This is a genomic window from Citrobacter sp. A316 (assembly GCF_002042945.1).
In the GTDB taxonomy this organism is placed as follows: Bacteria; Pseudomonadota; Gammaproteobacteria; order Enterobacterales; family Enterobacteriaceae; genus Citrobacter; species Citrobacter portucalensis.
In genome coordinates this window covers 57672-114793 of the sequence record NZ_MVFZ01000006.1, presented here as the reverse complement: position 1 = coordinate 114793, position 57122 = coordinate 57672, and the positions used below count along the sequence as shown (strand labels likewise).

General features: G+C 52.1%; 58 protein-coding genes and 2 pseudogenes (2 of these 60 cut by a window edge). 34 read left to right on the top strand and 26 right to left on the bottom strand.

Going from position 1 to position 57122, the window contains the following annotated elements; all coding sequences use genetic code 11:
- On the top strand, positions 1–853 hold the 3' portion of the coding sequence (locus tag BZK41_RS09400; protein WP_079937983.1) for a sensor domain-containing diguanylate cyclase. 569 nt of this gene lie to the left of the window's left edge; only the last 853 of its 1422 coding nucleotides appear in the window; the start codon falls outside the window, past its left edge; it ends in the stop codon at positions 851–853.
- A 64-nt stretch (positions 854–917) separates the two neighbouring features.
- Here BZK41_RS09400 and mdtG read toward each other — a convergent pair whose 3' ends face one another.
- Together mdtG and BZK41_RS09390 are read right to left on the bottom strand one after the other, a co-directional pair.
- Entirely contained in the window at positions 918–2138 is a 1221-nt protein-coding gene (mdtG, locus tag BZK41_RS09395; protein WP_079937982.1) for a multidrug efflux MFS transporter MdtG, read from the bottom strand.
- Between the two features lie 155 nt (positions 2139–2293).
- The gene (locus BZK41_RS09390) at positions 2294–3214 is read right to left on the bottom strand and encodes a Kdo(2)-lipid IV(A) acyltransferase (RefSeq protein WP_079937981.1); all 921 of its coding nucleotides are present in this window, start codon (positions 3212–3214) and stop codon (positions 2294–2296) included.
- Between the two features lie 220 nt (positions 3215–3434).
- On the opposite strand from BZK41_RS09390, the gene BZK41_RS09385 reads away from it, so the two are divergent.
- Entirely contained in the window at positions 3435–4487 is a 1053-nt protein-coding gene (locus BZK41_RS09385; RefSeq protein WP_079937980.1) for a rhodanese-related sulfurtransferase, read from the top strand.
- A gap of 45 nt (positions 4488–4532) precedes the next feature.
- Here BZK41_RS09385 and BZK41_RS09380 read toward each other — a convergent pair.
- From BZK41_RS09380 to mdtH, 9 genes and pseudogenes are all read right to left on the bottom strand, one after another.
- Positions 4533–5107: pseudogene (locus BZK41_RS09380) on the bottom strand (YceI family protein).
- A gap of 1 nt (position 5108) precedes the next feature.
- Positions 5109–5675, bottom strand: a complete 567-nt coding sequence (locus BZK41_RS09375; protein WP_079937979.1) for a cytochrome b — start codon at positions 5673–5675, stop codon at positions 5109–5111.
- Between the two features lie 262 nt (positions 5676–5937).
- The gene (locus BZK41_RS09370) at positions 5938–6051 is read right to left on the bottom strand and encodes a YceO family protein (RefSeq protein WP_003036148.1); all 114 of its coding nucleotides are present in this window, start codon (positions 6049–6051) and stop codon (positions 5938–5940) included.
- Between the two features lie 55 nt (positions 6052–6106).
- Positions 6107–7222 (bottom strand): N-methyl-L-tryptophan oxidase, encoded by a 1116-nt coding sequence (solA, locus tag BZK41_RS09365; protein ID WP_079937978.1) that lies wholly within the window; start codon positions 7220–7222, stop codon positions 6107–6109.
- Between the two features lie 114 nt (positions 7223–7336).
- A complete protein-coding gene (bssS, locus tag BZK41_RS09360) occupies positions 7337–7591 on the bottom strand; it encodes a biofilm formation regulator BssS (RefSeq protein ID WP_003036154.1) in 255 nt (84 codons plus the stop codon).
- A 340-nt stretch (positions 7592–7931) separates the two neighbouring features.
- Positions 7932–8177: a DNA damage-inducible protein I gene (gene dinI / locus BZK41_RS09355; RefSeq protein WP_003036157.1), complete on the bottom strand. Its 246-nt coding sequence runs from the start codon at positions 8175–8177 to the stop codon at positions 7932–7934.
- A gap of 65 nt (positions 8178–8242) precedes the next feature.
- Positions 8243–9289, bottom strand: coding sequence for a dihydroorotase (gene pyrC / locus BZK41_RS09350; RefSeq protein WP_079937977.1), 1047 nt, complete (start codon positions 9287–9289; stop codon positions 8243–8245).
- 103 nt (positions 9290–9392) lie between these two features.
- A complete protein-coding gene (locus BZK41_RS09345) occupies positions 9393–9953 on the bottom strand; it encodes a lipoprotein (RefSeq protein ID WP_079937976.1) in 561 nt (186 codons plus the stop codon).
- 114 nt (positions 9954–10067) lie between these two features.
- On the bottom strand, positions 10068–11276 hold the full coding sequence (gene mdtH, locus BZK41_RS09340; RefSeq protein WP_003832142.1) for a multidrug efflux MFS transporter MdtH: 1209 nt from the start codon (positions 11274–11276) through the stop codon (positions 10068–10070).
- Positions 11277–11535: 259 nt separating this feature from the next.
- Here mdtH and rimJ point away from each other — a divergent pair, with 259 nt between their 5' ends.
- From rimJ to murJ, 4 genes are all read left to right on the top strand, one after another.
- Positions 11536–12120, top strand: coding sequence for a ribosomal protein S5-alanine N-acetyltransferase (gene rimJ, locus BZK41_RS09335; protein WP_003832145.1), 585 nt, complete (start codon positions 11536–11538; stop codon positions 12118–12120).
- A 34-nt stretch (positions 12121–12154) separates the two neighbouring features.
- Positions 12155–12802: a YceH family protein gene (locus BZK41_RS09330; RefSeq protein WP_079937975.1), complete on the top strand. Its 648-nt coding sequence runs from the start codon at positions 12155–12157 to the stop codon at positions 12800–12802.
- Position 12803: 1 nt separating this feature from the next.
- A complete protein-coding gene (locus tag BZK41_RS09325) occupies positions 12804–13727 on the top strand; it encodes a Gfo/Idh/MocA family oxidoreductase (RefSeq protein ID WP_079937974.1) in 924 nt (307 codons plus the stop codon).
- Between the two features lie 222 nt (positions 13728–13949).
- A complete protein-coding gene (murJ, locus tag BZK41_RS09320) occupies positions 13950–15485 on the top strand; it encodes a murein biosynthesis integral membrane protein MurJ (RefSeq protein WP_079937973.1) in 1536 nt (511 codons plus the stop codon).
- An 88-nt stretch (positions 15486–15573) separates the two neighbouring features.
- Here the strand turns inward: murJ and flgN are convergent, their stop codons facing one another.
- From flgN to flgA, 3 genes are all read right to left on the bottom strand, one after another.
- Positions 15574–15996 carry a flagella biosynthesis chaperone FlgN gene (gene flgN, locus BZK41_RS09315; RefSeq protein ID WP_016149928.1) on the bottom strand — a complete coding sequence of 141 codons (423 nt, stop codon included), beginning with the start codon at positions 15994–15996 and terminating at the stop codon, positions 15574–15576.
- 3 nt (positions 15997–15999) lie between these two features.
- Entirely contained in the window at positions 16000–16293 is a 294-nt protein-coding gene (gene flgM / locus BZK41_RS09310) for a flagellar biosynthesis anti-sigma factor FlgM (protein ID WP_003832153.1), read from the bottom strand.
- 93 nt (positions 16294–16386) lie between these two features.
- A complete protein-coding gene (gene flgA, locus BZK41_RS09305; RefSeq protein ID WP_079938075.1) occupies positions 16387–17046 on the bottom strand; it encodes a flagellar basal body P-ring formation chaperone FlgA in 660 nt (219 codons plus the stop codon).
- 157 nt (positions 17047–17203) lie between these two features.
- Here flgA and flgB point away from each other — a divergent pair, with 157 nt between their 5' ends.
- The 11 genes from flgB (at position 17204) to flgL (ending at position 27097) form a co-directional block, all read left to right on the top strand.
- Positions 17204–17620, top strand: coding sequence for a flagellar basal body rod protein FlgB (gene flgB / locus BZK41_RS09300; protein WP_003036189.1), 417 nt, complete (start codon positions 17204–17206; stop codon positions 17618–17620).
- Positions 17621–17623: 3 nt separating this feature from the next.
- A complete protein-coding gene (gene flgC / locus BZK41_RS09295) occupies positions 17624–18028 on the top strand; it encodes a flagellar basal body rod protein FlgC (RefSeq protein ID WP_003036191.1) in 405 nt (134 codons plus the stop codon).
- A gap of 11 nt (positions 18029–18039) precedes the next feature.
- Positions 18040–18738 (top strand): flagellar hook assembly protein FlgD, encoded by a 699-nt coding sequence (gene flgD, locus BZK41_RS09290; RefSeq protein ID WP_079937972.1) that lies wholly within the window; start codon positions 18040–18042, stop codon positions 18736–18738.
- Positions 18739–18764: 26 nt separating this feature from the next.
- Positions 18765–20018 (top strand): flagellar hook protein FlgE, encoded by a 1254-nt coding sequence (gene flgE, locus BZK41_RS09285; protein WP_079937971.1) that lies wholly within the window; start codon positions 18765–18767, stop codon positions 20016–20018.
- Positions 20019–20038: 20 nt separating this feature from the next.
- Positions 20039–20794 carry a flagellar basal body rod protein FlgF gene (locus BZK41_RS09280; RefSeq protein ID WP_079937970.1) on the top strand — a complete coding sequence of 252 codons (756 nt, stop codon included), beginning with the start codon at positions 20039–20041 and terminating at the stop codon, positions 20792–20794.
- Between the two features lie 13 nt (positions 20795–20807).
- Positions 20808–21590, top strand: coding sequence for a flagellar basal-body rod protein FlgG (gene flgG, locus BZK41_RS09275; protein WP_003036202.1), 783 nt, complete (start codon positions 20808–20810; stop codon positions 21588–21590).
- A gap of 57 nt (positions 21591–21647) precedes the next feature.
- A complete protein-coding gene (locus BZK41_RS09270) occupies positions 21648–22346 on the top strand; it encodes a flagellar basal body L-ring protein FlgH (protein ID WP_046274759.1) in 699 nt (232 codons plus the stop codon).
- 33 nt (positions 22347–22379) lie between these two features.
- Positions 22380–23456, top strand: coding sequence for a flagellar basal body P-ring protein FlgI (locus BZK41_RS09265; protein WP_019076467.1), 1077 nt, complete (start codon positions 22380–22382; stop codon positions 23454–23456).
- Positions 23456–24406: a flagellar assembly peptidoglycan hydrolase FlgJ gene (gene flgJ / locus BZK41_RS09260; protein ID WP_016152632.1), complete on the top strand. Its 951-nt coding sequence runs from the start codon at positions 23456–23458 to the stop codon at positions 24404–24406. The genes BZK41_RS09265 and flgJ overlap by 1 nt, the downstream gene beginning before the upstream one ends.
- Positions 24407–24470: 64 nt before the next feature.
- Positions 24471–26129: a flagellar hook-associated protein FlgK gene (flgK, locus tag BZK41_RS09255; protein ID WP_079937969.1), complete on the top strand. Its 1659-nt coding sequence runs from the start codon at positions 24471–24473 to the stop codon at positions 26127–26129.
- A gap of 14 nt (positions 26130–26143) precedes the next feature.
- Entirely contained in the window at positions 26144–27097 is a 954-nt protein-coding gene (gene flgL / locus BZK41_RS09250) for a flagellar hook-associated protein FlgL (protein ID WP_079937968.1), read from the top strand.
- 78 nt (positions 27098–27175) lie between these two features.
- Here the strand turns inward: flgL and BZK41_RS09245 are convergent, their stop codons facing one another.
- The gene (locus tag BZK41_RS09245) at positions 27176–28375 is read right to left on the bottom strand and encodes an MFS transporter (RefSeq protein ID WP_079937967.1); all 1200 of its coding nucleotides are present in this window, start codon (positions 28373–28375) and stop codon (positions 27176–27178) included.
- Between the two features lie 111 nt (positions 28376–28486).
- Here BZK41_RS09245 and BZK41_RS09240 point away from each other — a divergent pair.
- A pseudogene (locus BZK41_RS09240) lies at positions 28487–29422 on the top strand (LysR family transcriptional regulator).
- A 41-nt stretch (positions 29423–29463) separates the two neighbouring features.
- Here BZK41_RS09240 and rne read toward each other — a convergent pair.
- On the bottom strand, positions 29464–32727 hold the full coding sequence (rne, locus tag BZK41_RS09235; protein WP_079937966.1) for a ribonuclease E: 3264 nt from the start codon (positions 32725–32727) through the stop codon (positions 29464–29466).
- Between the two features lie 574 nt (positions 32728–33301).
- Here rne and rluC point away from each other — a divergent pair.
- Complete coding sequence (rluC, locus tag BZK41_RS09225) at positions 33302–34255, top strand: 23S rRNA pseudouridine(955/2504/2580) synthase RluC (protein WP_172313134.1); 954 nt, start codon at positions 33302–33304, stop codon at positions 34253–34255.
- An 82-nt stretch (positions 34256–34337) separates the two neighbouring features.
- Here rluC and BZK41_RS09220 read toward each other — a convergent pair whose 3' ends face one another.
- A complete protein-coding gene (locus BZK41_RS09220; protein WP_003832177.1) occupies positions 34338–34922 on the bottom strand; it encodes a nucleoside triphosphate pyrophosphatase in 585 nt (194 codons plus the stop codon).
- A 197-nt stretch (positions 34923–35119) separates the two neighbouring features.
- Here BZK41_RS09220 and yceD point away from each other — a divergent pair, with 197 nt between their 5' ends.
- The 14 genes from yceD (at position 35120) to ptsG (ending at position 47736) form a co-directional block, all read left to right on the top strand.
- The gene (yceD, locus tag BZK41_RS09215) at positions 35120–35641 is read left to right on the top strand and encodes a 23S rRNA accumulation protein YceD (protein ID WP_003036239.1); all 522 of its coding nucleotides are present in this window, start codon (positions 35120–35122) and stop codon (positions 35639–35641) included.
- A gap of 16 nt (positions 35642–35657) precedes the next feature.
- Entirely contained in the window at positions 35658–35831 is a 174-nt protein-coding gene (rpmF, locus tag BZK41_RS09210) for a 50S ribosomal protein L32 (protein WP_003036242.1), read from the top strand.
- 123 nt (positions 35832–35954) lie between these two features.
- Complete coding sequence (plsX, locus tag BZK41_RS09205) at positions 35955–37034, top strand: phosphate acyltransferase PlsX (RefSeq protein ID WP_079937964.1); 1080 nt, start codon at positions 35955–35957, stop codon at positions 37032–37034.
- Between the two features lie 77 nt (positions 37035–37111).
- Positions 37112–38065, top strand: a complete 954-nt coding sequence (gene fabH / locus BZK41_RS09200; protein WP_079937963.1) for a beta-ketoacyl-ACP synthase III — start codon at positions 37112–37114, stop codon at positions 38063–38065.
- A gap of 15 nt (positions 38066–38080) precedes the next feature.
- The gene (gene fabD, locus BZK41_RS09195) at positions 38081–39010 is read left to right on the top strand and encodes an ACP S-malonyltransferase (RefSeq protein ID WP_079937962.1); all 930 of its coding nucleotides are present in this window, start codon (positions 38081–38083) and stop codon (positions 39008–39010) included.
- A 12-nt stretch (positions 39011–39022) separates the two neighbouring features.
- Positions 39023–39757, top strand: coding sequence for a 3-oxoacyl-ACP reductase FabG (fabG, locus tag BZK41_RS09190; protein ID WP_079937961.1), 735 nt, complete (start codon positions 39023–39025; stop codon positions 39755–39757).
- A 155-nt stretch (positions 39758–39912) separates the two neighbouring features.
- On the top strand, positions 39913–40149 hold the full coding sequence (gene acpP / locus BZK41_RS09185; protein WP_000103754.1) for an acyl carrier protein: 237 nt from the start codon (positions 39913–39915) through the stop codon (positions 40147–40149).
- Positions 40150–40234: 85 nt separating this feature from the next.
- The gene (gene fabF / locus BZK41_RS09180) at positions 40235–41476 is read left to right on the top strand and encodes a beta-ketoacyl-ACP synthase II (protein ID WP_003036260.1); all 1242 of its coding nucleotides are present in this window, start codon (positions 40235–40237) and stop codon (positions 41474–41476) included.
- 135 nt (positions 41477–41611) lie between these two features.
- Positions 41612–42421 (top strand): aminodeoxychorismate lyase, encoded by an 810-nt coding sequence (gene pabC, locus BZK41_RS09175; RefSeq protein ID WP_079937960.1) that lies wholly within the window; start codon positions 41612–41614, stop codon positions 42419–42421.
- A gap of 2 nt (positions 42422–42423) precedes the next feature.
- Complete coding sequence (gene yceG / locus BZK41_RS09170; protein ID WP_079937959.1) at positions 42424–43446, top strand: cell division protein YceG; 1023 nt, start codon at positions 42424–42426, stop codon at positions 43444–43446.
- Positions 43436–44077, top strand: a complete 642-nt coding sequence (gene tmk, locus BZK41_RS09165; RefSeq protein WP_079937958.1) for a dTMP kinase — start codon at positions 43436–43438, stop codon at positions 44075–44077. The genes yceG and tmk overlap by 11 nt, the downstream gene beginning before the upstream one ends.
- Complete coding sequence (holB, locus tag BZK41_RS09160; RefSeq protein ID WP_079937957.1) at positions 44074–45078, top strand: DNA polymerase III subunit delta'; 1005 nt, start codon at positions 44074–44076, stop codon at positions 45076–45078. The genes tmk and holB overlap by 4 nt, the downstream gene beginning before the upstream one ends.
- A gap of 10 nt (positions 45079–45088) precedes the next feature.
- Positions 45089–45886 carry a metal-dependent hydrolase gene (locus BZK41_RS09155; protein WP_020996495.1) on the top strand — a complete coding sequence of 266 codons (798 nt, stop codon included), beginning with the start codon at positions 45089–45091 and terminating at the stop codon, positions 45884–45886.
- Positions 45887–46302: 416 nt separating this feature from the next.
- The gene (gene ptsG, locus BZK41_RS09150; protein ID WP_003836725.1) at positions 46303–47736 is read left to right on the top strand and encodes a PTS glucose transporter subunit IIBC; all 1434 of its coding nucleotides are present in this window, start codon (positions 46303–46305) and stop codon (positions 47734–47736) included.
- A gap of 55 nt (positions 47737–47791) precedes the next feature.
- Here the strand turns inward: ptsG and BZK41_RS09145 are convergent, their stop codons facing one another.
- The 4 genes from BZK41_RS09145 to BZK41_RS27535 all read right to left on the bottom strand — a co-directional run bounded on the left by BZK41_RS09145 (position 47792) and on the right by BZK41_RS27535 (position 52783).
- Positions 47792–49570: an aminopeptidase P family protein gene (locus tag BZK41_RS09145; RefSeq protein ID WP_079937956.1), complete on the bottom strand. Its 1779-nt coding sequence runs from the start codon at positions 49568–49570 to the stop codon at positions 47792–47794.
- Between the two features lie 15 nt (positions 49571–49585).
- Positions 49586–51040, bottom strand: a complete 1455-nt coding sequence (locus tag BZK41_RS09140; protein ID WP_079937955.1) for an AMP nucleosidase — start codon at positions 51038–51040, stop codon at positions 49586–49588.
- Between the two features lie 118 nt (positions 51041–51158).
- Positions 51159–52475, bottom strand: coding sequence for a shikimate transporter (gene shiA / locus BZK41_RS09135; RefSeq protein ID WP_079937954.1), 1317 nt, complete (start codon positions 52473–52475; stop codon positions 51159–51161).
- Positions 52476–52555: 80 nt separating this feature from the next.
- On the bottom strand, positions 52556–52783 hold the full coding sequence (locus BZK41_RS27535) for a hypothetical protein (RefSeq protein ID WP_253193756.1): 228 nt from the start codon (positions 52781–52783) through the stop codon (positions 52556–52558).
- Positions 52784–52880: 97 nt separating this feature from the next.
- Here BZK41_RS27535 and BZK41_RS09125 point away from each other — a divergent pair, with 97 nt between their 5' ends.
- Positions 52881–53102, top strand: a complete 222-nt coding sequence (locus BZK41_RS09125) for a hypothetical protein (protein ID WP_045378298.1) — start codon at positions 52881–52883, stop codon at positions 53100–53102.
- A gap of 194 nt (positions 53103–53296) precedes the next feature.
- On the opposite strand, the gene BZK41_RS27530 is transcribed toward BZK41_RS09125, so the two are convergent.
- From BZK41_RS27530 to fecD, 5 genes are all read right to left on the bottom strand, one after another.
- Positions 53297–53746 carry an MFS transporter gene (locus BZK41_RS27530; RefSeq protein WP_253193755.1) on the bottom strand — a complete coding sequence of 150 codons (450 nt, stop codon included), beginning with the start codon at positions 53744–53746 and terminating at the stop codon, positions 53297–53299.
- Positions 53747–53762: 16 nt separating this feature from the next.
- Positions 53763–54455 carry an MFS transporter gene (locus tag BZK41_RS27525; protein ID WP_253193754.1) on the bottom strand — a complete coding sequence of 231 codons (693 nt, stop codon included), beginning with the start codon at positions 54453–54455 and terminating at the stop codon, positions 53763–53765.
- A gap of 77 nt (positions 54456–54532) precedes the next feature.
- Complete coding sequence (locus tag BZK41_RS09115; protein ID WP_079937953.1) at positions 54533–55135, bottom strand: TetR/AcrR family transcriptional regulator; 603 nt, start codon at positions 55133–55135, stop codon at positions 54533–54535.
- A gap of 355 nt (positions 55136–55490) precedes the next feature.
- Positions 55491–56258, bottom strand: a complete 768-nt coding sequence (gene fecE / locus BZK41_RS09110) for a Fe(3+) dicitrate ABC transporter ATP-binding protein FecE (RefSeq protein WP_079937952.1) — start codon at positions 56256–56258, stop codon at positions 55491–55493.
- Positions 56259–57122, bottom strand: partial view of a Fe(3+) dicitrate ABC transporter permease subunit FecD gene (fecD, locus tag BZK41_RS09105; RefSeq protein ID WP_079937951.1) — the 3' portion only. The gene runs 93 nt beyond the window's last position; only the last 864 of its 957 coding nucleotides appear in the window; the start codon falls outside the window, past its right edge; its stop codon occupies positions 56259–56261.

Genomic DNA, 57122 nt, shown 5'->3' with positions numbered 1-57122 from the left:
TGTTATTGCGGTGTTGGCGCACACTCTGGCCAGTTACAACCCTAATTTTACACTCGAGATCACAAGCCTGAAGCCTGATAATGTCACGGTGCACTGGCATATTGGGTACATTTATTCGCTTATTGCATCCTGGGGACTGGTCCTGTTGTATTTAATCATTAAAACCAGAACGCACAACATCTTGTGGAAAAGTATAGGGCTACTGTGTTGCTCAGCAATATTGACCAATGTACTACTTCTGAGCCTGGATGAATATAGCATGTATATTTGGTATGTTAGCCGAGGGATTGAGGTGATAAGTGCCCTGTGTATAATTTCAATACTGATGTACAACACCTTCATCATCTTAAAAAAAGAAACAGATTCAGCTATTAAAGACGCAATGACTAAAATATATAATCGTAAGCTATTCTATAAGTCATTAAAATCATCATTAGCAAAAGGCGCAGTGTGTGTAATGGTTCTGGATATTGATAAATTCAAACGGATTAACGATACCTACGGTCATCAGGAAGGTGACAGAGTAATAATCAGCATTGTCGATATTGTCAATAAATCAATCAGAGATACGGATATTTTTGCCAGAGTAGGTGGCGAAGAATTTGCGATCCTTCTTAAGTGTAACGATAAAGATGAGGCAATTGTTGTTGCAGAGCGAATTAGGCGAAATGTAGAGAATGGTACGACAGTACCAAATTCATATGAGTTAAAAGAAAAAATGACGATAAGTATTGGTGTATATTGCAGCAAAATTGATGATGAATCAGCGGATAAAGTTGTTTCATATGCCGATGCCGCTTTGTATGAAGCTAAAAATTCCGGCAGAAATAAAGTGTGTTACTATTATTGTTAAGACTTAAATATATGCAGTGTAAGATAATTTTATTATTCCGAACCTGCGAATATGAATACACAAATCATCCCACGACCTCTGTACTCCGACGACGGCGCAGGCTATTCCACGAGTACAGGGCGTTGAACAGCACGACTCCCGCGGTCACACAGAATACAGCACGAAAACCGTAGTTGGCGGATATCGCTGCCCCCATTAGAGGTCCTGTTACGTTACCGATGTCGCGAAATGACTGGTTATAACTGAAAATACGTCCAGCTATTTGATTGGTCGAGTTATAGACCAGCAGCGTTTGTACCGCCGGGAGCAGAGCGCCGTCGGCCGCGCCCAATAAAAAGCGCAGAACACCAAGTTGCCAGGGCGTCTGGACAAATGACATTGGAATTAGCAGTAACACGGAAACGATCAGCGCGACGATCAGGATCTTCTCCGGACCAATCCGATCGCCTAATTTGCCAAGTTTCGGGGCGCTGATTAATGCTGCAACGCCGGGGACAGAGGCTATCATCCCACTGATAAACGCAATATTGCTGACGTTGCCAGCCAACTCTCGAACGTACAGTGTCAGTATTGGCGCGATAGAACCGGTGGCTACCTGAATGATCAACGTGGTGACAAACAGGCTCAGCACCAGCTTGGGATTCTTTAAAGAGGCCACGACTTCACGAATGTGCAGCATCTCTTTCTTGCTCACTGGCTGGAAACGCTCGCGGATAAAAAATAGCGTCAGGATGAAGCAGACCAGCAGCACGCTGGCGGTGATGAAAAATACGGGGCGCAGTCCGTACTGATCCGCGAGAAGGCCGCCCGCTAGCGGCCCGAGCAGTGCGCCACTAACGCCACCGGTGGAAAGCGTTCCCAGTGCCCAGCCGCTTTTATTGCGTGGAACCTGGGTGGCGATAAGTGCATTCGCATTGGGGATGAATCCACCAAGCAGCCCTAACAAGGCGCGCAGGATCAAGAACTGCCAGATATTTTGCGCCAGTCCCATCAGCAGCATCACAATCGCCATGCCCAACGCGGAACGCAGCAGCATGATTTTTCGCCCCTTGCGATCGGCAAGGCCGCCCCAGAAAGGAGAGGCGATGGCGGAAAAAAGAAAGGTGATGCTGAAGACCAGACCTGACCACATGTTCAGGGCGCTATGGCCCGTGACGCCAAGGCTCTCGACGTAAAGAGGCAAAAAGGGCATGACCAGGCTAAATGCTGCTCCGGTTAAAAAACAACCTAACCAGGCAACGGTGAGGTTGCGTTTCCAGTTTATGGGGGCATCTGAGGGTGACATAGCGATCCGCAGTGTGACGCGCTGTTTGCGCTATCGATTTATTATAAGTAAGCAGGCTAATTATGCGCCTGGTTGATAGTTGCTGCAATGCGGATAGCAGTTAAACCTAAAACGGGTAGGGAGCGTGTTGCAGCCCACGGGGCTGCAACACTGCGTCAGTACAGAGAAGGGGAACCTTCAGGACGCGTCTTGAAGCGACGATGCAGCCACATATACTGCTCTGGCGCCATCATGATGCATTGCTCAACAATTTTGTTCATCCATGCGGCAGTGGTTTCTGCGTTGTCCAACGGTGGTGAACATTCTGGAGGCAACATAATCAATTGATACCCTTTACCATCAGGTTTGCGGCGAGGAACAAACGGTACCAGACAGGCATTGGACATGCGAGAAAGCATCCAGGTCCCTGAGGTTGTTGCAGCTTGTTCAACGGCAAAAAGTGGTACAAACACGCTGGCGCGAGGGCCGTAATCGTGATCCGGCGCGTACCAGACCACTTCGCCCTTTTTCAAGGCTTTAATCATCCCTTTCAGGTCTTTACGATCGAGCATTGATTTATTCGAGCGCATGCGGCCCCAGGTTTGTAGCCAGTCCAGCAGTGGGTTGTCGTTAGGGCGATACACACCAATACCCGGCTCCTGCAAACCAAACTGACGCGCACCCAATTCCAGAGTCAGAAAGTGCAGACCCACTAACAGGATCCCGCGTTTTTGCGCCTGAACGTCACGGATATGTTCCATTCCGATCACTTCTGTCCAGCGAGAAATACGCTTATCGGACCAAAACCAGGCCATCCCGGTTTCCATTACGCCCATGCCTACGGATTCGAAGTTCTTGACGACCATCTGCTGGCGTTCCTGCTCACTCATCTGCGGGAAGCACAGTTCAAGATTTCGGGAAACAATTTTTGCCCGACGTTTCATCAAACGTAGCGCCAGTCGACCTAATGCACAGCCCAACTTAAAGAGAATGGGGTAGGGTAACTGCACGATTAACCAAAGGATGCCAATACCCAGCCAGGTTAACCAATAACGTGGATGCAGTAACGCAGCCGAAAATTTGGGTAAATTCGTCATGTCTATCCTGTCTTCAAACGACCAATTCCCTGTATTGTCGCATCTTTTCGCGCGTATCAAAAATTTGTGACGGGAGAACGGTGATTAATTCCGCAATTGTTGTTGCGATTTTATAGTGAAGTATGAAATGTAGCGTAAAATGTGTGGATGTAAATTGGCGATGTTTGCTTTATTATGCCGCCGATTTTCATTTATTCCCTATTTGCAGGATACGTACACCATGCCAGTGTTACACAACCGCATTTCGAACGACGCCCTCAAAGCCAAAATGCTGGCCGAGACCGAGCCGCGCACGACGATCTCATTCTATAAATATTTCACCATTGCCAATCCTCAGCACACGCGTGATGCGCTGTACCAGATGTTCACCGCATTGAACGTCTTCGGGCGAGTTTATCTTGCCCATGAAGGAATTAACGCGCAAATCAGCGTACCGCAAAGCAACGTCGAGGCATTTCGCCAGCAGCTCTATGCGTTTGATCCTGCATTGAAGGATTTACGTCTGAATATTGCGTTGGATGATGACGGTAAATCGTTCTGGGTACTGCGAATGAAAGTCCGCGAACGTATCGTGGCAGATGGTATTGACGATCCAGACTTTGACGCCAGCAACGTGGGGGATTATCTCAAGGCTGCAGAAGTTAACGCCATGCTGGACGATCCTGAAGCGGTATTCATTGATATGCGCAACCACTATGAATATGAGGTGGGTCATTTCGAGAATGCGCTGGAGATCCCGGCAGACACGTTCCGTGACCAATTGCCGAAAGCTGTTGAAATGATGCAGGCGCATAAAGATAAAAAAATCGTGATGTACTGCACGGGTGGGATCCGCTGTGAGAAAGCCAGCGCCTGGATGAAACACAATGGATTTAGCAAAGTCTGGCACATTGAGGGCGGTATTATTGAGTATGCCCGCAAGGCGCGTGAACAGGGGCTTCCGGTACGTTTTGTCGGTAAAAACTTTGTCTTTGATGAGCGTATGGGCGAAAGGATCTCTGAAGATGTTATCGCGCATTGCCATCAGTGCGGCACGGCGTGCGATAGCCATACTAATTGCAAAAATGATGGCTGCCATCTGTTGTTTATTCAGTGCCCGGCTTGTGCGCAGAAATATAAAGGCTGCTGTAGCGAGCTGTGTAGCGAAGAGAGTGAGTTGCCGGAAGAGGAACAACGGCGTCGTCGTGCGGGGCGTGAAAATGGCAACAAAATCTTTAATAAATCACGCGGTCACCTGAATACCAAACTGGGTATTCCAGACCCTGCGCAATAACATGATGCCGGATGAGGGGCAGAACCTCATCCGGCAATTCTTGCGTTACTTCTGCTGAACACCTTCCACTGAGATGATCAAATCGACTTCCTGTGACGCAGGGCCGAGATCGGTGGTGATGTTGAAATCCTTCAGCTTAATCTTACCTTGCGCTTCAAAACCAGCGCGCGTACCGCCCCAAGGATCGCCACCCTGACCGATGAGCTTCGCGTCCAGCGTAACTGGTTTGGTAACGCCGTTCAGGGTCAAATTACCGGTGATATCCAGGTCATTCCCTTCTTTCTTCACGCTGGTGGAGCTGAAGGTCGCATGCGGGAATTTTGCCACGTTAAGGAAATCTGCGCTGCGCAGATGCTTGTCACGTTCAGCGTGATTAGTGTCAACGCTGTTGGTGTTGATGGTTACGTTAACCTTATCGGCTGCGGGATTTTTCTCATCGAAGGTAAACGTACCGTCGAAATCTTTGAAAGTGCCGTATAGCCAGCTGTAACCCAGATGCTGAATACGGAAATTAACAAAGCATGCTGTCCTTCCTTGTCAATTTTGTAATCTGCCGCCACGGCCGACCCGGTGGTGAATAACAGAGAGGCGAGTGTAAGTCCCAGCAGGTTTTTTTTCATTTTAAGCTCCATAGTCAGATGACGATTTTCCCAACATGCGATTGAGGGTATCGTCGTTATCAATAAAGTGATGTTTCAGGGCCATCAGTCCGTGCAGTAGGGATAAAATCACCACGGTCCACGCAAGCCACAGGTGCAGGTTACCGGCGAGATCGGCCTGAGCACCTGCATTGGCAACGGTGGCTGGAATGTCGAACCAACCAAAGACGCTTATCGCTTTGCCATCCGCGGTGGAAATCAGATATCCGCTGATGACAATCGAAAAGAGCAGCAAATAAAGTGCGAGGTGACCCATTGCCGCTGCGATGCGGGTCAAACGGGAGTAGCTTGCCAACGCAGCAGGCGGAGGGGAGAACAACCGCCAGACAACGCGGATAACCAGTCCCATCATGAGTAGGATACCGATGCTTTTATGCAGTTCAGGGGCCTGGTGATACCAGCTGTCATAATAGCTAAGCGTGACCATCCATAACCCCAACGCAAACATGCCATATACAGCAATCGCAACCAGCCAATGTAATGTGGCTGACACTACGCCATAGCGCTGTGGACTATTATTGAATTGCATAAATACACCGTTTGATATTTCAGAAATGAATGAAAATGGCGTGTAAAAGACATTAATGCAACTAATAAATAACAATGGTGATGATATTTATTTTTTGTTCAATAAAGTTGACTGATTATTGAATTAATCATCAAGGGATTAGTGTGAGGGTGGCTGGTAAGGTTTGGTTTATGGGTGTTTGTGATTTTTATTATTGTTCAGTTTATTGCAATGAAAATTAAGCTAATCTCAGTTTTTGTCAATTATTGTCAGCGCGCAGGAATCAGAAAAACATAATATATATTACATCCATAATGGCCAGCAGCGACCATAAAATAATGTAGAGCATAAGATGCTCGCGAATATTATTAACCAGATAGTGAAAGATACGGCGCATTGACGTTATTCCTGTCATTAAAAATGGCCTCACCAACGAGGCCATTCATTTATTATCACTTAAAACGGCTTAGCCTGAAGGGGGTCAGGTCAAAGTCAGACGGTTTGTCCTGAGCGAAGTCTGCCGCAATCTCTCCCAGTACAGAGGCAAATTTAAAGCCATGTCCGCTCAGTCCGGTAATGATCAGCGTGTTGTCATGTTCCGGCAGAGTATCAATTATAAAGTCTTCATCTGGTGAATTATCGTAAGTGCAGGATGCGCCGTGCAGGCAACAGCCAACGCCAGGCAGAATTGTGCGCAGGAATGGGAAGGCTTCAGAACCGTCGCTGGCTACAGCGGCAAATGGCTTACGCTCTTCTGCAGAATGAATTACCTGTCCGCCATTGTGCTTACCAATTTTCAGCTCGTCGTTTTCCGCCGGGAAGCCGTAATATTGATCGCCATTTGGCAGCTCGCCGGTGAAGGCCGGGAAGTTATTTTTAACGCTGTAGCGCCCATCGGCCTGATACCAGGCGAACACTTTGCGCACCGGTTGTATCGGTAGTTCAGGGACTAAAGCCTGTACCCAGGTGCCGGCGCTGATCACTGCTTTTTTCGCGTGGTAGTTACCGTCAGCCGTTTCTACCGTGACGCCATCATCACCGTGATGAATTGCGCTGACCGGGCATTTAAACAGTTGCGCACAGCCTGCTTCTTCTGCCAGACGGATCCAGGTTTTAATTGCTAACTCACTGCGTAAAAAACCGGACTCCGCTTCAAACAGACCGATATAGTTGTCAGGTACGCGAATTTCCGGCCAGCGAGCCATAATGGCCGCTGCATCCAGTTGTTCAACCTTGAGTTGCCACTGTTTTGCGCTTTGTGCTGCAGTCGCTAAGAAGGTCGACTCTGCCGGACCGAGGTTGATAACACCGGAGCGAACAAAAATCGGTTCTTCATTATGGGTGGACAGTTCATCCCACAATGTTTGCGCACGTAGCACCAGCGGAACGTATTTTTCACCTTCGCCATAAGCATGACGAATTAATCGTGTATCGCCGTGGTGGCTGCCCTGTTGATGTGGTGGCATATGCGCATCGATCATCAGAACCTTCAGACCGGCACGAGTGGCATAGTATCCGGCTGCGGCGCCTACCGAACCGCTGCCAATAATGATTAAGTCGTATTTCATCCGCTTCTCTCTGCAATCGCGATAGTTGCAGGGTAAATAACTGAACCGGAATATTCAACCTGCAAATAAGAAAGGCACCGTTAAGGTGCCTTTTGATGGTTGGATGTATCAGGTTTAATGTCGCTGATACTCATTTACCTGGTAATCGCCAGATTCAATTTTGGCGATTCCTGCTTCTAATATCGAAATAAATTGCCTGGCAACATCAGTGGTTAACCAGAGCGTTTGACCAACTTCAGTCCCATCCGGGTCAGGGCGATTCGGGGTTTGGTAGTGCAAACGCAGCATCAGCGCATCGTAGCTATCAACAGTGCTGATGTCCCACCCTACAAGCGGATGAGTCTGAATGACTTCATTATTCTTTTCCATCATGCCCCCTAATTCGTGTTACTAGACAACGGTTTTCGAGGTTCAATGCGTTTTTTTCTGAAGCAACTTCAGTATATCAATAAATAAGGGTATTCATTGAAAATTTAAAGAGGGAAGGGCATAAATTTTTTGTTTTCAGCGTTATCTGGCTAAGAAACCGACATGTTATTCATTTTTTTTTAGTATGTTGCACAATTATTTTGTTGTTTTGGTTAAAAGATAATCGGCGGGTTAATATTAAATTAAATACTCGTCAGAAGAAATGCACGATTGATTACAAGATAGCGTGTATAAAAAAGCCGGGGCGACCCGGCAAACAAACATCACTGCATATCATTATTTATTCGTTGATGAACCAGTCATCCGCGCTTTCCCAGGTTTCCTGTAGGATCTCGCTGATGCGTTCTTTGTCCTCTTTGGTCGCGCCAATAACCGACAGATTGTTTGCGCCGGCATAACGGACGGTAACGTTACCTTCGTTATCCGGAAAATGGTGTTGAATACGGCGGGAGAGTTCACCTGCCAGTGCGTCAATGGCACCGGCAGGTAAAGGTGAAGTTTTGGCAATAGTGACTTCAATACGCATAGTAGCCCCCTGTGGAATATACTGTTTATTTATACAGTTATTCGCATCGGTTGGCTACACTTTTTTTAGTTTTTTACTGACCAGCGTACCGTTTCGCCACCCAGGAAAGGCACCAGCGTATCGTCTTCCAACACTATGCTTTCAGGAACCAGGTGCTCCACGCGTTCCAGCTCAATAAAGCTCTCATTTACCGGCAAACCATAGAACTGTGGGCCGTTGAGTGAGCAGAAGGCTTCGAAATGGTCCAGCGCATTCATCTCTTCAAACACGGTGGCATAGCTGCCCAGCGCGGTCGGTGCATTAAAGCATCCCGCACAGCCACAGCTTGACTCTTTGCGATGACGCGCGTGCGGCGCTGAGTCGGTACCGAGGAAGGCGCGAGTAAACCCGCTGGCAACCAGTTCACGCAGCGCCTGTTGATGGACGTTACGTTTGAGGATTGGCAGGCAATACAGGTGAGGGCGAATCCCGCCAACCAGCATGTGGTTGCGGTTAAACATCAGATGCTGCGGCGTAATGGTTGCCGCCAGAAGCTCGTTACCGTCGCGCACGTATTCGGCAGCATCTTTGGTGGTGATATGCTCGAACACCACCTTCAGCGAGGTCAAACGCTGACGCAGCGGTTCCATCACCGTTTCAATAAAGCGCGCTTCGCGATCGAAAATATCGATATCCGCATGCGTGACTTCGCCGTGTACCAGCAGTGGCATACCCAATTTTTCCATCCGTTCCAGCACCGGCATGATGGCGTCAATAGAGGTTACGCCATGCGTCGAGTTGGTGGTGGCATTGGCCGGATAGAGTTTTGCCGCGGTGAATACGCCTTCGTTAAATCCACGTTCCAGCTCGTTGGGATCCAGCGTATCCGTTAAGTAGCAGGTCATTAATGGCGTGAAGTCGTGTCCGGCAGGTACCGCGTCAAGAATGCGCTGGCGATAAGCGATAGCCGCGTCAACCGTGGTGACGGGCGGTGCCAGGTTCGGCATGACAATGGCGCGACCATAAATTTCACTGGTGTAGGGCACGACAGTTTTTAACATGTCGCCATCGCGAAAGTGAAGATGCCAGTCGTCTGGGCGGCGGATCTTTAAAACCTGGGATGGTGCAGTCATTAATATGCTCCGGCTGAGGATAGTCTTTTTTGCCGGAAACAAAGGATAAGCGGAAACGTTTTCGTTTGCACGAAAAAAAAGGGCGCATCGGCGCCCTCGTTTCTTAGTCGGTGAACGGGATGATGATTTCGCCCGGTTTCACCTCAATACCCTTCGCCAGTTTTTTCGCCAGTGCTTCACCCTGGCTGCTGTCATCCCGCAGAACGTAGGCTGGCTGTTGGTTGAAATAGTTACGCAGCGACTGGTTTAAATAAGGCATCAGCGTTTGCAGTACCGACTGCATTTTTTCTGGTGTAACGGTCGCATCCACGACTTCCATCTCTTGCAGATAAATTGCGCCTTTCTCTTTGTTGAATACCGGTAAGGCTTTTAACTTAAGCTTCATGGTCGCTTTTTGACTGCCAAACAGGGAATTCATGTCCAGGTTGGCGTCACCGGTCAGCGTCACTTTATTGGGTTCTTCACGGCCAATCTGACTGGCGAGATTATTTAGTACGATGTGTGCTTCAGCAACGCCGGGCAAGCCGATATCTTTAGAAAAGTTATTATGCTTTGCCAGGGCCTGATTAATTTCTTGCTCGCTAACCGTGTATTGCGTGAGTTGATTACAACCAACCAACAGGCCGCTGACAATCAGTGCAGCGGCAAAAAAAAACTTTTTCATGGGGTTCCTCAACATGATGCATGTGGCGTAATCGTGACACAAAGCATCATCGAGTACCAGCATCCCGGACGCCAGCAGAAAAAACTGAAAAGCGCCCGGACGCAGGTTTGGCTATCAGGCGTCTGGCTCCAGCATACCACGCGTTGGGCGTTTGAGACTGAATTGCCAGCCCAGCGCCAGGAAGGTGATGAGGCCAATAATACCGAGCATCATCCAGGGCAGCTCAGGCTGTGCCAGGGCTTTGCCCATGTCAAACAACCAGCCGCCACCGATATAACCAATCGCGCCGCCGATAGCGAGTCCCAGTCGGCTGAAGCCCATATAGCTTCCTCTGGCCCGAGCGTTCGCCAGCGAGGCGCTCAGGGTTTCACGCGCGGGTTCGGCGATTATCGAGCCAATATAGAACGTGCAGATCAGGGTGAACAACTGCTGCAAATTCCCGACCAGACCGATCGGCATCATGCTCAGAGACATCACCAGCAGACCGGCCATCAGGCGATGCTCAAGGCGAAAACGTTTTTCACTCCAGCGGGCAATCGGGTAGAGCAGCGTCAATGAGAGACACGCTTCGATGGCATACATCCATTTCACGGCGGCCGGTGAACCTGCGATGTCGTTCACCATGATTGGCAGCATCAGCATCACCTGTACCGCCAGCATGTAATAGCCTGCCAGCGTCAGCACATAGGTGACAAAGCGCTTGTCATGCATCACGTGGCTCATTCCTTCGCGCACCGGAATTTTCACCGTCGACAGCTTCCATGCCGGGAGCAGCCAGGCGTTAAACGCCGCGCACAGCACGAATAAAATTGCGCCGGTGGCACAGACCAGACGAAAATCGTATTGCAATAACCAACTGCCGAGCAACGCGCCGACCACTGCCCCGGCGCTATCCTGCATCATCAGAATAGAGAAAAATCGCCCGCGCTTTTCCGGCCGGATCAGTTTGACCACCAGCGCCGAGCGGGGAGGGTCGAACAGCGTACCGCCCAGTCCGGAGAGAAAGCAGGAAAACCACAGCAGCCACGGCTCATGGGCAATACCCATGGTGGCGAACCCGGCAGCGCGCATCAGCATGCCGGTGACGATCATCGGTTTTGCACCGAAACGGTCCGCGATAGCACCGCCGAAAATACCCAACCCCTGCTGGATGAATTGACGTAATCCTAGTGCAATACCGACCATCACGGCAGCCCAGCCCATTTGGTCGACGAAACGAATTGAGATCAGCGGGAAAACGACGAAGAAACCCAGCACGACCAGCATATTATCGATGAGAAGGAAGTATTTACCCAGGTTCCTTGCCTGCGAGACTTGCGACATTTCCCCTCCAGGGAAAAACTCGTCACTCTGGATAGAGTTTAAAAGATAAGCACCTCCTATTCTGCGGTGTCGTCATCGCTTTTCCCACCCTTCGCGGGACAATATTTTTTTATCAAAAGTCCGTCTTGATAGAGAGTTTTCATCAAAATGTGTGAATAATTCAAAAAATGGCATTTTGCTCTTTTCACAGGGTGTATTCGCACAGGTATAGTAATGCGAATAGCGTATTGAAGACGTTACGGGAAGGAGTAGGTATAGAATGTTTGGCTATCGCAGTAACGTGCCAAAAGTGCGCTTAACCACGGACCGCCTGGTCGTGCGTTTAGTGCATGAGCGTGATGCCTGGCGTCTGGCAGATTATTACGCGGAAAATCGTCATTTCTTAAAACCCTGGGAACCTATTCGCGATGAAAGCCACTGTTATCCGTCCGGCTGGCAGGCGCGTCTGAGCATGATCTCTGAGTTTCATAAACAGGGCACCGCTTATTACTTTGCGCTGCTCGATCCGGATGAAAAAGAAATTATCGGGGTAGCGAACTTCTCAAACGTGGTGCGGGGATCCTTCCATGCCTGTTATCTCGGCTACTCCATTGCGCAGAAATGGCAGGGCCAGGGGCTAATGTATGAAGCCTTAACCTCGGCCATCCGTTATATGCAGCGCACGCAGCATATTCACCGCATTATGGCTAACTACATGCCACATAATAAGCGCAGCGGTGACCTGCTGGCGCGACTGGGTTTTGAAAAAGAAGGGTATGCCAAAGACTACCTGCTGATTGACGGGCAGTGGCGCGATCACGTGCTGACGGCGTTGACCACATCAGAATGGACCCCCGGCCGCTAAGTTTCAGATGCAGCCATGATTAATGGAGAAGACGATGAAATACGAATTAACCGCCACCGAAGCACGAGTGATTGGCTGTTTATTAGAAAAACAAGTGACCACGCCGGAACAGTACCCACTCTCCGTTAATGGAGTCGTAACAGCCTGCAATCAAAAAACGAATCGTGAACCGGTGATGAACCTGTCGGAATCGGACGTGCAGGAGCAGTTGGATAACCTGGTTAAGCGACATTTTCTGCGCACGGTGAGCGGCTTTGGCAATCGCGTCACGAAATATGAGCAGCGTTTCTGCAACTCTGAATTTGGCAATCTGAAGCTTAGTGCCGCAGAGGTGGCCATAATCACCACACTGCTGCTGCGGGGCGCTCAGACGCCTGGTGAACTGCGTAGCCGCGCATCCCGTATGTACGAATTCAGCGATATGGCCGAAGTGGAGTCGACGCTGGAAAATCTGGCGAACCGGGAAGATGGGCCTTATGTGGTTCGCCTGGCGCGCGAGCCGGGCAAACGTGAAAGTCGCTATATGCACCTGTTTTGTGGTGAAGTTGATGAAGCCATTGCCGCGGCAGATGAGCTCCCTGCAGTCTCCGGCGATCTGCATGCGCGCGTGGAAACGCTGGAAACGGAAGTCGCAGAACTTAAGCAGCGGCTTGATTCCTTGCTGGCGCACCTGGGAGACTAACGTGAATAAATTGCGTATCGGTGTAGTCGGCCTTGGCGGTATTGCACAAAAGGCGTGGCTACCCGTGCTGGGCACCTCCGCGGACTGGACGTTGCAAGGGGCATTTTCACCTTCGCGGGAAAAAGCGCAGCGTATCTGCGAAACCTGGCGGATACCCTACGTGGATTCATTGGTGAATCTGGCGCAAACCTGCGACGCGGTTTTTGTTCATTCCAGCACCGCGACGCACTATGCGGTAGTCAGTGAATTGCTGAATGCCGGAGTTCACGTGTGCGTGGATAAACCGCTGGCGGAAAACCTGCGCGAGGCTGAGCAACTGGTCGAGCTGGCCGCGCGGAAAAAACTCACGCTGATGGTCGGGTTTAACCGTCGATTTGCACCGCTGTACCAGGATCTCAAAACCCAGTTGGGCAGCGCAGCGTCTGTACGTATGGATAAGCATCGTACGGACAGCGTTGGGCCGCACGATCTGCGCTTCACTCTGCTGGACGACTATCTGCACGTGGTCGATACCGCATTGTGGCTGGCGGGAGGGCAGGCGCAGTTAAATAACGGCACGCTGCTGACCAATGAATCTGGTGCGATGCTCTACGCCGAGCACCATTTTTCTGTTGGGCAAATGCAGATAACGACCAGTATGCATCGCCGTGCCGGTAGTCAGTGCGAGAGCGTGCAGGCGGTGACGGACGGCGGCCTGATTGACGTTACGGATATGCGGGAATGGCGGGAAGAGCGTGGGCAAGGTGTTGTTCATAAGCCGATAGCGGGCTGGCAAACGACCTTAGAACAGCGAGGTTTTGCCGTATGCGCGCGTCATTTCATTGAGTGCGTGCAAAATCAGACGGTTCCCCAGACGGCAGGCGAGCAGGCGCTACTGGCCCAGCGTGTTGTCGAAAAGCTGTGGCGGGAGGCGATGGCTGAATAACCCCCTGTAACATCTGGCGGTAGTAATTCATTGTAATCCAGGTACTATATGCCCACTCAAAATAACACCTCTTTTCAACCATAGGCTGGTTTGTCGGCCTGATAAGGCGCTACGGTGTCGCCATCAGGCACAGCAAAAGTGTCGGATGGCGGCGAGAATGCCTTATCCGACCTACGGGCAGGTTTGTCGGGGTTTTGCCTCAGAGTCTGGAATACAACATAGATGAATTTATTAAAGTCGCTGGCAGCCGTCAGCTCGATGACGATGTTTTCACGTGTGCTGGGTTTTGCGCGTGACGCGATTGTCGCCAGAATCTTTGGTGCAGGGATGGCGACAGATGCCTTTTTTGTGGCATTCAAACTTCCTAACCTGCTGCGCCGAATTTTTGCTGAAGGCGCATTTTCGCAGGCGTTTGTGCCGATCCTTGCTGAATACAAAAGCAAGCAGGGGGAAGATGCTACCCGCGTGTTTGTTGCCTACGTTTCCGGGCTGTTGACGCTGGCGCTGGCCGTGGTGACGGTAGCCGGGATGCTTGCTGCGCCGTGGGTGATTTTAGTCACTGCGCCTGGTTTTGCCGACACCGCAGACAAATTTGCGTTGACGACCCAACTGCTGCGGATCACCTTTCCTTATATCCTGCTGATTTCACTGGCCTCGCTGGTCGGCGCAATCCTTAACACCTGGAACCGCTTTTCTATTCCTGCGTTTGCGCCGACCTTTTTGAATATCAGCATGATTGGTTTCGCGCTGTTTGCCGCGCCTTATTTTAATCCTCCAGTGCTGGCGCTGGCGTGGGCTGTCACCGTTGGTGGCGTGCTGCAGCTAGTTTATCAACTGCCACATCTGAAGAAAATTGGCATGCTGGTACTGCCACGCGTGAACTTCCGCGATGCGGGGGCGATGCGCGTCGTCAAGCAAATGGGGCCGGCGATCCTGGGGGTTTCCGTCAGCCAGATCTCACTGATCATCAATACCATTTTCGCCTCGTTTCTGGCCTCCGGCTCGGTGTCATGGATGTACTATGCTGACCGCCTGATGGAGTTTCCGTCCGGTGTTCTGGGGGTAGCGCTGGGGACTATCCTGCTGCCGTCGCTGTCCAAAAGTTTTTCCAGCGGTAATCATGATGAGTATTGCCGCCTGATGGACTGGGGGCTGCGCCTGTGCTTTCTGCTGGCGTTACCCAGTGCCGTAGCATTAGGGATTCTGGCCAAACCGCTGACGGTGTCGCTGTTCCAGTACGGAAAATTTACTGCCTTTGATGCGGCGATGACCCAGCGCGCGCTGGTGGCGTATTCGGTCGGTCTGATTGGCATTATCATCGTGAAAGTATTAGCGCCTGGTTTTTACTCGCGTCAGGATATTAAAACGCCGGTAAAAATTGCCATTGTGACGCTGATTCTGACCCAGGTGATGAACCTAGCGTTTATTGGGCCGTTGAAGCATGCCGGACTGTCGTTGTCGATCGGTTTGGCGGCGTGTCTGAATGCTTCACTGCTCTACTGGCAGCTGCGCAAACAGAAAATATTCACTCCGCAGCCGGGCTGGGCCTGGTTCCTGACGCGACTGGTGATTTCCGTGCTGGTGATGTCGGCGGCATTGGTAGGGATGCTCTATATCATGCCTGACTGGTCGCAGGGAACGATGTTGTGGCGTGTGATGCGTCTGCTGGCGGTGGTGGTCGTGGGAATCGTTGCCTACTTTGCCGCTCTTGCTGTGCTGGGCTTTAAAGTGAAAGAGTTCGTTCGCCGGACGGCGTAATGGGCATCCTATGCCGGATGGCGGTACCACACCGCATCCGGCCTACAAAAAGCGTAGGCCTGATAAGCAAAACGTTATCAGGCTTGCATCAGATAGAGAATTTTTTCCCGCCGCGGTGCGCAGCAGAGGTTTGACCGTTTGCGCCATACAACGCCGGTTCCTGGTGCGGTTTCAGCACTTGTATTGCTTGTTGATTACGCTCGATCTGCCCTTCCAGCAGCCAACCGTTGTGCTGGTTGAGGTCACGTAAGTGCTGTGTTTTCATGGTGATAGTCTGCCAGCGCTCGGCAATCTCATCATTGGCGCTGCGCGTGGCGTCATGCTCCTGACGGCGCTGCTGCTCAAGATAATCAAGGGTTGCCAGCAAGGAGCTTTTTTCTTCTGTAATACGCTGTAGCTGGCTGCCGTTGATATGCCCTGCGGAAAGCTGCTGCTGTTCAGCATCCATTACCGTTTTCAGGTCATTGAGGACGGTCGTCATCTGGTCAAGTATTTCTGACAAACGAGTCATACTTTATTTACTCTGTAGGTAGCTCTGCGCCTCGCGAATCAGCGAGTCGGCAATTTTTCCGGTATCCATTTTCAATTCACCGTTACGGATTGCGGTTTTCAGTGCTTCCACGCGTTCCATATTGATGTCATTGGTGCCGGGCTGCATCAGTTTGGCCTGGGCGTCGCTCAGCATGACGCTGGTGCTGGTGGTCGCGGTGGTTTTTTCCTTCCGCGCTTTTTGTACCGGCGCATCGCTGGTTTCACGCGGCTGAACGGTGCTTACTGGCTTCAATGGTGAGGTACGATCAATGCTCATTTTATTTTTCCTCATCGAGGGGTTACGCTATAGCGGCCCGCTGTAATCATTGGTTGTTTATCTATCGGCACACGCTAAAAAATCTTTAACCTATTATAGGTTAATAAGAATATTCCCATCAGAATCGACGACGCCGCTCACCACCTGGCCTGAAATCATCCGCACTCGCGCGTTTTGTGCGACAGCGGCGTTGTTCAGCGCTTTACCTTCGGCATTGACCCGAAAGCCATCTCCGTTGGCAATAACCAGCACGCGCTGACCGGCCTTGATCCGCCATGCCTGGCGCAACATCGAAAGCTGTATCGGTTGGCCCGGCACCAGATCGCGCAGGCTCACAGCATCCTGCACTTGACTCATATCCAGCACAGCGCGCGGCGGTAGTTGGTCCAGTCGACCACGTTTCAGCGTTACGCTGGCCGGGGTCAGGGCGCTACCTCGCGCCACAGGCGCGGCGGCTACTACGTAGTTTCCCGTCGCCTGCACGTTCACCTGCAGATAACGTTTTTCGTTGGCACAGCGGGCCAGCACATTCACATTACCCCACAGTTTCGCACTACCTGACACGCTTAATGCCGGTTGTTCGCAGTTGGGCAATAAGTTTGGTGACGTTCGGATAGTGACGACTACCTCATCGCTAAACCCGGCCAGACGCTGGGAAAACCATGCCGTTAGCTGCGAATTCAGGTCTTGCGCCATCGTCATAGGGCTGAACAGCAGTGCTGCCACGACCATTCCACGTTTAAACGTTTGCATCAAAACCTCGCGCTTTTTCAGGTAGTGGCAGGATTTTACCTGTGTGACGCAGCCATCAACGCAACAAATAGCGACGCATTTTGCGTTTATTCCGGCGATAACGCGCGCGTAATGGGATTTAAGCTGTCGGCTGAATTTTGTCATTTGCGGAGGAGATATGCTCGATAAGCTCGACGCCGCCTTACGTTTTCAACAGGAAGCGCTGAATTTGCGCGCCCAACGCCAGGAAATATTGGCGGCCAACATTGCCAATGCCGACACGCCGGGGTACCAGGCGCGCGATCTGGATTTCGCCAGTGAATTAAAAAAAGTCATGGTGCGAGGACGGGAAGAAACCGGCGGCGTTTCGTTGACGCTGACCTCTGCACAACACATTCCAGCCCAGACCGTTTCTGCGCCGTCTACGGAGCTGCTCTACCGTATTCCTGACCAGCCATCTCTTGATGGCAACACGGTAGATATGGACCGGGAGCGCACGCAATTTGCGGACAACAGCCTCAAATATCAAATGGGGCTGACGGCGCTGGGTGGACAAATCAAAGGCATGATGAACGTGCTGCAAGGAGGGAACTAATTCGTGGCGCTGTTAAATATTTTTGATATCGCAGGTTCTGCGCTGACGGCTCAGTCTAAACGACTGAACGTCGCGGCCAGCAACATGGCGAATGCGGATAGCGTCAGCGGACCCGACGGTCAGCCGTATCGCGCAAAGCAGGTTGTTTTTCAGGTAGATGCTGCGCCAGGCGCGGCGACAGGTGGTGTAAAAGTCGCTGACGTCATTGAAAGTCAGGCGCCGGATAAGCTGGTTTATGAACCCGGTAATCCGCTGGCCGATGCGAACGGCTACGTAAAAATGCCGAATGTGGACGTTGTTGGCGAGATGGTCAACACCATGTCTGCCTCACGTAGCTACCAGGCAAACGTCGAAGTGCTCAACACCGTGAAAAGCTTGATGCTTAAAACGCTGACGCTAGGCCAGTAAAGGAGGCGCACATGTCTATTGCTGTAAAAATGAATGACCCAAGCACCACTGGCGTTAATGACGCCACGGGGAAGAATTCGCTGACGGGCAACAACGCTGCTGATCTGCAAAGCAGCTTCCTGACGCTGCTGGTTGCACAGCTGAAAAACCAGGATCCAACTAACCCGCTGCAAAACAACGAACTGACTACCCAACTGGCGCAAATCAGTACAGTGAGCGGGATTGAGAAACTGAACACTACGCTGGGATCGATCTCCGGACAGATCGACAACAGTCAGTCGCTGCAGGCCAGTACGCTGATTGGTCACGGTGTCATGATACCGGGTACGACCATTCTGACCGGTAAAGGGACAGAAGAAGGTGCCAAAACCACGACAACACCATTTGGCGTTGAGCTGCAGCAACCGGCAGATAAGGTTACCGCAACCATTACCGATAAAGACGGCAAAGTGGTACGCACCATTGACATTGGTGGATTGAAAGCGGGCGTTCATACCTTTACCTGGGACGGCACCATGACCGATGGCACGGATGCACCAAGCGGTTCTTACAACGTGTCAATTGCTGCCAGTAATGGCGGAACGCAACTGGTGGCACAGCCGCTTCAGTTTGCGCTGGTGCAGGGCGTTATTCGCAGTAACGGCGGTAATACGCTGGATCTTGGCACCTATGGAACCACCACCCTCGACGAAGTACGGCAGATAATCTAAGCCTTCACACTTATCAGGAGCAAGTCATGGCCTTTTCTCAAGCGGTCAGCGGTCTGAACGCTGCAGCAACCAACCTCGATGTCATTGGTAACAACATCGCCAACTCCGCCACCTACGGTTTTAAATCTGGCACGGCATCTTTTGCTGATATGTTTGCCGGTTCGAAAGTCGGTTTGGGCGTTAAAGTTGCGGGTATTACTCAGGACTTTACCGACGGTACTACCACCAACACCGGACGTGGTCTGGATGTTGCTATCAGCCAGAACGGTTTTTTCCGTATGGTAGACAGTAACGGTTCTGTTTTCTACAGCCGTAACGGTCAGTTCAAACTCGATGAAAACCGCAATATTGTTAACATGCAGGGGCTACAGCTGACAGGCTATCCGGCTACCGGTACACCGCCGACAGTTCAGCAGGGTGCGAACCCGGCACCGATCACTATCCCGAATACGCTGATGGCGGCTAAATCAACCACCACTGCGTCAATGCAGGTCAACCTGAACTCCACTGATAAGGTTCCTACCAAGACCCCGTTTAACCCAAGCGATGCCGATTCCTACAACAAAAAAGGCACCGTTACCGTTTTCGATAGCCAGGGTAATGCCCATGACATGAATATTTTTTATGTCAAAAATGCGCAGAGCAATACCTGGGAAGTTCACACTCAGGATGCTTCAACCGGCGATCCTGCAAAATCAGCCGGATTTATGCGCTTTAACGAAAACGGTGTGTTTTTAGGGATTAGCGCCACGGCAGCTGAAGTACCACCGACGGCTCCAGCCGTCTGGCCAAAGGATATCAGAATTGATACAGGGCAGATTAACGGCGCAGATGTCGCTAATTTCTCCCTGAGCTTCCTGAACTCCATGCAGCAGAACACCGGTGCCAACAACATCGTAGCCACGAATCAGAACGGCTACAAGCCGGGCGATCTGGTGAGCTACCAGATTAACAATGACGGTACTGTGGTCGGTAACTACTCCAATGAACAGCAACAGGTTCTGGGACAGATCGTGCTGGCAAACTTTGCCAACAACGAAGGTCTGGCGTCTCAGGGCGACAATGTCTGGGCAGCCACTCAGTCTTCTGGCGTGGCGCTGCTGGGTACCGCAGGTGAAGGTAACTTCGGCAAGCTGACCAACGGCGCGCTGGAAGCGTCAAACGTTGATTTGAGTAAAGAACTGGTGAATATGATTGTCGCCCAGCGTAACTATCAGTCGAACGCGCAGACCATCAAAACCCAGGATCAGATCCTCAACACGCTGGTCAACCTGCGCTAAGCGCCTGACGGGATGGCTTAATGGATCACGCAATTTATACCGCCATGGGCGCGGCCAGTCAGACGCTGAATCAACAGGCGGTGACGGCCAGCAACCTGGCAAACGCTTCTACGCCAGGGTTTCGTGCACAGCTCAATGCACTGCGCGCAGTTCCTGTAGAAGGATTGTCTTTACCGACGCGTACGCTGGTGGTGGCCTCCACGCCGGGGGCCGATATGACGCCCGGTCAGATGGACTATACCTCCCGCCCGCTGGATGTGGCGCTGCAACAGGATGGTTGGTTGGCTGTGCAGACCGCAGACGGTAGCGAAGGATATACCCGTAACGGTGCTATTCAGGTAAGCCCTACGGGTGAACTGACTATCCAGGGACACCCGGTAATTGGCGAAGCCGGACCGATAGCCGTGCCGGAAGGTTCAGAAGTTACCATTGCGGCGGACGGGACAATTTCCGCACTTAACCCTGGCGATCCGGCTAATACGGTCGCGCCAGTGGGGCGGCTGAAGCTGGTGAAGGCAACAGGGCTTGAGGTGCAACGTGGTGATGACGGTATGTTCCGCCTGACCCAGGCCGCACAGGCTACCCGTGGTGCGACGTTACAGGCTGACCCCAGCATTCGCGTGATGTCGGGCGTGCTGGAAGGCAGTAACGTTAAACCGGTTGCTGCGATGAGCGACATGATCGCCAACGCCCGCCGCTTTGAAATGCAGATGAAAATTATCAGTAGCGTGGATGATAACGCGGGCCGCGCCAACCAACTGCTGTCGATGACTTAATACAGGACATTTTATGATCAGTTCATTATGGATCGCCAAAACCGGCCTGGATGCGCAGCAAACCAACATGGATGTGATTGCCAACAACCTGGCAAACGTCAGCACCAACGGATTTAAACGCCAACGTGCCGTGTTTGAAGATCTGTTGTACCAGACGATTCGTCAGCCTGGCGCACAGTCTTCTGAGCAGACCACGCTGCCGTCTGGTTTGCAGATTGGTACCGGTGTACGTCCGGTTGCGACCGAGCGTTTACACAGCCAGGGTAACCTGTCGCAGACCAACAACAGTAAAGATGTGGCGATTAAAGGCCAGGGCTTTTTCCAGGTCATGTTGCCCGATGGTACGTCCGCTTATACCCGCGACGGTTCTTTCCAGGTGGATCAGAACGGTCAGTTGGTGACGGCGGGTGGTTTTCAGGTTCAGCCTGCCATCACCATTCCGGCTAACTCGCTCAGTATCACCATTGGACGTGACGGTATTGTCAGCGTGACCCAACAGGGGCAGGCGGCGCCTGTTCAGGTCGGGCAGCTTAACCTGACAACCTTCATGAACGATACCGGTCTGGAAAGCATTGGTGAGAATCTGTACACCGAAACGCAGTCATCCGGTGCGCCGAACGAGAGCACGCCGGGGCTGAACGGCGCGGGTCTGCTGTATCAGGGCTATGTTGAAACCTCTAACGTCAACGTGGCGGAAGAGTTGGTAAACATGATCCAGGTTCAGCGCGCTTACGAAATCAACAGTAAAGCGGTATCGACCACCGATCAGATGCTGCAAAAACTGACGCAACTCTAAAGTGGAGTCCGGTGGGGTGAAAACCTCACCGGCACACTGATTTTGAAGATGACCGCAATGCGAAAATACGCGCTTCACCCATACCCAATTTTAGCCCTGCTGGTGGTTTCACTAACAGGATGTGCCTGGATCCCGGCTACGCCGCTCGTGCAGGGCGCAACGTCTGCCCAGCCCGTTCCAGGTCCAACGCCAGTGGCGAATGGCTCAATCTTCCAGTCGGCACAACCGATTAACTATGGTTATCAGCCACTCTTTGAAGATCGTCGTCCACGCAATATTGGCGATACGCTGACCATCGTATTGCAGGAAAACGTCAGCGCGAGCAAAAGCTCTTCGGCGAACGCCAGCCGCGACGGCAAGACAAACTTTGGCTTTGATACCGTACCGCGCTATCTGCAAGGTCTGTTCGGTAACGAACGTGCCGACGTAGAAGCCTCCGGCGGTAACTCCTTTAACGGTAAAGGCGGCGCGAACGCCAGAAATACCTTCAGCGGTACGTTGACCGTAACGGTCGATCAGGTACTGGTGAATGGCAACTTACATGTCGTGGGTGAAAAACAGATCGCCATAAATCAGGGCACTGAATTCATCCGCTTCTCCGGGGTCGTTAACCCGCGCACCATCAGTGGCAGCAACTCCGTACCGTCAACCCAGGTTGCGGACGCGCGTATTGAGTACGTCGGCAACGGCTACATCAATGAAGCGCAGAATATGGGCTGGTTGCAGCGTTTCTTCCTTAACTTGTCGCCGATGTAAGCGAGGTACCCAGTGTTTAAATCTTTTGTTGTAATGGTACTGGTGCTGATAACCACCTTTGCGCATGCTGACCGTATTCGTGACCTGACCAGCGTTCAGGGCGTGCGGGAAAACTCGCTGATAGGATACGGGCTGGTGGTGGGTCTGGATGGTACGGGTGACCAGACCACCCAGACGCCGTTTACGACGCAAACGCTCAATAACATGCTTTCGCAGTTGGGGATCACCGTGCCAACTGGCACTAATATGCAGCTGAAAAACGTGGCGGCGGTAATGGTTACCGCGCAGTTTCCTGCATTCGGTCGTCAGGGACAAACCATTGACGTGGTGGTCTCCTCTATGGGGAACGCCAAAAGCCTGCGCGGCGGAACGCTGCTGATGACCCCGTTAAAAGGGGTCGATAGTCAGGTATATGCGCTGGCTCAGGGGAATATTTTAGTTGGCGGTGCGGGCGCGGCTGCAGGTGGCAGTAGCGTGCAGGTTAACCAGCTCAATGGTGGGCGCATTACCAACGGCGCGACCATCGAGCGTGAGTTGCCCAGCCAGTTCGGCGGTGGCAACACCATTAATCTGCAGCTCAATAATGAAGATTTCACGATGGCGCAGCAGATTACCGATACCATCAACCGCTCGCGTGGCTTTGGCAGCGCAACGGCGTTGGATGCCCGAACTATTCAGGTGCGCGTGCCAAGCGGCAACAGCTCGCAGGTGCGTTTCCTTGCTGATATCCAGAATATGGAGGTGAACGTCACGCCGCAGGATGCGAAAGTGATTATCAACTCGCGCACCGGATCTGTTGTCATGAACCGCGAAGTGACGCTGGATAGCTGTGCCGTGGCACAAGGCAACTTGTCGATCACGGTGAACCGCCAGGCGAACGTCAGCCAGCCGGACACACCGTTTGGCGGTGGACAAACCGTGGTTACGCCACAAACCCAGATCGATCTGCGCCAGAGCGGTGGCTCGCTGCAAAGCGTGCGTTCCAGCGCCAATCTGAACAATGTGGTGCGTGCACTGAATGCGCTGGGGGCAACGCCAATGGATCTGATGTCCATTCTGCAATCGATGCAGAGCGCGGGTTGCTTACGCGCCAAACTGGAAATCATCTAATGATTGGTGACAGCAAACTGCTGACCAGCGCTGCCTGGGATGCGCAATCACTGAACGAACTGAAAGCGAAAGCGGGCCAGGACCCGGCGGCGAATATCCGCCCGGTCGCCCGTCAGGTCGAAGGGATGTTCGTGCAGATGATGTTGAAAAGCATGCGTGAAGCACTGCCGAAAGATGGCGTATTTAGCAGTGATTCAACACGTTTGTATACCAGCATGTATGACCAACAAATTGCGCAGCAGATGACCGCTGGTAAAGGCCTGGGGCTGGCTGAAATGATGGTTAAGCAGATGACTGAAGGGCAAGCGCAACCTGCGGATGACGCGCCGCAGGTGCCGATGAAGTTTTCACTGGAAACGGTGACCAGCTATCAAAATCAGGCACTGACGCAACTGGTCCGCAAAGCCATCCCCCGGGCGACAGAAAGCAATGATGAGCCGCTGTCAGGTGACAGCAAAGACTTCCTTGCCCAGCTATCGCTGCCAGCTAAGCTGGCCAGTCAGCAAAGCGGGGTACCGCATCATCTGATTCTGGCGCAGGCAGCGCTGGAGTCCGGATGGGGGCAGCGACAAATTCGCCGTGAGAACGGCGAACCGAGTTTTAACATTTTTGGCGTGAAGGCTTCGGGAAGCTGGAAAGGCCCAACCACCGAAATCACCACCACTGAATATGAAAACGGTGAGGCGAAAAAGGTGAAAGCCAGATTCCGCGTTTATAGCTCTTACCTTGAGGCGTTGTCGGATTATGTCGGTCTGATATCCCGTAACCCGCGCTATGCGGCGGTGACCGCTGCCGCGACCGCCGAGCAAGGGGCGCAGGCATTGCAAAATGCGGGTTACGCCACGGACCCTAACTATGCGCGAAAATTAACCAGCATGATCCAGCAGTTGAAATCGATGAGTGAAAAAGTAAGCAAAACCTACAGCACGAACATCGATAATCTCTTTTAAATAGCTCAAGTCTACCGACCTGCTGCCGATAATAACGAGTATTGAAGGATTACAAGGAACCTCCATGTCCAGCTTGATTAATAACGCGATGAGTGGACTCGCCGCAGCGCAGGCCGCGTTGAATTCTGCCAGTAATAACATCTCCAGCTATAACGTTGCCGGATATACCCGTCAAACAACAATTATGGCGCAAGCGAACAGCACGCTGGGTGCGGGGGGCTGGGTTGGCAATGGCGTCTATGTTTCTGGCGTGCAGCGCGAGTATGACTCCTTTATCACTAATCAGTTGCGAGCAGCGCAGAACCAGAGCAGCGGCCTGGCGACGCGCTATGAGCAAATGTCAAAAATAGACAATTTGCTCTCCAGCAAAACCAGTTCTATTTCGACCTCAATGCAGGACTTTTTTACCAGCCTGCAAACGCTGGTCAGCAACGCCGAAGATCCGGCGGCACGTCAGGCGATGATCGGTAAAGCTGATGGTTTAGTGAATCAGTTCAGAACTACCGATCAGTATCTGCGCGATCAGGATAAGCAGGTCAATACTGCGATTAAAGCCAGCGTTGATCAGATCAACAACTACTCGAAACAAATTGCCAGCCTCAACGACCAGATTTCCCGTCTGACCGGCGTCGGCGCGGGCGCATCGCCTAACGATTTACTGGACCAGCGCGACCAACTGGTCAGTGAACTGAATCAAATTGTCGGTGTTGAAGTCAGCGTGCAGGACGGTGGTACTTACAACGTTACCATGGCTAACGGCTATTCACTGGTGCAGGGCAGCAATGCGCGCCAACTGGCGGCTGTACCTTCCAGCGATGATCCTAATCGTACAACGGTGGCCTACGTTGACGGGGTTGCCGGAGCGGTTGAGATCCCCGAGAAACTGTTGAATAGTGGTTCACTGGGCGGGCTGTTGACCTTCCGTTCTCAAGAACTTGACCAGACGCGTAACACGCTGGGTCAACTGGCGCTGGCGTTTGCCGATGCGTTTAACACCCAGCATAAAGAAGGCTTTGATGCTAACGGCGATCAGGGTAAAGATTTCTTTGCAATCGGCAGCCCGGCCGTATTCAACAACGCGAAAAATACGGGAACAGGATCGTTAAACGCGAAGATCACTGACAGCTCTGCTATGCAGGCGACAGATTATAAAATTGTTTTTGATGGGACGGACTGGCAGGTTACTCGCCTGGCGGACAATACCAGCTTCAAAGCCACCGTTACCGGTGGAAAAATGTCCTTTGACGGGATGGAAATCACCGTTAATGCAGGCGCAACAGCAAATGACAGCTTCATAGTGAAACCCGTCAGTAACGCTATCGTTGATATGAAAGTCCTGGTGACCGATGAGTCGAAAATCGCTATGGCTCAGGTCTCAAAAAATGATCCGGACCCGGATATTGATAAGGGAAAAAGCGATAACCGTAATGGTCAGAAGCTGTTGGATCTACAGACCAAAGCTACCGTTGGCAATAAGACCTTCAACGATGCATATGCCACGCTGGTAAGCGATGTCGGGAACAAAACCGCTACGCTGAAAACCAGCGCCACCACCCAGAACAACGTGGTGACACAGCTTTACCGGCAGCAACAGTCTATTTCCGGCGTTAATCTCGATGAAGAGTACGGTAATTTACAGCGTTTTCAGCAGTATTACCTGGCAAACGCGCAAGTGCTGCAGACCGCAAATGCGTTGTTTGATGCACTGATTAATATTCGCTAAAGGAGAGGGACACAATGCGTATCAGCACCCAGATGATGTACCAGCAGAATATGCGTGGCATCACTAACTCTCAGGCGGAATGGATGAAGTTTGGCGAACAGATGTCAACAGGCAAGCGTGTGCTCAGTCCTTCTGACGATCCGATTGCTGCCTCGCAGGCCGTGGTACTTTCTCAGGCTCAGGCGCAAAACAGCCAATATGCGCTGGCGCGTTCATTTGCGACGCAAAAAGTATCGCTGGAAGAGAACATACTGAGTCAGGTGACGACGTCAATTCAAACCGCTCAGGAAAAAATTGTTAGCGCAGGGAACGGCACGTTAAGCGATGACGACCGTGCATCGCTGGCCACCGATCTGCAGGGGATCCGCGATCAGCTGATGAACCTGGCGAACAGCACCGATGGTAATGGTCGCTATATTTTCGGCGGATACAAAACAGAATCCGCACCGTTTGCCCAGGCAGATGGTGCTTACAGCGGCGGTACTACAAACGTCACCCAGCAGGTCGATGCTTCTCGTACCATGGTAATTGGTCATACTGGCGATAAAGTCTTCGCTAGTTTGACCAGCAACGCCGTACCGGAACCTGGTGGCGGTGCTCAGGAAAAGAGCCTGTTCAAAATGCTGGATAGCGCCATTGATGCACTCAAAACCCCTATTGAGGGTGATGACGTGGCAAAAGCCACCGCCGCTGCAGCCATTGACAAAACCAGCCGTGGTCTGAAAAACTCACTGAATAACGTGCTTTCCGTTCGTGCAGAATTAGGTACGCAGCTAAGTGAATTAAGCTCGCTGGATTCACTGGGTGCCGATCGTGCATTAGGCCAAACTCAGCAGATGAGTAATCTGGTGGATGTCGACTGGAACGCCGCGATTTCGTCTTATGTCATGCAGCAGGCTGCGCTACAGGCATCATACAAAGCGTTTACCGATATGCAGGGAATGTCGTTGTTCCAGCTCAATCGCTAACGTCTCGTTTTGAAACATATCTTGAAACTGGGTATGTTTGTCTGCCCGCTCCTTTAACACCCCGGAGCGGGCATTTTTTTAGGCAACCGACGTCTTACTGAGCGACGGGGTCCCCGTCAGTCTTATGACCAACGCAATCGCACTGCTGAAGGTTGCCAGCGCAACGACACCTTCCCAATTTGCCAGGGCGTAGATCTGACTTCCGAGAACCGAACCCAGTGCCATACCGATAAACACCATCGTAAACAGCAGAGCGTTCAATCGTCCTCGTGCCAGAGGCTCCAGGCTATAGACCAGATTCTGATGGGCAACCAGGCTGGATTGCAATCCGAGATCAAAACCTACCGCCGAAAGGGCTATGAGCAGCCACTGCCCCTGAACGGGCAGGGCGGGTAACAAAAACATCAGTGCGAAAGATACCGTTACCAGCAAAGCACCCAATTGCGTTACTTTTGCTGCACCCACTTTATCGGCAAGATGGCCCGCCATCGGTGCGGCAAGCGCTCCTGCTGCTCCCGCGATACCAAAAGCACCCGCTATAGCGCTACCCATGTGGTAATGCTCAGATAGCATCACCGCCAGCGTAGACCAGAAGGCGCTAAAAGCAATGGACAGAAAGCCTTGTGCCAGTGCTGCGCGGCGCAGGGTGGAATATCGTTGCCAGAGTTGCGCCATGGAGAGCATTAATGATGGATAGCTCAGCGTGGAATGGACAGCAAAACGAGGCAGTACCTTCCACATAATCGCGGTAATTACGGCAATACTGACGGCAGCAAGTTGGTACATTTCGCGCCAGCCAAACGCTTCGCCCACCAGTCCACTGACGGTACGTGAGAGTAAAATTCCCAGCAGAAGGCCCGTCATCACGGTACCCACCGTTTTTCCCTGTTTGCCTTCGGGCGCCAGTATTGCCGCCGCAGGCACAATATCTTGTGCCATGGTTGCCGCCATTCCCATCAGCAGACTCACCAGTAATAGCGAATGCAACTGTCCGGTAAAGCTACAAGCCAGAAGCAGCACGGCAAGAGAGATACTTTTCAGCAGGATTAATGTCCGACGGTCATAACGATCGCCTAATGGCAATAAAAACAATATACCTAACGCATATCCCGCCTGGGTCAGCGTCGGGACCAACCCCATGCCAGTGAGACTTAAGGCCAGATCCTGACCCATTAAAGGCAGAAGAGGCTGGGCGTAGTAGATAGCGGCTACGCTGAATCCGGCGCCCATTGCCAGAACAAAAATGACCCAACGGGAAAGTGCGGTATGTGTGTTCACAAATGATTCCTCAATCACAGGATGTGAGGCTATTTTTATCCTTCAGCGAGTGGCACGGTAGCGAGCGCAGTGGTAAAACAGTTATACGTCAGGCGTATGATGAAACTGAAGATGGTAAAAAATGAGCGTATAGACAGGGTGGAGCTGATGCGTACGTTTGTACGTATTGTCGAAGCAGGATCGCTTTCGGCAGCGGCCAAACAGATAGGGACCACGCAGGCGACCGTCAGCCGACGGCTGCAATCGCTGGAGACGCTGCTGGGTGTGAAACTGCTTATGCGTACCACGCATGCGATGAAATTGACCGACGACGGTGAAAGAGGCTATCAGCATGCTAAGAAGATTATTGATGCCTGGCTGGCGCTGGAAGATGGACTTAATGTCACAGAAGATGAACCGGTGGGGACGTTGCGAGTCCGTGCACCGCATGCATTCGGGCAACAACAACTGCTTGAGCCGCTTTTGCAGTTTCTTTCGCGCTATCCCCAGTTGGCAGTAGAGTGGATGCTCAACGATAAAACCGTTGATTTTCTGAGCGACAATATTGACTGCGCTATCAGGGTTGGTGCAGAGGTGGATCCGGCCACGGTTTCCGTTTTACTGGCTGAAGTTCCCCGTAGTATGGTGGCGAGTCCTGGACTGCTGGAGCAATATGGCGAACTTTCTCATCCTGAGCAGTTATCAGTGCTGCCCTGGATTGCCGTGAACACGTTTTATCAACATAGCGTTTCGTTGCTGCACTAATTGCGTAATGAGCCAGTCACGCTGAATATTTCACCCAGATTAAGTACCGACAGTATTTATGTCGCAAGAAATGCCGCGCTGGCGGGGTTGGGAGTGACGATTGTTTCAAGCTGGATGGTGGCGGAGGATATTGCCAACGGACGTCTGGTTGCGTTGCTACCTGAGTGGCATGCGGCGCCGTTGCCTGTACATTTGGTTTATCCGTGGGCGCGTTACTATCCGACCCGTTTACGCAAGTTTCTGGCCTTAATGAAGGATGTTATGCCGCAGCTGACGGGGATGAAAGGCGTAGATCAGATATAAAAAAAGCCGACCCGAAGGCCGGCTTTGATATTGATTATGGCTTACTCAACAGGCTGAGGACGTGTTGCTGGCGCAGTCGCTTGATGCGTTGCGCTGTGTCCGCCTGCGGCACCTTTGCCTTCAAAGGCGAATGCCGGACGTTGCCAGTCGCTATGACGCGGTGCTTCTGGCACATATTCCGGTGCCGGAGCGCGGGTCATTGGCGCGGTTGCATGGCTGTGCAGCTGTTCAGCATCAGTGCTTGCTGCGACAACTTCAGCCTTAACGACAGTCGCTTCTACAATTGGTGCCGCAACAACTTCCTGCGGCGCAGCAACCTCTTCAACAACTGGCGCTGTTTCCACAACTTCTGCAATCTCTTCAACCACTTCTGGCTGGGAAATAACAACCTCCGCAGACGCTTCGGCAACCGGTGCAGTCACAACGTCAGCCACAGGTTCGGCTTCAGCGGCGATTTCTTCTGCAACAGGAGCGTCAGATTCAGCGATAATTTGCGGTTGTTCCTCGACAGGGGTCGCAATCACTTCCGGATGCGTGGTTTCAACCTGAGTGGTTTCAATAACGGCGGCCTGAGGCTCAGCTACGACAGCCTCTGGCTGCACGGCTTCAACCGGCGCAGGGGCATCCACAATGTGTTCAACGACAGCTGCAGCAACCTGAGGCTCTACTGCGACAGGTGCAGCTTGCTGCTGGACCATTTCCTGTTCGCGCTGTTCTTCAACCTGCTGATCCTGAGGACGTGCAACAGGGTAGCGGATCCAAACTTTACCGGACGCTAATTCAGGAGATGCGCAGGCGACCGTTAACGGCATCGGTGACTGAACCGGATAGCGCTCGTCACGGTAACGACGACGACGCTGTCCACTGACGCGCAGATGGCGAGGTGAGCGGCGAGAACGACGCGGCATACCGTTGGAGTCACGTGCTTCGCCGTTGTCTTCCTGCTCAGTCGTAACGACGGCTGGCAGATCAACTTTCGCCAGTTCGGTGCGCTGTGCCGGTACCGGCTGTTCAGTTGGTTGAGCAACAGCAGTTTCAGCGATAGCAGCAACAGTAGCTACTTCGGCTTCAACCGCCGGGCTGTCTGTGAAACGAACTTTCTGAGCCAACTGACGCTGTTTACGGCGGGTTTGAGGCTGACGTACGCGCTCTTCCTGCTCGGTATCCTGCACAGGTTGTTCAGCCTGGTTCAGCTCTTTAACTTCCTGCTGAGCCTGACGCTTGTCATCGTTACGACGGCGGTTACGTTCGCGGCGCGGCGCCTGCTGCTCATCACCGGATTTCGCTTTGTCGGCAACGTCAGTAGTTTGCTGGCGGTTATCGCGAGCTTCAGCATTTTGCTGCTGTGACTGACGGCGGTTACGGCGGTTATCTTCACGGTTTTCGCCGTTTTCTGAACGTTCGCTACGGTTGTCACGATCACCGCGATTATCACGGTTATCACGACGATCGTTACGGTCGCGACGATTGTTCTGACGTGGTTTACGACGATCCTGCTGGCGTTCGGTTTTCTCTTCAGCTTTCTGTGCAGGCTGTTCAACCGGTTTCACTTCTTCGCTACCACCGAAGATGGACTTCAGTGCGCCAAAGAAACGGCTAATCAAACCGGGCTGTGCGGCAACGGCTGCGGTTGCTGCTGCAGCTTTAGGAGCGGCGGCTTTCGCGGCAGGTTCCTGCAGAGCAGGGGCTGGCGGAACGTCTGGCATGGCGAAGGTGGCCAGCGCTGGTTGCTCAGGCTGTTTACGCTCGACGTACTCTTCTTCCGTCGGCAATGCCATTGCCTCTTCATGCAGTTTCGGCAGCAGATAGCTCAGGGTCGGTGTTTCTTCCCCTTTGCGTACGCGCAGCACGGAATAGTGCGGGGTTTCCATCTGATCGTTTGGCACGATCACACAGCGCACGCCATTCTGACGTGTTTCGATAGCATTAACCGCGGTACGTTTTTCGTTAAGCAGGTAAGAGGCGATCGGCACAGGAACAATAGCGTGTACTTCCTGCGTATTTTCTTTCAGTGCTTCTTCTTCGATCAGACGCAGAATAGACAGTGACAGTGATTCGTTATCACGTACGGTACCGGTGCCGGAGCAGCGCGGGCACACGTGATGGCTGGATTCACCCAGAGACGGGCTCAAACGCTGACGAGACATCTCCAGCAGGCCGAAGCGAGAAATATGGCTGATCTGAATACGCGCTCTGTCCTGGCGTACGGCCTCGCGCAGACGGTTTTCAACCGCGCGCTGGTGACGAACCGGCGTCATATCAATGAAGTCGATTACAATCAGACCGCCGAGGTCGCGCAGACGCAGCTGACGCGCAATTTCATCGGCTGCTTCAAGGTTGGTGTTGAACGCTGTTTCTTCGATGTCGCCGCCGCGAGTCGCGCGTGCGGAGTTGATATCGATGGCGGTCAGCGCTTCCGTGCTGTCGATAACGATTGAGCCGCCGGACGGCAGACGCACTTCGCGCTGGAACGCGGACTCAATCTGAGACTCGATCTGATAGTGGCTGAACAGCGGGATTTCGCCGGTGTACAGTTTGATTTTGCTGCTGAAATCCGGACGACCCAGTGCGGCGATGTGCTGACGCGCCATCTCCATAACTTTTGGGTTGTCGATGAGGATTTCGCCGATGTCCTGACGTAAGTAGTCACGGAATGCACGTACGATAACGTTGCTTTCCTGGTGGATCAGGAACGGAGCAGGGCGACTGTCAGCGGCTTTTTGAATCGCTTCCCAGTGCTTCAGGCGGAAGCTCAGGTCCCACTGCAGCGCTTCGGCGGATTTGCCGACCCCTGCGGTACGCACGATAAGCCCCATGCCATCAGGCAGTTCCAGGCTTGCCAGCGCTTCTTTTAATTCGGTACGGTCGTCGCCTTCAATGCGACGGGAGATACCGCCCGCGCGCGGGTTGTTCGGCATCAGAACCAGATAACTACCCGCCAGGCTGATAAAAGTGGTCAGCGCAGCGCCTTTGTTGCCGCGTTCTTCTTTATCGATCTGAACGATCACTTCCTGGCCTTCGCGCAACACGTCTTTAATGTTGGGACGACCATGGGAGTTGTAGTTAGCGGGGAAGTATTCGCGGGCAATTTCTTTTAACGGGAGGAAACCGTGACGTTCAGCTCCGTAATCAACAAAAGCAGCTTCCAGACTCGGTTCAATACGGGTAATTTTGCCTTTATAGATGTTGGCTTTTTTCTGTTCGTGTCCAGGACTTTCGATATCCAGATCGTACAGACGTTGCCCATCTACAAGGGCGACACGCAACTCTTCCTGCTGAGTTGCGTTAATTAACATTCTTTTCATCGTAACTTACTCATTATTCTTACATTGACGACTAAGCTGCGGGCAGAGTAATGCCTTTCCGGGTGTGAACCGATGGCCTCGTGTCTATTCGCGTCGCCAACCTCACGGTTATCGTCAGCTCAAAGAGGCGCAGAGTGTCGGTTGCCTGCATTTCATACGGAAACACAGCGCAATTATCAGGGGAACAGTCTGGGTGTTACTCTCCAGAAAAGCTTCCATATTACCGGTAAGGACTGCAACCCGCAGCCCGCTAACTGCCTGAAAGATCAATACGTCTTACGCCATTGCTGCGTTGATGATCGGTCGGGCAAAATTGGGTCATTCCGGAAAAGTTCTTGTTTTAACAAGATTCAACACGGAAACAACCTCATTATTCCACTGCTAACCTTGTTATAGCAAGATGACTTTTGCCATTTATCACCCGGTTACTCACAGTTTTTTCACTTCCGCGTAGTGATTGCTTTAATAACCACCAAATCGGCTATGTCAAACTTAAGTAATAAGGTATAGCAGTTAATATAAGCATAGAAAAATGTGTGGCGCGAATCTTGATGGCTATTTAAAATCGGCCCCCATGAAAACAGAGACTCCAGCCGTAAAAACAGTTGCCATTACTGCCGACGAAGCAGGGCAACGCATCGACAACTTTTTGCGCACCCAGCTTAAGGGCGTGCCGAAAAGTATGATTTATCGCATTTTGCGTAAAGGCGAAGTGCGGGTGAATAAAAAACGCATTAAACCCGAGTACAAACTCGAAGATGGGGATATTGTGCGTATTCCACCTGTGCGTGTCGCTGAACGTGAAGAAGAGGCCATTTCGCCAAACCTGCAGAAGGTCGCGGCGCTGACCGATGTCATTTTATATGAAGATGACCACATTCTGGTGCTTAACAAACCTTCAGGTATGGCCGTGCATGGCGGAAGCGGGTTAAGCTTTGGTGTCATTGAAGGATTACGTGCGTTGCGCCCGGAAGCGCGTTTCCTTGAACTGGTGCATCGCCTCGACCGGGATACCTCCGGCGTGCTACTGGTTGCCAAAAAACGCTCAGCCTTGCGTTCATTGCATGAACAACTGCGTGAAAAAGGCATGCAGAAAGACTACCTCGCGCTGGTTCGAGGCCAATGGCAGTCGCATGTCAAAACCGTGCAGGCGCCGCTGTTAAAGAACATTCTGCAAAGCGGCGAGCGTATCGTGCGGGTGAACCAGGAAGGCAAACCGTCAGAAACACGTTTCAAAGTGGAAGAGCGCTATGCGTTTGCCACACTTGTGCGCTGTAGCCCGGTGACCGGACGTACGCACCAGATTCGTGTGCATACCCAGTATGCCGGCCATCCAATTGCTTTTGACGATCGCTACGGTGACCGTGAGTTTGATAAGCAACTGGCGGGTACGGGGTTGAACCGACTTTTCCTGCACGCAGCAGCGTTGAAATTTACTCATCCGGGTACGGGTGAAGTGATGCGTATTGAAGCGCCGATGGATAAGCAGTTGAAGCGCTGCCTCGAGGTTTTACGCAGTAAAGCCTGATGCGCGTTGCTTACCAGGCCTACAATTGTGTGATGCACCGTAGGCCTGATAAGACGCATCGTGTCGCCATCAGGCAGATTAATCAGGCGTTCAACGGGTTCATCTCCTCCCGCCGCAGCATTTGACACAACGCGATAAGCGGCAAACCGATCAGGGTATTTGGGTCACGACCCTCCAGGCGTTCAAAGAGTGCAATACCTAACCCTTCACTTTTGAAACTACCTGCACAATGGAGCGGGCGCTCTTTGCGCAGATAATCATCAATTTCCGCCTCGCTTAAATGACGGAAATGGACGTCAAAAGGTTCTACTTCAGTTTGTAAATGTCCGGTCGCAGAATTATACAGCGCCAGTCCGGTGTAAAACGTCACAATATTGCCACGGGCTTTGAGTAATTGTTGGCGCGCATTTTCTTCTGTTAATGGTTTGCCGGTTATTTCACCATCAAGAACACAAATTTGATCGGAGCCAATAATCAGATGCGATGGGTAACGGTGGGCGAGAGATTGCGCTTTTTTCTGCGCCAGTCGCAAGACTAAATGGCGTGGTGCTTCGCCGGGCAACGGCGTTTCATCAACCTCTGGCGCAGCGCATTCAAACGGGATTGCCAGTTTTTCGAGTAAAGCGCGACGCCAGGGGGAGGTAGAAGCAAGAATAAGTTGAGGCATATTTTTTCCCTCGCATATAGCGTATTGATGAGAGCCATTTTAAACTATGGACTTCGACCTACAAGCTGGCTGTAGTGGCTTGTCTTGAGCGATTTTAAGTCGATGACCCGCAATGTGTGCGAATTATTGGCAAAAGGCAACCACAGGCTGCCTTTTTCTTTGACTATATGACGTTACAAAGTTAATATGCGCGCCCTATGCAAAAGGTAAAATTACCCCTGACTCTTGATCCGGTTCGTACGGCTCAAAAACGCCTCGATTATGAAGGTATCTATACTTCTGATCTGGTTGAGCGCGTCGCCGATTCTGTAGTCAGTGTGGACAGTGATGTGGAATGCTCCATGTCGTTCGCTATCGATAACCAGCGTCTCGCCGTTATAACCGGTGATGCAAAGGTATCGGTTACGCTCGAATGTCAGCGTTGCGGGAAACCGTTCCCACTTCATGTTCACACAACATATTGTTTTAGTCCTGTCCGTTCTGACGAGCAGGCTGAAGCACTCCCGGAAGCGTATGAGCCGATTGAGGTTAACGAATTCGGTGAAATCGATCTGCTTGCAATGGTTGAAGATGAGATTATCCTCTCCTTGCCGGTAGTTCCGGTGCATGATTCTGAACACTGTGAAGTGTCCGAGGCGGACATGGTCTTTGGCGAATTGCCTGATGAAGCGCAAAAACCAAACCCATTTGCCGTATTAGCCAGCTTAAAGCGTAAGTAATTGAGGAGTAAGGTCCATGGCCGTACAACAGAATAAACCAACCCGTTCCAAACGTGGCATGCGTCGTTCTCATGACGCTCTGACCGCAGTCACCAGCCTGTCTGTAGACAAAACTTCTGGTGAACAACACCTGCGTCACCACATCACTGCCGACGGTTTCTACCGCGGCCGTAAGGTAATCGCTAAGTAATCACGCATGACTCAATGGCTTTCCCACTTCTGGTGAGAAAGACAAAGAGTGAACGCGTGATGAAGCTTAGTGAGGCTTTCCCCGGGTAACTGGGGAAACACCTAACCGGGCAGCGACGATACCTTGACACGTCTAACCCTGGCGTTAGATGTCATGGGGGGAGATTTTGGCCCTACCGTGACAGTGCCTGCAGCATTGCAGGCACTGAATTCTAATTCGCAACTCACACTTCTTTTAGTCGGGGATCCCGATACAATCACGCCATTACTTGCCAAAGCTGACTTCGAACAACGTTCGCGTCTGCAGATTATCCCTGCTCAGTCAGTTATTGCCAGTGATGCCCGGCCCTCGCAAGCTATTCGCGCCAGTCGTGGAAGCTCAATGCGTGTTGCCCTGGAGCTCGTGAAAGAAGGTCTGGCACAAGCTTGTGTCAGCGCCGGTAATACGGGCGCACTCATGGGACTTGCGAAGTTAATGCTCAAACCTCTTGAGGGGATTGAGCGTCCTGCGTTGGTGACGGTGTTACCCCATCAGCAAAAGGGCAAAACGGTGGTGCTGGATTTAGGCGCCAACGTAGATTGTGATAGCACGATGTTGGTGCAATTTGCCGTCATGGGTTCCGTGCTGGCAGAAGAGGTTGTTGGCATTGCCAATCCTCGCGTAGCGTTACTCAACATCGGCGAAGAAGAAACGAAAGGTCTCGACAGTATTCGAGATGCTTCAGCTGTGCTAAAAACAATCCCTTCCATTAATTATATCGGCTATCTTGAAGCCAATGAGTTACTGACTGGCAAAACCGATGTGTTGGTCTGTGACGGTTTTACAGGTAATGTCACATTAAAGACGATGGAAGGTGTTGTCAGAATGTTCCTTTCACTGCTGAAATCTCAGGGTGAGGGCAAAAAACGGTCGTGGTGGCTTCTGTTATTAAAACGTTGGTTACAAAAAAGCCTGACAAGGCGATTTAGTCACCTCAACCCCGACCAGTATAATGGCGCCTGTCTGTTAGGATTGCGCGGCACGGTGATTAAGAGTCATGGTGCGGCCAATCAGCGAGCATTTGAAGTCGCGATTGAACAGGCAGTGCAGGCGGTGCAGCGACAAGTTCCTCAGCGAATTGCCGCTCGCCTGGAATCTGTATACCCAGCTGGATTCGAACTGCTGGACGGTGGCGAAAGCGCAGCCTCACGAACACACAGATAACGGTGCGTTTGTGAATGTGGCCAACGTATCAGCGATTTGCTCGTGGCGGTATATAACCAAAAAGTGACTGAGCGTACATGTATACGAAGATTATTGGTACTGGCAGCTATCTGCCTGAACAAGTGCGTACTAACGCCGATTTGGAAAAAATGGTTGAGACATCTGATGAGTGGATCGTCACTCGTACAGGTATCCGTGAACGCCATATTGCAGCGCCAAATGAAACAGTTGCGACGATGGGCTTTGCCGCCGCAAACCGTGCGATTGAAATGGCGGGCATCGACAAAGAACAAATTGGTCTGATTGTGGTTGCTACCACATCATCCACTCACGCATTTCCAAGCGCGGCGTGCCAGATCCAAAGTATGCTGGGGATCAAAGGCTGTCCGGCGTTTGACGTAGCAGCCGCTTGTGCTGGTTTCACCTACGCCCTGAGCGTTGCCGACCAGTACGTTAAATCTGGCGCAGTTAAGCATGCTCTGGTCGTTGGCTCCGATGTCCTGGCCCGTACCTGCGATCCAACCGATCGCGGAACGATCATCATTTTCGGTGATGGGGCTGGCGCGGTTGTAGTGAGTGCATCAGAAGAGCCAGGCATTCTCTCCACGCATCTGCACGCTGACGGTCGCTACGGCGAACTGTTGACGCTGCCTAACGCCGATCGCGTGAACCCGGAAAACCCGATCCACCTGACGATGGCGGGTAACGAAGTATTTAAAGTCGCGGTGACCGAGCTTGCGCACATCGTTGATGAAACGCTGGAAGCCAATAATCTCGACCGTTCTGCGCTGGACTGGCTGGTACCGCATCAGGCTAATCTGCGCATTATCAGCGCGACAGCGAAAAAGCTGGGTATGTCGATGGATAATGTTGTCGTGACGCTCGACAGACATGGTAATACCTCTGCTGCCTCCGTACCGTGCGCACTGGACGAAGCCGTCCGCGACGGGCGTATTAAAGCTGGGCAGTTGATATTGCTTGAAGCCTTCGGGGGTGGATTCACCTGGGGCTCCGCGCTGGTTCGTTTCTAGTATAAGGATTTAAACATGACGCAATTTGCATTTGTGTTTCCGGGGCAGGGTTCCCAGACCGTTGGGATGTTGTCTGAAATGGCAGCAAACTACCCAATTGTTGAAGAAACATTTGCTGAAGCATCAGCTGCACTGGGCTATGATCTGTGGGCGCTGACTCAGCAAGGTCCGGCTGAAGAACTGAATAAAACCTGGCAGACGCAGCCCGCGCTGTTGACCGCATCCGTCGCGCTTTATCGCGTATGGCAGCAGCAGGGGGGTAAAACACCTGCGCTGATGGCGGGTCACAGCCTGGGCGAATATTCTGCGCTGGTATGTGCGGGTGTTATCGGTTTTGCCGATGCCGTTCATCTGGTTGAACTGCGTGGCAAATTCATGCAGGAAGCGGTTCCGGAAGGCACTGGCGGCATGTCTGCTATTATCGGTCTGGACGATGCCGCTATCGCTAAAGCGTGCGAAGAGTCTGCCGAAGGCCAGGTGGTTTCACCGGTAAACTTTAACTCACCGGGTCAGGTGGTTATTGCCGGGCACAAAGAAGCCGTAGAACGTGCCGGCGCTGCCTGTAAAGCTGCTGGCGCTAAGCGTGCTCTGCCGCTGCCGGTCAGCGTGCCTTCTCACTGCGCGCTGATGAAGCCTGCTGCTGAGAAACTGGCCGTTGAGCTGCAGAAAATCACTTTTAACGCGCCGACTGTTCCGGTTGTGAACAACGTCGACGTGAAGTGCGAAACTGATGCTGATGCGATTCGCGACGCGCTGGTTCGCCAGCTGTACAGCCCGGTTCAGTGGACTAAAACCGTTGAATTTATGGCATCCCAGGGCGTAGAGCACCTGTATGAAGTCGGTCCGGGTAAAGTTCTGACCGGTTTGACGAAACGTATTGTTGACACCCTGACTGCTTCGGCACTGAATGAGCCGGCGGCACTGTCTGCGGCGCTAGAGCAATAAAAGAGGAAGACCATGAGTTTTGAAGGAAAAATCGCGCTGGTTACCGGTGCAAGCCGTGGCATTGGCCGCGCAATTGCTGAGACACTTGTTGCCCGTGGCGCGAAAGTTATCGGTACTGCTACCAGCGAAAGCGGCGCGCAGGCCATTAGCGATTACTTAGGTGCAAATGGTAAAGGTCTGATGTTGAATGTGACCGATCCGGCATCTATCGAATCTGTTCTGGAAAATATTCGCGCAGAATTTGGTGAAGTCGATATCCTGGTCAATAATGCCGGGATTACTCGTGATAACCTGTTAATGCGCATGAAAGATGACGAGTGGAACGATATCATCGAAACCAACCTGTCATCTGTTTTCCGTCTGTCAAAAGCGGTAATGCGAGCTATGATGAAAAAGCGTCATGGGCGTATTATCACTATCGGTTCTGTGGTTGGTACCATGGGAAATGCGGGTCAGGCTAACTACGCTGCGGCGAAAGCGGGTCTGATCGGCTTCAGTAAATCACTGGCGCGCGAAGTTGCGTCTCGTGGCATTACTGTAAACGTTGTTGCTCCGGGCTTTATTGAAACGGACATGACGCGTGCGCTGTCTGATGATCAGCGTGCGGGTATTCTGGCGCAGGTTCCTGTGGGTCGCCTTGGCGGCGCTCAGGAAATCGCCAGTGCGGTTGCATTTTTAGCTTCTGACGAAGCAAGTTACATCACAGGTGAGACTTTGCACGTCAACGGCGGGATGTACATGGTTTAACCACGAGATAAAAAAATTTGCGTTATTAGGGTGAATACCCTCAAAATAACGTAAAATCGTGGTAAGACCTGCCGGGATTTAGTTGCAAATTTTTCAACATTTTATACACTACGAAAACCATCGCGAAAGCGAGTTTTGATAGGAAATTTAAGAGTATGAGCACTATCGAAGAACGCGTTAAGAAAATTATCGGCGAACAGCTGGGCGTTAAGCAGGAAGAAGTAACCAACAATGCTTCCTTCGTTGAAGACCTGGGCGCAGATTCTCTTGACACCGTTGAGCTGGTAATGGCTCTGGAAGAAGAGTTTGATACTGAGATTCCGGACGAAGAAGCTGAGAAAATCACTACCGTTCAGGCTGCCATTGATTACATCAACGGTCACCAGGCGTAAGTGAACATCTCCAGGCGGTCATTCGACCGCCTGAGTTTTATCTTTTTATCCCACTTGAATTATTTTCCCTCCCTGGAGGACAACCGTGTCTAAGCGTCGTGTAGTTGTGACCGGACTGGGCATGTTGTCTCCTGTCGGCAATACCGTAGAGTCTACCTGGAAAGCTCTCCTTGCCGGTCAGAGTGGCATCAGCCTGATCGACCATTTCGATACTAGCGCCTATGCAACGAAATTTGCTGGCTTAGTAAAGGATTTTAACTGTGAAGACATTATCTCGCGCAAAGAACAGCGCAAGATGGATGCCTTCATTCAATATGGAATTGTCGCTGGCGTTCAGGCCATGCAGGATTCTGGCCTCGAAATTACGGAAGAGAACGCTCATCGTATTGGCGCCGCAATCGGCTCTGGTATTGGCGGTCTCGGTCTTATCGAAGAAAACCATACCTCTCTGGTAAACGGTGGACCGCGTAAGATCAGCCCGTTCTTCGTTCCGTCGACGATTGTTAACATGGTGGCTGGTCACCTGACCATCATGTATGGCCTGCAAGGGCCGAGCATCTCCATCGCAACCGCCTGTACTTCCGGCGTGCATAACATCGGTCATGCCGCACGTATCATTGCATACGGCGATGCAGACGCGATGGTTGCGGGTGGTGCTGAAAAAGCCAGTACGCCGTTGGGTGTAGGTGGCTTTGGCGCGGCACGTGCACTGTCTACGCGTAATGATAACCCGCAAGCGGCAAGCCGCCCATGGGACAAAGAGCGTGACGGCTTTGTGCTGGGCGACGGCGCTGGCATGGTGGTACTGGAAGAGTACGAGCATGCGAAAGCGCGCGGTGCAAAAATCTATGCTGAAGTCGTTGGCTTCGGTATGAGCAGCGATGCTTACCACATGACGTCGCCACCGGAAAACGGTGCAGGCGCTGCGCTGGCAATGGTCAACGCACTGCGCGATGCGGCTATCGAAGCGGGTCAGATTGGCTATGTCAACGCACATGGTACGTCTACCCCAGCGGGCGATAAAGCGGAAACCCAGGCAGTGAAATCTGTCTTTGGCGATGCGGCAAGCCGTGTAATGGTAAGCTCCACTAAATCCATGACCGGACACCTGTTGGGTGCGGCGGGCGCGGTAGAGTCAATTTTCTCTATCCTGGCGCTGCGCGATCAGGCTATTCCGCCAACCATCAACCTGGATAATCCGGATGAAGGTTGTGACCTGGACTTCGTACCTCACGAAGCGCGTCAGGTTAGTGGTCTGGAGTATGCGCTGTGTAACTCCTTTGGCTTCGGTGGTACCAACGGCTCTTTGATCTTTAAAAAGATTTAAGTCCGTCAGGTGATGCGTTAGCATCGATAGCAATTTAAAAAGGTCCGCTTGTCGGGCCTTTTTTTATTCGGTTTTCCGCCCTTGTCCTGTGTACCTCATCCTGCCAAACTAGCGGACCAGAAATAAGGAGCCACCATGTTCTTAATTAATGGCTGCGAGCAGAATATGCTGGCCGCAAGCGATCGAGCGACCCAATTTGGTGATGGCTGTTTTACCACCGCTTGTATTATCGACGGCGAAATCCCTCTCTTTGCAGCGCATCTTGCGCGTTTACAAGATGCTTGCCAAAAACTGCTGATCACTTTCGACAATTGGTCCGAGCTGCAAAGTGAAATGAAAATGCTGGCGAAAGGGCACGTACGCGGTGTGTTGAAAGTGATTATCAGCCGTGGCAGCGGAGGCCGGGGTTACAGTGGCAAAAGTTGTCACAGCGCCACACGCATCCTCTCCGTTTCAGCCTGGCCCGTTCATTACGATCGTTGGCGGCAAGAAGGCATTACGCTGGCGCTAAGCCCTGTTCGGCTGGGACGTAATCCACTGCTTGCCGGGCTTAAACACCTGAATCGACTGGAGCAGGTGTTAATTCGCTCTCATCTTGAACAGACGGACGCAGATGAAGCGCTGGTTCTTGACAGCGAGGGATGGGTTACGGAATGCTGTGCGGCTAATTTGTTCTGGCGTAAAGGTGATGTGGTTTACACGCCCCATCTGGACCAGGCCGGAGTGAACGGAATTATGCGACAATTCTGTATCCGGATGCTGGCACAATCGCCGTTCAGTATTGTCGAAGTGTATGCCAGGTTGGAGGAAGTAATGCAGGCCGATGAAATCGTCGTTTGTAACGCGTTAATGCCCATTATTCCCGTGCGTGCCTGTGGCGACACGTTGTTGTCTTCACGTTTGTTATTCGATTATTTAGCCCCACTTTGTGAGCACCCGAATTAGTCATGAAAAAACTGTTACTTGTTGTCCTGTTATTGCTGGTTGTGCTGGGCATTGCCGCTGGAGTGGGAATGTGGAAAGTTCGCCATCTGGCGGACAGCAAATTATTGATTAAAGAAGAAACAATTTTTACGCTGAAAGCGGGGACAGGACGTCTGGCCCTCGGAGAACAGCTGTACGCAGACAAAGTTATCAATCGTCCGCGCGTGTTCCAGTGGCTACTGCGTGTGGAGCCCGAGCTGTCGCATTTTAAGGCCGGAACATATCGCTTCACGCCCGACATGACGGTGCGGGACATGCTGCAACTGCTGGAAAGCGGCAAAGAGGCGCAGTTCCCGTTACGTCTGGTTGAAGGGATGCGCCTGAGCGATTACCTGAAACAGCTGCGCGATGCCCCGTATATCAAACATACGCTGAGCAACGATAGCTATGAGACCGTTGCCGAGGCGCTGAAGCTGGAAAACCCGCAATGGGTGGAAGGTTGGTTCTGGCCAGATACCTGGATGTATACCGCTAATACTACTGACGTAGCGTTGCTAAAACGCGCACATCAGAAAATGGTCAAAGCGGTGGATACTGTCTGGGAGGGGCGCGCTGATGGCCTGCCTTATCAGGACAAAAATCAGCTGGTAACCATGGCTTCCATTATTGAAAAAGAAACTGCGGTTGCCAGCGAGCGTGACCAGGTGGCTTCGGTCTTTATTAACCGTTTACGTATCGGTATGCGTCTACAAACCGATCCAACAGTGATTTACGGGATGGGGACACGGTATAATGGCAAATTGTCGCGTGTGGATTTAGATACCCCGACCGCCTATAACACCTATACCATTACTGGACTACCGCCAGGCCCGATTGCCATGCCGGGAGAGGCTTCGTTGCAGGCCGCGGCTCATCCGGCAAAAACGCCGTATCTCTATTTCGTGGCTGACGGTAAAGGCGGCCACACGTTTAACACCAATCTTGCCAGCCATAACCGGTCCGTGCAGGATTACCTGAAAGTGCTTAAGGAAAAAAATGGGCAGTAACTATATCGTCATTGAAGGCCTGGAAGGCGCCGGAAAAACCACTGCGCGTAACGTGGTGGTGGAGACACTTGAGCAACTCGGTATTCGTGACATGGTTTTCACCCGCGAACCTGGTGGAACGCAGCTGGCTGAGAAACTAAGAAGTCTGGTGCTGGATATTAAATCGGTCGGTGACGAGGTCATTACCGATAAAGCCGAAGTGCTGATGTTTTACGCGGCGCGTGTACAGTTGGTCGAAACCGTTATTAAACCTGCACTGGCGAGAGGCGCGTGGGTAATTGGCGATCGTCACGATCTGTCGACCCAGGCGTACCAGGGCGGCGGACGCGGTATCGATCAAAACATGCTGGCAACCCTGCGCGATGCGGTGCTTGGTGATTTTCGCCCGGATCTGACGATCTATCTGGATGTGACGCCAGAAGTCGGGTTGAAGCGTGCCCGTGCCCGCGGCGAGCTGGATCGTATTGAGCAGGAATCTTTCGATTTCTTTAATCGTACTCGCGCGCGCTATCTTGAGCTGTCTGCCAAAGACGGCAGCATTCGTACTATAGACGCTACGCAGCCGCTGGAGGCTGTGATGGCTGATATCCGTCATACCATCACCCAATGGGTGAAGGAGCAGGGCGCATGAAATGGTACCCATGGTTACGACCGGATTTTGAGAAACTGGTAGCCAGCTACCAGGCGGGTCGTGGTCACCATGCGTTACTGATTCAGGCGTTACCCGGAATGGGTGACGACGCGCTGATTTACGCCCTCAGCCGCTATTTAATGTGCCAGCAGCCGGAAGGGCATAAAAGCTGCGGACAGTGCCGCGGCTGTCAGCTGATGCAGGCGGGGACGCACCCTGACTACTATTCGCTGTTGCCGGAAAAAGGCAAAAGCACGCTGGGGGTTGATGCGGTACGCGAGGTCAGTGAAAAACTGTATGAGCATTCGCGTCTCGGCGGTGCGAAGGTCGTGTGGATCCCGGATGCTGCCCAGTTAACCGATGCCGCCGCCAATGCCTTGTTGAAAACGCTGGAAGAACCTCCGGCACAAACCTGGTTTTTCCTCGCCAGCACAGAGCCAGCTCGCTTGCTGGCGACATTACGCAGCCGTTGTCGGTTACATCATCTTGCGCCACCTCCGGAGTCGTATGCGATCTCCTGGCTTGCCCGTGAGGTGACTGCGTCGTCAGAAGCGCTGCTTAGCGCGTTACGGCTGAGTGCTGGTTCGCCTGGCGCGGCACTCACGTTGTTACAGGCTGAAAGCTGGGCGCACCGCACAGATTTTTGCACGGCACTGGTGAACACATTAAACGCAGGCGACTGGTATATCTTGCTTGCGGCGTTAAACCACGATCAGGCTGCCGCCCGTTTACATTGGCTGGCAACGTTGTTTACGGATGCGTTGAAACGTCCGTATGGCGTTTCCCATTTAACGAATCCTGATGCGCTGGACCTGATATCTTCTATCGCAGAACGGTTATCCGTTGCCCAGATACAGGCGATACTCGGTGACGTTTGCCATTGTCGTCAGCAACTGCTGAACGTAACAGGCGTAAACCGTGAGCTGGTATTAACCGATCTTATTCTTCGTATTGAGCATTACCTGCAACCAGGCACCGTACTGCCTGTTCCCCATCTTTGAGAGAGACATTATGTTTTTAGTCGACTCACACTGCCATCTTGATGGCCTGGATTATCAATCTCTGCATAAGGACGTGGACGACGTGCTGGCGAAAGCGGCCGCACGTGATGTGAAATTCTGTCTTGCCGTCGCGACCACTCTGCCAGGATACCGCAGTATGCGCGAACTGGTCGGTGAGCGTGACAATGTCGTTTTCTCCTGCGGCGTGCATCCGTTAAATCAGGATGAAACCTATGATGTTGAGGATCTGCGTCGTTTTGCCGCCGAAGAGGGGGTTGTAGCGATGGGAGAAACCGGGCTGGACTATTTTTACACGCCGGAAACAAAGGTGCGCCAGCAGGAGTCTTTTATCCACCATATTCAGATCGGCCGTGAGTTACAGAAGCCGGTTATCGTGCATACCCGCGATGCGCGAGCTGATACGCTGTCTATTCTGCGCGAAGAAAAAGTGACGGATTGTGGCGGCGTACTACACTGTTTTACAGAAGATAGAGAAACAGCGGGCAAATTGCTGGACCTTGGATTCTATATCTCGTTTTCCGGCATCGTCACGTTCCGAAACGCAGAGCAGCTCCGTGATGCCGCCCGCTATGTTCCTCTGGACCGGTTATTGGTCGAGACGGATTCTCCCTACCTTGCGCCTGTACCGCATCGTGGAAAAGAGAACCAGCCCGCCATGACTCGTGACGTTGCAGAGTACATGGCCGTAGTGAAAGGTGTTGCCGTTGAAGAACTGGCGCAGGCAACCACTGATAACTTTGCCCGCCTGTTTCACATCGACGCTTCTCGCCTGCAATCTGTTCGTTAACTGACTTTTTTTAAAGCTCGTAATTAATCACTAATGCGAGTAAAGTTCACCGCCACAAAATGGGCGGTGAATAACCAGTTTGACACATTCAGAAACTCATTTTATCGGAATGTGCGGATTTTGCGGCCATTCACGACTGAACTGTGATAGCCGTCAAACAAAAACAGACTGAATTATTTTACTCTGTGTAATAAATAAAGGGTACTTAGATGCCCTGTATACGGCGAGGTTCTCCCCCCTCGCCAATGCGTGAGAACGTAGAATACACAAAGTCATTCAAGCTGCCTCAAGGCGGCAAGTGAGTGAATTGCAGGAGCTTACCAGAGTAAGTGACTGGGATGAACGAGCGCAGCCCACGCTGAGGCGGTTTGAAGGATGAAGTGTATAAGCACAAATACTCAGGAGCACTCCTAATTATGTTTAAGAATGCATTTGCTAACCTGCAAAAGGTCGGTAAATCGCTGATGCTGCCGGTTTCCGTACTCCCGATTGCAGGTATCCTGCTGGGCGTCGGTTCCGCTAACTTCAGCTGGCTGCCAGCCGTTGTATCGCACGTAATGGCAGAAGCAGGCGGTTCTGTTTTTGCGAACATGCCGCTGATTTTTGCTATCGGTGTTGCGTTAGGCTTCACCAATAATGACGGTGTATCTGCACTGGCATCCGTTGTTGCTTACGGCATCATGGTTAAGACCATGGCTGTTGTTGCGCCGCTGGTTCTGCATTTACCTGCTGAAGAGATCGCCGCTAAACACCTTGCTGATACGGGTGTTCTCGGGGGGATTATCTCCGGTGCGATTGCAGCGTATATGTTCAACCGCTTCTACCGTATTAAATTGCCTGAGTATCTTGGCTTCTTTGCGGGTAAGCGCTTCGTTCCTATCATTTCTGGTCTGGCTGCCATCTTCACAGGTGTGGTTCTGTCCTTCATTTGGCCGCCGATTGGTACCGCGATTCAGACGTTCTCTCAGTGGGCTGCATACCAGAACCCGGTCGTGGCGTTCGGTATCTATGGCTTCATTGAACGCTGCCTGGTGCCGTTTGGTCTGCACCATATCTGGAACGTTCCATTCCAGATGCAGATCGGTGAATACACCAACGCTGCGGGTCAGGTGTTCCACGGTGATATTCCTCGCTACATGGCGGGTGACCCGACTGCGGGTAAACTGTCCGGTGGCTTCCTGTTCAAAATGTACGGTCTGCCGGCTGCTGCTATCGCTATCTGGCACTCTGCTAAACCAGAAAACCGCGCGAAAGTGGGCGGTATCATGATCTCCGCGGCGTTGACCTCGTTCCTGACCGGTATTACCGAGCCGATCGAGTTCTCCTTCATGTTCGTGGCGCCGATCCTGTACATCATCCACGCGATTCTGGCTGGTCTGGCATTCCCGATCTGTATCCTGCTGGGTATGCGCGACGGTACGTCGTTCTCCCACGGTCTGATCGACTTTATCGTTCTGTCCGGTAACAGCAGCAAGCTGTGGCTGTTCCCGATTGTTGGTATCGGTTATGCGATCGTTTACTACACCATCTTCCGTGTGCTGATCAAAGCGCTGGACCTGAAAACTCCGGGTCGTGAAGATGCTACTGAAGACAGCAAAGCAGGTGCGACCGGTGAAATGGCTCCGGCTCTGGTTGCTGCATTCGGCGGTAAAGAAAACATCACTAACCTCGATGCGTGCATCACTCGTCTGCGTGTCAGCGTGGCTGACGTTGCTAAAGTGGATCAGGCTGGCCTGAAGAAACTGGGTGCGGCAGGCGTTGTGGTAGCTGGTTCCGGTGTTCAGGCTATCTTCGGGACTAAGTCCGATAACCTGAAAACTGAAATGGATGAGTACATCCGTAACAGCTAAGCAGTAAGAAGTTGGGGAGAACTAAGGCAGCCTGCGGGCTGCCTTTTTTATTGCATTAATTAGCCTGAACGCGAATCGGTGCGGTGGCAGCGAACAGCCAGGGGCGTGCTTCTGCGTTCACACGCGGGGATAGCGTCTCTCTGACCTGCTGGTGGTAATCATCAATCCACTGCTTTTCAGCTTCACTCAGCAGATGTAGCTCAACCAGGTTCAAATCAATCGGTACCAGCGTCAGCGTTGAGAAACGGCAGAAGCTTGGACGACTGTTGATAATCTCCACTTGGTTTTCAATGCGGATCCCATATTGTCCGGCCAGATAATAACCCGGTTCGATGGTGATGATATTGCCTGCGACCAGTGGCCAGGGGTTTACTTTCTTGGCAATGCGATGGGGTTGTTCATGGATAAGCAACTGGTGGCCTACGCCGTGTCCTGTTCCATGATCAAAATCCAGTCCCAGCTCCCACAATGCCCGACGGCTAAAGGCATCCAGTTGATGACCCTGAGTCCCGCTGGGAAACTGCAGTGAAATAAGCGACAAAAAGCCTTTCAACACGGCGGTGTAATGCAGGCGACGTTGTGGATCCTGTGGGCCAAACGCGAGGGTACGCGTCGTATCCGTCGTACCATTGTGGTACTGGCCACCGGAATCATTCAGATACATGGCCTGCGAGGTGATTGGCGTATTGGTTTTTTCACTGGAGTGGTAATGACACATGGCGGCATTGCTGGCAGAGGCCGAAATCGTGCTGAAACTTTGCTCGATAAATCCCGGCTGCTGCTGGCGAAATTCCAGTTGCTTTGCCTGCGCTTCCAGCTCGGTGACCGGATTGCCTGCCGCTTCGCGCAAAGGGACTTCATGGGCCAGCCAGGCAAGGAAGTTTACCCAGGCCGCGCCATCCTGTTCATGGCATTCGCGATAACCTGCCAGTTCAACGTCATTTTTTTGGGCTTTCATCAAGGTGATGGGATCGGGTGCCCATAAGACGTTGCCGCCGTGTTCTTCAATGGCAAAACGCAACGCAACCGGGGCGTAGTCTTTATCGACCAGGAAGCGCTTCCCATTAGCTAACTGCTGGCAGCGAGTCAGAAAATTCTCTTGCGGGGCCAGGGTAAGCGTATCCAGCAGTGATGCGGGGAGCTGTTGCGTTTTATTGCTATCCACGAACCATTCCAGCTCACCGCTGCGATGGAGCAGGGCAAACGAAAACGGCACTGGCACCATTGCCAGATCCGAACCGCGTACATTCAATAACCATGCAATGTTATCCGGCAGGGTAATTGCCAGCACGTCAGCCTGGTGTTGAGCGAGTTGTTCCACGACGCGGGCACGCTTTTGCGTGCTGCTTTCCCCGCTGATTTCAATGGGCATTTCACGAATGATGCCGCAGGGTGCTGCCGGACGGTCTAGCCATACCTGGTCAAAAGGATCTTGCTCAAGAGGCATCAGTTCGCAGTGGGTTGCCGACAGTGCTTCAAACTGGCTATTGACCATCAGCATTGGTTCAAAGCCGATACGTGTACCTGCTGCAACATGAGACTGCAAATAGTCGGCCAGCGGCTCATCGTGTAAATGATGAATTTCAAAATCATCCAGCGAGACTTCATTGCGAACCTGGACCTGATAGCGTCCATCGACAAACATTAACGCACGGTCGCGCAGAACCAACGCGAGGCCGGCAGAGCCGCTAAAACCGGTCAGCCAGGCCAGTTTATTGTCATGCGACGTACAATCTTCGCTTTGATGAGCATCGGCGCGTGGAACAATCATGCCATCCAGCCCCTGTGCTAACAGCAGCTTGCGCAGGGCGGAAAGAGGAGTTGAGTTGTGCATAGTTACCTTCAGGTCTTAACGGAACGGCGGTTCGTTGAACGTACGTAATTTACGGGAGTGCAGTCGATCGCCTTCAGCACGCAGACGGTCAATAGCCCGGATACCTATTTGCAGATGCTCAGAAATGGCACCTTCATAAAAACGGTTAGCCTGGCCAGGCAGTTTGATCTCACCGTGCAGCGGCTTGTCGGAAACGCACAACAGCGTGCCGTACGGAACGCGGAAACGGTATCCCTGAGCGGCGATGGTGGCGCTTTCCATATCGATAGCCACCGCGCGACTGAGGTTAAAGCGCAGCGCAGAAGCGGAATAGCGTAGCTCCCAGTTGCGATCGTCGGTGGTGACGACGGTACCGGTACGCAGGCGCTGTTTAACCTCTTCGCCGGGCATACCGCTGACTTCTTTGGTCGCGTCATACAGTGCGCGCTGCACTTCCGCGATGCTCGGAATTGGAATGTCCGGCGGCAGTACGGCATCCAGCACGTGGTCGTCACGGAGATAAGCGTGGGCCAGAACATAGTCGCCAATCGCCTGGCTTTCACGCAGTCCGCCACAGTGGCCAATCATCAGCCAGACGTCAGGACGCAGTACGGCCAGGTGATCGCAAATGGTTTTGGCGTTAGACGGGCCAACGCCGATATTGACCAGCGTGATCCCCTGACCGTCGGCGGTGATTAAATGCCAGGCGGGCATCTGGTGTTTCTTCCAGGCGAGATCGGAGATGGCTTCTTCCGGCGCTTCAGTTTCCGCGGTGATCCAGATCCCGCCCGCGCAAGACAGCGCGATATACGGGCTGTCCGGGTCGAGGATCTGGCTGCAACCCCAACGCACAAACTCATCGACGTAGCGGGTGTAGTTGGTGAACAGCACAAAAGGCTGGAAATGTTCAACCGGCGTTCCCGTGTAATGACGCAGTCGCGCCAGCGAAAAATCTACTCGTCGGGCGTCGAAGTGCGACAACGGGGAGAATTCCGCCGGATGATAGGTTCCGTCGGCTGTTTCATCGCCAATCTGTGACAGCTCGGTTGTGGGGAAATGGCGCGTTAGGCCGGCGCTCATCGAGCGGTCGAGCGTCAGTTCAGAACCGTCAATCACATACGGATAGGGAATTTCATGCTGCGACGGCTCGACGGAGATATGAGCATCATAATCCTGATACAGCAGCGTGAGTTGTTCTTCTAAATAAGGACGAAAAAGCGACGGACGGGTAATCGTGGTGGTGTAACTGCCCGCATGGGTAAAACGACCATAGGCGCGGGTTTTAGGTGGATTGGTGGCGCTGCCATCCCAGGTGACACACAGCGATGGGTAAACAAAAAGACCGTTATGGCGGGCGACTACGTCAGGGAGCGTCCCTGTTTCAATATACTTACCAATGGCGCTGCGCAGTGCTTTAACCGACTGCTCGTACAGCGCGTCCAGTTTATCCAGTGCCTGAGCCGGGGTCAGGCTGGAGCCCTTATTGTTCATGTCTGTCTCCTTGTTCCACAGATGTACTGCTCTCCCGATAGTATGTCACAGGAATGTGAAACAAAAGTCAGACGTTGAGGAAGATTGTGCGAAGACCGGACGGCCTTCGCACCCAGGCTTAACCGTGCTGCTTATCCCGCATCAGCAATGCTGTAATAGCGGAAATAAGACAACCTGCCATCAGATAAATGGCCACACTGTGCCAGTCTCCGCCGGAGAATGTCACCAGTGCAGCAGCAATAAAGGGGGTAAAACCGCCGCCAACCACGCTTGCTACCTGATAACCAACGCCTGCGCCGCTGTAGCGGTAGCTTGCACCAAACAAACCGGTAAACATAGGTTGCTGCACGCAGACCACCATATCGTGGGCAATGTTGGCCAACATAATCGCGAAGAATACGATCCAGAAAATGGATTGCGCTTCCAACGCCATAAAGAACGGGAAGGCGCTCAGCGTACCGACCAGAGCACCGGTAATGTAGACGCGCCGACGACCAAAGCGGTCAGCAAGCCAGGCAAAGCAGGGGATGGTCAGACAGCTCAGCCCACCTACCAACAAGCCGATATTCAGAAACAGTTCGCGAGGTAGGCCCAGATTCTGCGTGGAGTAATTAAGGGCAAACGCGGTGACGATATACATCGTCAGCAATTCGCACAGGCGAAGGGCGATAATTTTCAAGAACGCGCCCGGATGACGGATTAATGCTTCGACCACCGGTAGCCGCTTTTTCTCTGGTTGCGGTGCCTGCTGCTGCTGTTCGAATTCGGCCGATTCATCCATTCGGTTACGCATCCACAACGCGCCCAATACCAGTACGATGCTGAACAGGAATGGAATACGCCAGCCCCAACTCAGGAACTGCTCATCGGTGGTTTGCGAGCTAATCAGCGAGACCAGACCGGTAGAAAGCAGTAGCCCGACGCCATAACCGACCTGAACGCCGCTGCTGTAGAAGGCTTTTTTATTTTTCGGTGCGCTTTCGACCGAGAGCAACGCCGCGCCGCCCCATTCACCGCCAACGGCGAATCCCTGAATAGCACGCAGCGTCACCAGCAGAACGGGAGCCCACCAGCCAATGGCGTCAAAGGAAGGAATGATCCCTATCAGTGCAGTGGCGATCCCCATCATCCAGACGGTGAGCATCAGCATACGTTTACGACCCAGGCGATCGCCGAAGTGGCCGAAGATCACCCCGCCTAACGGACGGAACAAAAATCCGACGCCAAAGGTGGCGAATGCAGCAAGCGTCCCCATCGCCGGGCTGACCTGCGGGAAGAACTCGCGGTTAAAGACCAGTGCGGCAGTGATGCCATAAAGCAGAAAATCATACCAGTCGACCACGGCTCCCGCGAAGCTACCAAGCGCAGCGCGTCGGGCGCGGTTAAGCGAAGAGGCGTCCTGTTGGGGACCCGTGGAGGTGAGGGAGGAATCCATAGTTATCCTGTCTGTACTGTTTTTTAGTTATTAGTATTTGAGTTGGGTTACACACATTGCAGTCGCAATATTAACGACCGTTATGAGATTACCGCGACAGACGGGAAGTGAAAACGATTATCTCCCTCATCTGATGGCAACATGAAAAATAAGACGAATGAGAAAACAGAAAAGCAAAAAAACTGCTCGAAAGCAGGGTGTTCAAAAATTGGTGCCTTTTGTTCAAAGTGTGCGCAGTAGATGCGGTAGCCCAGCGCATTAAGCAACATCGCGTCGGCCGGTGTGGCTTCACGGATTTGTAATGTCATGAATGATTTCCGTCCTGGTAATAAATTGGCGATTACTGAACCATATCAAAACTGTCAGTGATACAGTGGTATGCGAACATTTCAGAGGTTTATCAGTATGAAGATTGTTTTTATCCCTGCGTTGATCGTAGTCCTGATTGATAAAGAACAGGACATGGGACGGGAATTGACCCGCGATGAGGTTGAGTCCATCCGCGATGGCGCTACAGCCATCCGCCTGCCAGCCGAAGCAGCCGAGGATATAATCAGAGAGCGTGGCTACCGCGATATTGATCCTGAGAATGTCTGGCGCGAGTGGCAGGCGTATAAAGCTGACTGAATGTTGATGGGAACACGCTGCTTAAATGGCACATGAAAATTGTGCACTTACATGGATGCGTTTACTCCGCACCTGGTGTGGTGCTGAGGGGCAACTTTGAGCGACATACAGTCAGTGAGTTTTGAATAAAATTTAACGGCTAAATCGACGCCCCGTGATTTTTGTAATCGGGGCATTTTTATCTTCAGAACCTATTAACTCCAGCCTTGTTTACTACGACGGATATAAGGTAATACGGATAATAAGGCCATAACCGCTAATACCATTCCAATCCATAAAGCTGAACGCAAACCGAATCCAGATGAAATTGCCATTCCACCTAAATAAGAACCGCCACCTAATCCAATATTGATAACGGAAGTATGAACGGCATTGACCATTGGTCCTGGATGTGCCACGCTGACAATTCTTGCCATCATTGCCGGATTCATTGGCACGCCTGACAAACCGATGAGTATGACAGCCAGAATAGCAATAATCTGATATTGAACAAATAGTGCCATGCCGAGCAAAGAAATACTCAATGTTGTTAAGCCGACAACCATAACAGCTAAACTATGGCGATATGCAAGACGTCCCGTTACCATATTACCGATGATATTGGCTAGCCCATAAAGCATTAGAATGAAGGGGACCGTCTGCATTGTAAATTCACTGACATCAGTCAGCACGGGAACAAAAAAAATAACTGAATGCCGCAAAACTTGCGCCCAAAATCAAACAGCTGGTTGCACAGGCTTTCCAATAGGCTTTATTTTTAAATGCCTTAATCTCTTCAGCCATCTTAATAGCACTGCCGCCGCTCATATGTGGCAATAATCGTACTAATGCTAACAGGCATATGAAAACCAGGATCGCGACCAGCCCAAAACTCATTTTCCAGCCCCATTGCTGGTCAATGATTGTCGCGATAGGTACACCAAAGACATTGGATACCATAAAACCTGCTATCACTATTGATGCGGCACGAGGGCGATTTTCTACAGATACAAGAGCCATACTTGTCGCGAGTGAAAGACTTAAACACCCTGCACACAAAATTCCTGTCATGATTCGAATAGCAACTAACACATTGTAATCGGAGACAAAGACGCTTAATCCTTGTACGATAACATATAACCCTAACAGCCATAATAACGTTGAACGATAGGGTGCTTTAAATTTAAGAAAGGCGTAGGTTAATACAGGGCCACCTAGCATTACACCGAATGCATAATATGAAATCAAATGCCCAACTTCGCCGACTGTAACACCAAATGCTTCAGATAGCGTGGTCATCATACCCGCTACCATTAACTCTGCTGTACCTAATGAAAAAATGGCTAACCCTAAAATATATACGACTAATGGCATGGTTTTTTATTTTCTCCTTGTATTGGAATGATCGTTACAAAAATGAATGCAAGTAGACAATGAAGTTTTGCGTTTTTTTATAAATTGATTAACAGACCAGCGACGACATCTTCGAGGATTTTTCTATCTGAAATGTTTTTATTCAGCACACGTAAACCGTAATAGCCTGCCATAAAGCCTCTCGCCATTTCGACGGCTGATGCTTTATTGTTTAGTTCGCCGCTTTGTTGACCTTCAATGAATACCGCCACCAGCATTTGTTCTAAATGCTGACGATACTCATTATTCAGGTTTGCAACGGCTTCATCTTTACTGCCCATCTCCAGGGCTGAAAATAAGACCATCGCATCATGCTGCTCTGGCTGAGAAAGATCTTCGGCAATACCCCAGAGCAGAAGGGTATGCAATCGCTCTTTTACCAGACCTGATTGTGTGAGTATTGCTAACTGTGCTGACATAGTTTGTTCATGGCTGCGCAACAAAGCTTGCTCGTACAGGGCTTGCTTGCTTCCAAAGGCATTGTATAGGCTTCCCCGCCCTAATCCCGTACCATTGCATAAATCTTGCGCAGAGGTGCCTGCATAACCATTGGCGCTGAAAACAGCGACGGCAGCATCAATGACATCCTGATCTTCGAACTTTCGTGGACGACCTGGAAAGGCTGGTTTTTCAGCACTCATAGGGATGTGGGACTTGAAATGAGTTGAGGCGGCATAGTATTGATTATGGAACGATCAGTCAAATAATTCTCATAAAAAAATCAGCGGTGACGCGCAGACAGATTTTCTTATGAATTGCTATGCGTTTCTGTAGAGGGATGTGTGGATTTTATCCTTTCCAGAATAGTACATTGATAAAACAGCTACCACGCGTAATGGTTAATCATCATACCTGAATCTACCGTATTCTAGTGAACATACAATGTCCAACGTCCCCCTTCGATTAAGGATAGCGTTGCATCGACCGATTGAACTCACAGGGAAGAGTGAAGTCATCGCAGCACGAGTGATATGACGGCGACCCAGGCTGTGTCATCTACCTCACTACACACATCGGCCTGCCAGATACTGGTTCGGGGTGTATCTCCGTATCCACGCTGAATACGGTTCTCAGCAATTCGGAGGTCATCACCTCTTCTGGTGTGCCTTGCGCCATAACATGTCCGTTCGCCATGACCACCAGATGATCGCAGTACCGGCTGGCCTGATTAAGGTCGTGCAGCACGGCGACCACCGTTTTCCCCTGAGCCCGGAGCTCGCCCATCAGCCGCATCAGTTCCACCTGGTGATTGATATCGAGATAGGTGGTTGGCTCATCGAGTAGTACAACAGACGTATCCTGCGCCAGGACCATCGCCAGAAATGCGCGCTGTCGCTGACCGCCTGAAAGATCGGTTAGCCGTCGGTCGGCAAGATGTTGGATCCGGGTCTGGCTCATAGCGTCATAGACCCGCGCATTGTCTTCAACGCAGAGACGCCCCCAGAGTGACAACCACGGGCTGCGACCGTACGAAACAAGTTCCTGGACGGTGATCCCCTCGGGAGTTAAATGGTGCTGGGGCAACAGTGCCAGCCTGCGGGCTAGCTGGCGTGATGAGAGCGTATTGATGGCACTATCGCCGAGAAATACGCCACCGGACTGCGGCGTTAACAGTCGTGAAAAACAGTTTAACAACGTTGATTTCCCGCAGCCGTTAGGGCCGAGCAGGGCGGTTGTCTTACCCGCTGGCAGGGCGAGTGAAACGCCATCAAGCACCTTGTTTGTACCGTAACAGACCGTCAGATTTTCAGTTCGTAATGTCATTTATCGCATTCTCACAAGCAGCCAGACAAACCACGGTGCACCGATAATGGCGGTCAGCACGCCAGCCGGAAGCTCCAGCGGGGGATGAATAATTCGCGCCAGCAGGTCGGCAACCACCAGCAGCAACGCACCTGCCATGGCTGAAACGGGCAGCAGCCAGCGGTGACGTCCACCGGTAATGCTGCGCACCATATGCGGCACCACAAGACCAATAAAGCTAATTGGGCCGCAGACGGCCACGCCGGTCGATGTCATGGCGACGGCCAGTAGCAAAGCCTGGAGCCGAATACGCGGCACCGACACACCGAGCGTGGTGGCGCGCGCATCACCCAATGCCAGGAGGTCAAGATCGCGGCAAAAACGCAGGCTCAGCGGCAGAAATAAAATCAGCAGCGGGGCGGCTATTTTCACAAAGCTCCAGTCACGGCCCCATAAGCTGCCGGTCAGCCACAGCAGGGCGCTGTTCACATCCTGCGGACGCGAAAGCATCAGATAATCCGTCAGACTGGCCCAGCAGGCAGAAAGCGCAACACCCGTGAGCGCCAGCTTCATCGGCTGGCTGGTGTTCGCCAGTATTCTCAGCAGGATCAGGCCCGCCATGCCACCGGCAAAGGCCAGCAGCGGCAGAGCAATTACCGGTAGTGACGGCAAGAGAAGCAGTGCTCCCACAGAGGCCAGGCTGGCGGCATGGTTTACGCCGAGAATATCCGGTGATGCCAGAGGGTTACGCACGATCCCCTGCACCAGAACGCCTGCCACCGCGAGGGCGGCACCGACAAGCAGCGCCAGCAACAGTCGCGGCAGGCGGTACGCCGTTAACACGTAATGATATTCGCGCCCGGTCTGCCAGTCGGTCATCAGGGC

What these genes read in the sequence shown, in the direction of transcription:
- dinI (WP_003036157.1), bottom strand. Translation starts at nt 8,177, where the DNA reads ATGCGTATTGAAGTCACTATTGCCAAAACTTCACCTTTACCTGCCGGT.
- BZK41_RS09270 (WP_046274759.1), top strand. Translation starts at nt 21,648, where the DNA reads ATGCGAAAATACGCGCTTCACCCATACCCAATTTTAGCCCTGCTGGTG.
- acpP (WP_000103754.1), top strand. Translation starts at nt 39,913, where the DNA reads ATGAGCACTATCGAAGAACGCGTTAAGAAAATTATCGGCGAACAGCTG.
- flgN (WP_016149928.1), bottom strand. Translation starts at nt 15,996, where the DNA reads ATGACTCGTTTGTCAGAAATACTTGACCAGATGACGACCGTCCTCAAT.
- flgG (WP_003036202.1), top strand. Translation starts at nt 20,808, where the DNA reads ATGATCAGTTCATTATGGATCGCCAAAACCGGCCTGGATGCGCAGCAA.
- solA (WP_079937978.1), bottom strand. Translation starts at nt 7,222, where the DNA reads ATGAAATACGACTTAATCATTATTGGCAGCGGTTCGGTAGGCGCCGCA.
- fabH (WP_079937963.1), top strand. Translation starts at nt 37,112, where the DNA reads ATGTATACGAAGATTATTGGTACTGGCAGCTATCTGCCTGAACAAGTG.
- BZK41_RS27535 (WP_253193756.1), bottom strand. Translation starts at nt 52,783, where the DNA reads ATGACATTACAAATCCGTGAAGCCACACCGGCCGACGCGATGTTGCTT.
- BZK41_RS09115 (WP_079937953.1), bottom strand. Translation starts at nt 55,135, where the DNA reads ATGAGTGCTGAAAAACCAGCCTTTCCAGGTCGTCCACGAAAGTTCGAA.
- flgK (WP_079937969.1), top strand. Translation starts at nt 24,471, where the DNA reads ATGTCCAGCTTGATTAATAACGCGATGAGTGGACTCGCCGCAGCGCAG.
- mdtH (WP_003832142.1), bottom strand. Translation starts at nt 11,276, where the DNA reads ATGTCGCAAGTCTCGCAGGCAAGGAACCTGGGTAAATACTTCCTTCTC.
- tmk (WP_079937958.1), top strand. Translation starts at nt 43,436, where the DNA reads ATGGGCAGTAACTATATCGTCATTGAAGGCCTGGAAGGCGCCGGAAAA.
- rluC (WP_172313134.1), top strand. Translation starts at nt 33,302, where the DNA reads ATGAAAACAGAGACTCCAGCCGTAAAAACAGTTGCCATTACTGCCGAC.
- BZK41_RS09145 (WP_079937956.1), bottom strand. Translation starts at nt 49,570, where the DNA reads ATGCACAACTCAACTCCTCTTTCCGCCCTGCGCAAGCTGCTGTTAGCA.
- BZK41_RS09390 (WP_079937981.1), bottom strand. Translation starts at nt 3,214, where the DNA reads ATGACGAATTTACCCAAATTTTCGGCTGCGTTACTGCATCCACGTTAT.
- BZK41_RS27525 (WP_253193754.1), bottom strand. Translation starts at nt 54,455, where the DNA reads ATGCCATTAGTCGTATATATTTTAGGGTTAGCCATTTTTTCATTAGGT.
- BZK41_RS09140 (WP_079937955.1), bottom strand. Translation starts at nt 51,040, where the DNA reads ATGAACAATAAGGGCTCCAGCCTGACCCCGGCTCAGGCACTGGATAAA.
- BZK41_RS09385 (WP_079937980.1), top strand. Translation starts at nt 3,435, where the DNA reads ATGCCAGTGTTACACAACCGCATTTCGAACGACGCCCTCAAAGCCAAA.
- yceG (WP_079937959.1), top strand. Translation starts at nt 42,424, where the DNA reads ATGAAAAAACTGTTACTTGTTGTCCTGTTATTGCTGGTTGTGCTGGGC.
- pabC (WP_079937960.1), top strand. Translation starts at nt 41,612, where the DNA reads ATGTTCTTAATTAATGGCTGCGAGCAGAATATGCTGGCCGCAAGCGAT.
- rpmF (WP_003036242.1), top strand. Translation starts at nt 35,658, where the DNA reads ATGGCCGTACAACAGAATAAACCAACCCGTTCCAAACGTGGCATGCGT.
- BZK41_RS09280 (WP_079937970.1), top strand. Translation starts at nt 20,039, where the DNA reads ATGGATCACGCAATTTATACCGCCATGGGCGCGGCCAGTCAGACGCTG.
- BZK41_RS09345 (WP_079937976.1), bottom strand. Translation starts at nt 9,953, where the DNA reads ATGAAAAAGTTTTTTTTTGCCGCTGCACTGATTGTCAGCGGCCTGTTG.
- flgE (WP_079937971.1), top strand. Translation starts at nt 18,765, where the DNA reads ATGGCCTTTTCTCAAGCGGTCAGCGGTCTGAACGCTGCAGCAACCAAC.
- shiA (WP_079937954.1), bottom strand. Translation starts at nt 52,475, where the DNA reads ATGGATTCCTCCCTCACCTCCACGGGTCCCCAACAGGACGCCTCTTCG.
- flgJ (WP_016152632.1), top strand. Translation starts at nt 23,456, where the DNA reads ATGATTGGTGACAGCAAACTGCTGACCAGCGCTGCCTGGGATGCGCAA.
- holB (WP_079937957.1), top strand. Translation starts at nt 44,074, where the DNA reads ATGAAATGGTACCCATGGTTACGACCGGATTTTGAGAAACTGGTAGCC.
- BZK41_RS09375 (WP_079937979.1), bottom strand. Translation starts at nt 5,675, where the DNA reads ATGCAATTCAATAATAGTCCACAGCGCTATGGCGTAGTGTCAGCCACA.
- flgB (WP_003036189.1), top strand. Translation starts at nt 17,204, where the DNA reads ATGCTCGATAAGCTCGACGCCGCCTTACGTTTTCAACAGGAAGCGCTG.
- BZK41_RS27530 (WP_253193755.1), bottom strand. Translation starts at nt 53,746, where the DNA reads ATGCAGACGGTCCCCTTCATTCTAATGCTTTATGGGCTAGCCAATATC.
- rne (WP_079937966.1), bottom strand. Translation starts at nt 32,727, where the DNA reads ATGAAAAGAATGTTAATTAACGCAACTCAGCAGGAAGAGTTGCGTGTC.
- flgA (WP_079938075.1), bottom strand. Translation starts at nt 17,046, where the DNA reads ATGCAAACGTTTAAACGTGGAATGGTCGTGGCAGCACTGCTGTTCAGC.
- flgL (WP_079937968.1), top strand. Translation starts at nt 26,144, where the DNA reads ATGCGTATCAGCACCCAGATGATGTACCAGCAGAATATGCGTGGCATC.
- rimJ (WP_003832145.1), top strand. Translation starts at nt 11,536, where the DNA reads ATGTTTGGCTATCGCAGTAACGTGCCAAAAGTGCGCTTAACCACGGAC.
- ptsG (WP_003836725.1), top strand. Translation starts at nt 46,303, where the DNA reads ATGTTTAAGAATGCATTTGCTAACCTGCAAAAGGTCGGTAAATCGCTG.
- murJ (WP_079937973.1), top strand. Translation starts at nt 13,950, where the DNA reads ATGAATTTATTAAAGTCGCTGGCAGCCGTCAGCTCGATGACGATGTTT.
- fabD (WP_079937962.1), top strand. Translation starts at nt 38,081, where the DNA reads ATGACGCAATTTGCATTTGTGTTTCCGGGGCAGGGTTCCCAGACCGTT.
- flgD (WP_079937972.1), top strand. Translation starts at nt 18,040, where the DNA reads ATGTCTATTGCTGTAAAAATGAATGACCCAAGCACCACTGGCGTTAAT.
- mdtG (WP_079937982.1), bottom strand. Translation starts at nt 2,138, where the DNA reads ATGTCACCCTCAGATGCCCCCATAAACTGGAAACGCAACCTCACCGTT.
- BZK41_RS09155 (WP_020996495.1), top strand. Translation starts at nt 45,089, where the DNA reads ATGTTTTTAGTCGACTCACACTGCCATCTTGATGGCCTGGATTATCAA.
- fabG (WP_079937961.1), top strand. Translation starts at nt 39,023, where the DNA reads ATGAGTTTTGAAGGAAAAATCGCGCTGGTTACCGGTGCAAGCCGTGGC.
- yceD (WP_003036239.1), top strand. Translation starts at nt 35,120, where the DNA reads ATGCAAAAGGTAAAATTACCCCTGACTCTTGATCCGGTTCGTACGGCT.
- BZK41_RS09330 (WP_079937975.1), top strand. Translation starts at nt 12,155, where the DNA reads ATGAAATACGAATTAACCGCCACCGAAGCACGAGTGATTGGCTGTTTA.
- pyrC (WP_079937977.1), bottom strand. Translation starts at nt 9,289, where the DNA reads ATGACTGCACCATCCCAGGTTTTAAAGATCCGCCGCCCAGACGACTGG.
- fecE (WP_079937952.1), bottom strand. Translation starts at nt 56,258, where the DNA reads ATGACATTACGAACTGAAAATCTGACGGTCTGTTACGGTACAAACAAG.
- bssS (WP_003036154.1), bottom strand. Translation starts at nt 7,591, where the DNA reads ATGGAAAAGAATAATGAAGTCATTCAGACTCATCCGCTTGTAGGGTGG.
- BZK41_RS09125 (WP_045378298.1), top strand. Translation starts at nt 52,881, where the DNA reads ATGAAGATTGTTTTTATCCCTGCGTTGATCGTAGTCCTGATTGATAAA.
- BZK41_RS09370 (WP_003036148.1), bottom strand. Translation starts at nt 6,051, where the DNA reads ATGCGCCGTATCTTTCACTATCTGGTTAATAATATTCGCGAGCATCTT.
- flgM (WP_003832153.1), bottom strand. Translation starts at nt 16,293, where the DNA reads ATGAGCATTGATCGTACCTCACCATTGAAGCCAGTAAGCACCGTTCAG.
- BZK41_RS09265 (WP_019076467.1), top strand. Translation starts at nt 22,380, where the DNA reads ATGGTACTGGTGCTGATAACCACCTTTGCGCATGCTGACCGTATTCGT.
- BZK41_RS09220 (WP_003832177.1), bottom strand. Translation starts at nt 34,922, where the DNA reads ATGCCTCAACTTATTCTTGCTTCTACCTCCCCCTGGCGTCGCGCTTTA.